Origin of the sequence: Caulobacter sp. SLTY, assembly GCF_009905535.1 — a bacterium.
Classification (GTDB): Bacteria; Pseudomonadota; Alphaproteobacteria; order Caulobacterales; family Caulobacteraceae; genus Caulobacter.
This window is the reverse complement of record NZ_JAAALA010000003.1, coordinates 55,711-110,367: the sequence shown is the minus strand read 5'-3', so window position 1 is coordinate 110,367 and position 54,657 is coordinate 55,711. Positions and strand designations below refer to the sequence as shown.

The window sequence follows — 54,657 nt, the reverse complement described above, 5'->3', positions numbered from 1 at the left end:
GGCTTCGGCGTTCCCCTGCTGTCCGGCGACCACGTCACCGACGACGCCGGCACGGGCTTCGTCCACACCGCGCCCGGCCACGGCGCGGACGACTACAATGTCTGGCTGGCGCACGGCCATCGCGACATACCCGAAACCGTCGATCCCGACGGCGCCTACTATCCCCACGTCCCCCTGTTCGCCGGCCTCAAGGTGCTGGAGACCGAGGGCAAGAAGGTGGGCAAGTTCGGGCCGGCCAACGGCGCGGTGATGGAAAAGCTGATCGAGGCCGGCACGCTGCTGGCCCGGGGGCGGCTGGAACACAGCTATCCCCACAGCTGGCGCTCCAAGGCGCCGGTGATCTTCCGCAACACCCCGCAGTGGTTTGTCCGCATGGACGGCGAAGGGCAGGGGCCGACGCTGCGTGAGAAGGCGCTGGCCGCCATCGACGCCACCTCCTTCTATCCGGAAGGCGGCCGCAACCGCATCCGCGGCATGGTCGAGACCCGGCCCGACTGGCTGATCAGCCGCCAGCGCGCCTGGGGCACGCCGCTGGCCATGTTCGTCGACAAGGAAACCGGCCAGCCTCTGGTCGATGCCTCCGTCAACCAGCGGATCACCGACCTGATCGCCGCCGAGGGCGCTGACGCCTGGTATCTGCGCCCCGCCTCGGACTTCCTGGGCGACCGCGACGCGGACCGCTACGAGAAGGTCGACGACATCCTCGACGTCTGGTTCGACAGCGGCTCGACCCACGCCTTCACCCTGGAGGGTCGCAACAACAGCCGCTGGCCCGCCGACCTCTATTCCGAAGGCTCCGACCAGCATCGCGGCTGGTTCCAGTCGTCCCTGCTGGAGGCTTGCGGCACCCGCGGCGTGGCCCCCTACAAGGCGGTGGTCACCCACGGCTTCACCCTGGATGAGCAGGGCAAGAAGATGTCGAAGTCGCTGGGCAACGTCATCCACCCGGCCGACATCATCAAGGAATCGGGCGCCGAAATCCTGCGCATGTGGGTGGCCCTGACCGACTACACGGACGACCAGCGGATCGGAAAGACCATCCTGGCCGGCGTCTCCGACGCCTATCGCAAGCTGCGCAACAGCCTGCGCTACATGCTGGGCGCCCTGGCCGACTTCACGCCCGGCGAGCGCGTTCCCCACGAGCAGCTGCCGTCGCTGGAACGCTACATCCTCCACCGCCTCTGGGCGCTGGACGGCCAGGTGCGCGAGGCCTACGGCGCCTATCAGTACGCGGACGTCCTGCGCCCGGTGCTGGAGTTCTGCCAGGGAGATCTCTCCAGCCTGTTTTTCGACATCCGCCGCGACAGCCTCTACTGCGACCGGCCGGGCAGCCTGAACCGCCGCGCCTATCGCACGGTGCTGGACGCGGTGTTCGAGCGCCTGACCGCCTGGCTCAATCCCATCGCCCCCTTCACCATGCACGAGGCCTGGGCCAGCCGCTTCCCGGACGACCGGCCCAACGCCTTCCGCGTGATCCCCGACACCCCGGCGGAATGGCGCAGCGACGCCGACGCCGAGCGCTGGGGCAGGATCGAACAGGTAACGGCCGCGGTCACCGCCGCCCTTGAGGTGGAGCGGCGTGAGAAGCGCATCGGCTCGGCCCTGGAGGCCGCCCCGGTTGTCGCGGTCGGCGATCCGGCCCTCCTGGCCGCCTTCGAGGGGCTCGACGCGGCGGAAATCTTCCGCACCAGCGCCGCGACCCTGAAGGCCGGCGGTGAAGGGGTTTCGGTCGATCCGGCCCTGGCCGAGGGCTGCAAATGCGCCCGCTGCTGGCGGATCCTCACCGAGGTGAAGCCGGCGACCCAGCTGTGCCTGCGCTGCGAAGACGCCGTCGCCGCCTGGGACAGCGCCGCTTCGGCCTGATAGGACTGGCGCAAAACCTGGAGACGCCCGCTTGAGCCTCGAGACGCCGGACGCCGACCTCGCGCCTGAAACCCCTGCGCCCGAAACCGCGCCGCCTCAGGCGGTCGCGACCAGCCAGGGTCCGACCGCCTATGCCCTGGCGCTGGCGGTCCTGCTGGCCGACCAGCTCAGCAAGATGTGGTTCCTGGCCAAGGGCTTCGCCGAGAGCCAGTCAGAGCATGTGTTCGGCCCCTTCTCCCTGACCATGGTCTGGAACCGGGGCGTCAGCTTCGGCCTGTTCCGAGGCGAGGCCGAGTGGGTGCGCTGGGTGCTGACCGCCTTTTCCTTCGTGGTGGCCATCGTCATTGCGGTCTGGGCGCGGAAGGTCCAACGGCCGCTGCTCGGCTGGTCCTTCGGGCTGATCATGGGCGGGGCGGTCGGCAATATGATCGACCGCATCCGCTTCGGCGCGGTGGCCGACTTCCTGGATTTCCAAGCCCTGATGTTTCCCTGGGTGTTCAATGTGGCCGACAGCGCCATCTCGGTCGGGGTGGTCCTGCTGCTGATCGACACCTGGAAATCCGACCGCGACGCCAAGGCCAAGGTCTGACCGGTTGGCGCCGCCCGCTGGATGGCGTATCTGATCCGTTCGTTTTCTGGCCGGGGGGCCAGCTGGAGCTGACTGTCGTATGAAGCTGAACCGCGCTCTCGTCGTTACCGCCCTGGTCGCCAGCGCCGGCATGGCCGGGTGCCAGTCGGCTTCCAAGGCCCTCGGCATCGCCAAGATCACCCCCGATGAGTTCAAGGTCGTGACCAAGGCTCCGCTGGTGGTGCCGCCGGACTACGCCCTGCGCCCGCCGGCCCCCGGCGAGCCCCGCCCGGCCGAGCTCGAGCCCGACTCCGCCTCCCGCGCCAGCGCCCAGGCCCGGGCCGCGGCCGCCGAGCGTTCGGACGGCGAAAAGGTGCTGGTCGCCAAGGCCGGCGCCAACAACGCCGATCCCCTGGTGCGCTACGTGGTCGACGACGAGTTCGGCGACGTGGCCCACAAGGAAAAGAGCTTCGCCGACACGGTGATGTTCTGGCGCAAGGACAAGCCTGCGCAGGTCGCCTCCGCCGACCCGGCCGCCGCCCCGCTGACCGACGCCGCCGCCGAGGAAGCCCGCATCAAGGCCCTGACCGGTGGCAAGGACGTGGTGATCAAGCGCGAGAAGTCCGGCTGGGTGAAACTGCCGGGGCTGTAGGGATCTGGGGACTGGTTCGCCGCAGGCGTACCTGTCCCCGATCAGCGCCGGCGGTCGATAGCAGGCGTGACCCAGACGCGGATTCGCTGTCGCCAACCGTCTGGACCTAGGCCGCGTCTTCGATCAGCGCCGATCGGGGACGGGAACGCCGCATCGGACGGTATTGCGCCATCGTTCGGCATTGTGCGCGGCGATCCAGTCCCCATGTGCGGAATCGGCTAAGGTCCCCCGTCCCATGCCCATACGCCGCCTCCCGCCCGAGACCGTCAACCGCATCGCCGCCGGCGAGGTGGTTGAGCGGCCGGCCAGCGCGGTCAAGGAACTGGTTGAGAACGCCCTCGACGCCGGCGCCCTCAAGATCGCGGTCGAGGCGGACGGTGGAGGGCTCAGCCGCATCCTGATCGCCGATGACGGGTCCGGCATGGGGCCGGACGACCTCTCCCTCGCCGTCGAGCGCCACGCCACCTCCAAGCTGGCCCCCCAGGCCGACGGCAGCTGGGACCTGCTCAACATCTCCACCATGGGCTTCCGGGGCGAGGCCCTGCCGTCCATCGGCTCGGTCGCCCGGCTGTCCATCGCCAGCCGGCCCAAGGGCGCCGCCGATGCCCACGCCATCCTGGTCGAGGGCGGCGCCACCGGTCAGCCCGGCCCCGCCGCCTTCCCCGGCCCGCACGGGGCGCGGGTCGAGGTCCGCGACCTGTTCTACGCCACCCCCGCCCGCCTGAAGTTCATGAAGTCCGAGCGGGCCGAGCAGATGGCCATCACCGAGGAGGTGAAGCGCCAGGCCATGGCGCATGAGGCCACCGGCTTCACCCTGGACCTCGACGGCCGCCGGGTCCTGCGCCTGCCCGCCGAGCCGCCCGGACCGGAAGGGCGCCTGAACCGCCTCGCCGCCGTGCTCGGCCGCGACTTCCAGGACAACGCCCTGGAGATCGATCAGGAACGAGAAGGTGTGCGGCTGTCGGGCTTCGCGGGCCTGCCGACCTACAACCGCGGCAACGCCGCCCACCAGTATCTGTTCGTCAATGGCCGGCCGGTGCGCGACCGGCTGTTGCAGGGGGCCCTGCGCGCCGCCTACGCCGACTACCTGGCCCGCGACCGCCACCCGGCCGCCGCCCTCTATCTCGAGCTCGACCCCACCCTGGTCGACGTCAACGTCCACCCCGCCAAGGCAGAGGTGCGCTTCCGCGACCCCGCCCTGGTGCGCGGCCTGATCATCGGCGCCCTGCGCCACGCCCTGGCCGGCGCCGGGCACCGGGCCAGCACCACGGTTGCCGGCGCGGCCCTGGCCGGCTTCCGGCCCGGTGGGGGAGGGGGTTATGGCGGCTATCGCCCGCCTCCGCCCGCCACGGGTTTCTCCGCCTGGCAGCAGGGCGGCTGGCAGCCGGCCCAGACCGGCAACCTGCCGGGCCTGAACGATGTCTCCGCCCGCGTCGAGCCCGGCGGCTTCGCCGAGGCCCTGGCCGGCTTCGACCCCGAAGTCCTTGAACGGACCCCACAGCCCGGCGTCCTCGACCCGGTCGACTTCCCCCTCGGCGCCGCCCGCGCCCAGGTGCACGAGACCTACATCGTCGCCCAGACCCGCGACGGCATGGTCATCGTCGACCAGCACGCCGCCCACGAGCGGCTGGTCTATGAGCGGATGAAGGCGGAGATGGCCGCCGGCGGCGTCGCCCGTCAGACCCTGCTGCTGCCCGAGGTCATCGACCTCGACCCGGCCGAGGCCGAACGGGTCTGCGCCCGCGCGGATGAACTGGCGGCCCTGGGCCTGGTCATCGAGCCCTTCGGTCCCGGCGCCGTTCTGGTCCGCGAGACCCCGGCCTTGTTGGGCGAAACCAACGCCGCCGGCCTGATCCGCGATATCGCCGACGACCTGGCCGAGAACGGGCAGGCCCTGGCGCTCAAGGAGCGGCTGGAGGAGGTCTGCTCGACCATGGCCTGCCACGGATCGGTTCGCGCCGGCCGCCGCCTGACCGGCGCCGAAATGAACGCCCTGCTCCGAGAAATGGAAGCCACGCCCCACAGCGGCCAGTGCAACCACGGCCGTCCGACCTATGTGGAGCTGCGGCTGGCCGACATCGAGCGATTGTTCGGGCGGCGCTGAGCGAAACTGCGCCGGAAGTTCGGCGTTCAAATCGCCATGGACATCCATCGCGGCCGCCTCATCGACCATATCCACCTGCGCACGAAGGACCTCGCGGCGACGCGCACCTTCTACGCCGCCCTGCTCGGCGCCCTGAACATCGAGGTGGTCGCCGATGACAGCCACCTGCAGGCCGACGAGCTGTGGATCGACGCCGCCGACGACAAGACCCCGGCCCCCACCCACGTCCACCTCGCCTTCCAGGCCGCCAGCCGCGAGGAGGTGGACCGCGTCTGGCAGATCGCCCTGGCCGCCGGCGGCAAGGACAACGGCGCCCCCGGGGAGCGCCCGTATCATCCCGGCTACTACGCCGGTTTCCTGTGGGACCCGGACGGCAACAACATCGAGGTCGTCTTCCACGGTCCGGCCGACCGCTCCGCCGAGTCCGTGGTTGTGACCTTCGCGCAACCCTCCGCGCCCTAGCGCCGCCGCCCTCTCGACGAACGGCGGTCGCCGCGTTACGCAGCCTTCGTCAACAGAGGTACGCCCTATGTCTCCCCTTGCCGTCGAGGCCTGGGTTTAAGACGGCCGGATAACCAAGCCGGTCGTCGCAGAGCCCGCTGAACCGCCCGTCCTGACCTCGTCAGGGCGCGGCTTGTCACGCCTCACGACATCGGACTTTCCTGTGAACATCTCCAAGACGCAGCAACGCACGCTGCACGCGCTCGCCCAGGGCGGACGCATCGACCTGGTGCGCGAAGACGACCGCATCGTCGGGGTCGAATGCTGGTCCCGCGAGGGCTGGCTGCTCGCCGATTGCACCCTCGGGGTCTTCAAGAGCCTGAAGAAGAAACGCCTGATCGCCAGCACCGGCGGCGGCCCCTACCGCATCACCCGCGAGGGCCTGGCCAACCTCCGCGCCCAGCTCAACAACCGGGTGACGGCGAAGGGGTGGTAGCTAAGCCAGCCGCAGGAAGTGGACGCGCGCCGCGCCATAGTCGCGCGCGTCCAGCACCTCATACCCCGCCGGCGCGAACCCCGCCTCGTCCGACCCTCGCTCGACCATCAGCACCGCCCCGTCGGCCAGCCAGCCATGGGATAGCAGCTCGGCGCAGGCCTTCTCCGCCAAGCCTTTATGATAGGGCGGGTCCATGACCACCAGGTCGAACGGCGCCCCGGCGCTGCCGGGCCGCGGCCCCAGGTCCGTGGCGTCCCGCCGGTGGATGCGCGTCGCCCCGAACAGGCCGAACGCCTCGATATTCTCCCGGATGGCCCCCCGCGCCGCATCATCCGTCTCGACGAACAGGCAAAAGGCCGCCCCCCGCGACAGGGCTTCCAGCCCCAAGGCCCCGCTGCCGGCGAACAGGTCCAGCACTCGCGCGCCCTCCAGGTCCGGCGCCCAGGCCGCATGCTCCAGGATGTTGAACACCGCCTGCCGCGCCCGATCGCCGGTCGGCCGGGTGCCCTGTCCGGGCGGAGTGACGATGGGGCGGCCACGGAACCGGCCGGAGACGATGCGCATGGGATGTCAACTGCCCGCAAACGCCGCCCTCAGCAACCGTCAGCCGTCCTCCCCCTCGCTCCACCGAAGTGGCGGGGCCTGCGCCTTGAGCGCCAGCAGGGCGTCGCGCAGCCCCTCCATGAACGGGGTCCGCCGGCCCTCCCAGTGGATCGCTTCGCCGACCAAAACAGCGCAGGTCATCGGCACCGGCACCACCTCGCCCTTGGGCAGAACGCGCCCCGCCCCCTGAATCCACACCGGGATCACCGGCGCCTGCGGAAAGGCCTCGGCAAGCCGCGCCACGCCGTTCTTCAGCTGGGCCATGCTGTCGTCGGCGTCCCCGCGCGTGCCTTCGGGAAAGACCACCACAATGGCCCCCTCGCTCAGCGCCTGCCGGGCCGGGGCCAGCACGTCTTCGCCGGTTCCGGCCCGCTTCCTGGCCACCGGGACGATGCCGATCAGGTTGCGCGACACCCAGCCGATCACCGGATCCTTCAGGAAATAGTCGCTGGCCGCCGCCGGCCGCACCAGATGCACCGCCCGCGCCTTGAAGATGGTCAGCAGCAACAGGGTATCGACATGGCTGTTGTGGTTGGCCGCCACGATGGCCGGCCCGGTCACCGGCAACCGCTCGCGCCCGGTCACATCGGCGCCGGTGAAGAACCGGGCCAGCGGCCGGGCCACCGCCACGATCAGCGCCAGGCGCAGCCAGCGGATCATCAGAACTTGTCCACGGCAAAAAACGCCAGCAGGTGGAAGTAGAGCGGCGCCGTGAAGGTCAAACTGTCGATCCGGTCCAGCAGGCCGCCATGGCCGGGGATCAGGCCACTGGTGTCCTTCACGCCGATATCCCGCTTGATGGCGCTCATCGTCACATCGCCGGCGAACCCGGCCAGCGGCAGGCTGATCGCCACCGCCGCCAGCCCCACGCCGGACAGCGGCGACAGCCAAGGCCCGATCACCCAGATCAGCGCCGCCGTGCTCACCCAGCCGCCGATGAACCCTTCCCAGGTCTTGTTCGGGCTGACGGTCGGCACGATCTTCCGCCGTCCCAGGGTCTTGCCCCAGACATACTGCGCCACGTCGTTGAACTCGGTGGCCACGAGCAGCAGCAGCACCAGCCCCGCCGCCCCGGCCGGCGCCTCGCTGTCCGGCACCCGCATCAGCATGGCCACGTAGCCGATGTTATAGACACAGGTCATCAGCCCCCAGTGGAACATCGCCACCCGGCTCAGATACCCCTTGGTCTGGCCCAAAGCCGCCATCAGGAACGGCGTCAGCAGGAAGGCGTAGACCGGCACGATGACCAGGAAGATGGGATACTCATCCATCCACACGCAGGCGTAGGAGATGGGGATCGCCCCATAGGCCGCCAGGATGATCAGCCGGTCCTCCCGCCGCGTCGGCGCGATCGACAGGAACTCCCGCAGGGCCACGAAGCTGATCAGGGCGAACAGCGCCGTGGTTGCCTGCCACCCGGCCAACAGCGCCGCGCTCAGCAGCACGATCATCACCCACCAGCTGGCGATCCGCGTGTGGAGCTCGCGATAGTCCTTGCCGGGTTGGGCCAGCGACAGCCCCCGCGCCACCACACCCGCCAGGGTCAGCAGCGCAATCACCCCTGCCAAGCCCCACAGCAGGACCGGCGGCTGGGCGGCGAAGAAATCGCGAACGGTGTCGAGGATCTGCAAGCGCCGCCTCCGGAGGGTGACACCTTGCCGGGTAGGGCGCTTGGGTCAAGCGGCGTCGGCGCGGCGCTCCAGTCCGAAGGTGGCCGCGAACATGATCAGCCCGACGGCGATCATCGCCCCCACCGCCCCCGCGGGCGACCAGGCCAGCACGGCGGCGAAGGCGGCCGGCCCGGCCACCTGCAGCAACCGGGCCGGGGTCTGCATCAAGGCGCTGCGCCGGGCATAGCCCTCCGGCCCGAACAGGCTGAGCGGCAACGTCCCGCTGGCCACGCTGAGCAGCCCGTTGCCCATCCCCTGGCCGAGCGAGAGCACCACCCCGCCGCGCGGCCCCAACGCCAGCAACAGTCCCGCCCCCGCCGGCTGCAACAGGGTCGCCAGCCGGGCGGTCAGCAGCGGCGAAAATCGCCGCAGCACCGTCATCTCCAGGAACCGCATCGCCACTCCGGCCGATCCGGCCAGCGCCGCCGTGGCCACCGCCGTCCCGCGCGGCAGGCCGAACGCTTCCAGCAATCTGGGCAGATGCGCCGCCATCGAAGTCGCCAGGCACCAGGTCCCGGCAAACAGAATGGCCAGCTGCACCATCCGCCGATCCCACCGCACCACAACCGGCGCCGGCGGGGCCGCGTGCGGCGCGAGAGGCAGGGGCCTGGGCGTCACCCGCGCCGCCAGCGGCAGACAGACCAGCAGGTGCATCCCCGCCCAGGCCAGGCAGGCCCCGCGCCAGCCCAGCACCCCCTCCATCGCCAGGGTGATCGGCCAGCCCAGCGCACCGCCCAGCCCGCCCAGCAAGGCCACCGCGCTAATCATCGGCCGCGCCCCCTCGCCATACTGGCCGACCAGGATCTTGTAGGCCGTGCTGTACAGGCCGATGGCCATGCCGACCCCCAGCAGCGCCATCCCCACAGTCAGTGTTACGACATCCCGGGCCGCCGCCAGCATCACCAGGCTGGCCGCGAACACCCCGCTGGAGACCAGCAGCACCACCCGCCCGCCGGTCTCGTCCAGCCACCGCCCGACCCACGGCCCGGCGACAGCGGAGATCAGGAAGGCCATCGACAGCAGACCGAACACTCGTCCGGACGAGACGCCCAGGTCCCGCGCGATCGGATCGCCCAACACCCCGAGCAGGTAGAAGCTGGACGCGAAGGCGACCATCTGGCCAAGACCGAGGACCAGGACGAGGGGGAGAGAACGGAGCGGCGGCATGGCGCTGGCTCATGCCGCGATTGCGCCCGGCCCGACATCGACTTATCGGTCGCCTCATGTGCGCAAAACTCACAGCCCCGCGCCGCGACCTTTCCCTCAACGCCCTCCGCGCCTTCGAGGCCATGGCCCGCACCCGCGGCGCCACCGCCGCCGCGGCCGAACTCGGCGTCACGCACGGCGCCGTCAGCAGGCAGGTCAAGGCGCTGGAACGCGCCCTCGGCGTTCCCTTGTTCACGGGTCCGAAACACCGCCTCGAACTCACCCCCGCCGGCGCCGACCTCCTGCGCCCCCTGACCCTGGCCTTCGACCAGATCGCCCACGCCGTGGCCGCCGCCCGCAGCCCCGCCGGCCCCCTGCGCCTGGCGGTCCACGCCAGCCTGTCGGTCAAATGGCTGATCCCCCGCCTGGCGCGACTGGCGCGGGCCGAGCCGGCCCTGACCGTCGAACTCACCGAACTGCCGCCCCGCGCCATGCGCCAGCGCCACGCCCACGCCGCCCTGCGCCTGCTCAGCCGCGAAGACCAGGCAGGCGTCCCCTGCCACCGCTTCATGGCCAACAGCATCGGCCCGGTGCTCAGCCCCGCCCTGCTCGCCGGGCATGGCGGCGATCCCCTCGCCGCCCCGCGCCTGGCCTCCGCCACCCATCCCCAGGGCTGGCGCGAGTGGGCGCAGGCCGCCGGCGCCGCCCTGCCGGACGCTCCGGTCCAGTCCTTCGCCCACCTGCATTTCGCCTTCGACGCCGCCGTCGCGGGCCTCGGCGCCATGGTCGCCCCCTGGCCTCTGGTCGCCGAAGACCTCGTGGCCGGCCGCCTCGTCGCCCCACTGGGCTTTACCCCCGCCGACAGCGATTTCGTCCTGATCCCCGCCCCTGGCGACGAAGCCCGCGCCCTCCGCCCGCTCCTCCGCTGGCTCCGGGCGGAGGCCGACGCCATGCCGGCCGCCCCGGGCTGCAACTCATCTGAACTGCAGCCACCCTGTTGAACGGATCTGTGAGATGCGATAGTGACCGCGCCCAGCCAATCCCGGCGTGTTCCTGAAACTGGAAAGGAGAACAGCATGCGAGCGACTTCAGCCCGTCAAGACACTCTCCTCCTAATCCAGACTCTTCAGGAACAGATTGCATGGGCAATTTGCTATCGGGCGACTTCACTCGCCTGACTTTTTCCGGCGAGGCGAAAGCGCCTTGCCATCTCATCACGCATCCGCTGTTCAGCGACCCGCCGGCCTCCGTTTCGCGGGAGGTCCGTCATGCGCGCTGACATGTTCAAGGTCGTCGTCGAGCGACCGCGCTGGGGCGCGGGACATGCTCAATCCCCCAAACTGAAAAGGACACCCGATCCGTTCATCAAACACATTGGTCTGAAACGTCACGCGCTGATCGCGGCCCCCTACTCCAAATCGCTCAACGAAAATCTCGCGCCGCTCGTGCGATTTCTGCGCAGCCGGCGAGGGCGGCCGTGGGACAGCGTGTTCAGCGAGATCTGCGCCACGCTCGACACTGGCAGCACCATCAAGATGCATGTGCGGTCGCATATCGAGGACTACGTCCTGACACGCATCTCCATCGGCCGGCGCGGCGAGTGGATGCACGAGGGCGAGGTGCTCGGGCGCGAGGGCCGTTGGTTCCGCCGACGGCTGTTCTTCGTCGATCCGCGGGATGGCGTCCTCAAGGACATCAACGGTCTTGCCCGATGCCTGCCCGCGGCCAACTTCGGTGGGAAAGGCGGTGAGCGGTGACCCTCTCTCCCAAGATCACCCTGATCGCGACGGACCCCTCCCGCCTCGACCCCGCCGCCGTCGACCAGCTGCGGGCTTCGACCCGATATGAGGGGATCGAGCGCGTCGTCGGCCTGCCCGACCTGCACGTCGGCGCCGGCATTGCGGTGGGCGCCGCCTTCTGGTCGCCAGACCGGATCTGGCCCCATCTCGTCGGCGGCGACATCGGTTGCGGCATCGGCCTGTGGGAGCTGGGCAGTCCGCTGCGCAAGTTCCGGTTGGGCTCCGTGGAGCGCAAGCTTCACGGCCTCGATGAGCCGTGGTCTGGCGACAGCCTGACCGCCGTGACCGACGCCGGCCTGCCGGCGAACCTGGCGGGTCCGGCGTTCGGCACGATCGGCGGCGGCAATCACTTCGTCGAGTTTCAGCGTATCGAGGAGGTCGTGGACCGCGACCGTTTCGAGGCCCTGAATCTGCAGGCGGATCGGGTGTGGATGATGGTCCACAGCGGCTCGCGCGGATTGGGCCAGGCCGTCCTGCAGGCGCACAAGACGGAGCCTGTGGGCGAGGGCATGCTCGCGGCCAGCCCGGCGGGACAGGCCTATCTGGCCGAGCATGACCAGGCCATGGCCTGGGCCGTGCTTAACCGGCGAATCATCGCGCACCGCTTCTGCGAAGCCATCGGCGCCGAGGGGCGGTGTGTGCTCGACGTCTGCCACAACTGCGTGACGCCCCACCTTGGCGGGTGGCTCCATCGGAAGGGCGCCGCCCCCGCCGATCGCGGGCTGGTCGCCATTCCGGGATCGCGGGGCGATTTCAGCTACCTGGTCGAACCCCTCGACGCCGGTGACGACCGGGCCCTCAGCTCGCTCGCCCACGGCGCCGGCCGCAGGTGGAGCCGCTCGGACGCCCATGCCAGGCTGTCGGCGCGTTTCCGCGTCGCCGACCTCCAGCGTACGGCGCTCGGCAGCCATGTCATCTGCGAGGACCGCCGGCTGATCTACGAGGAGGCGCCTCAGGCCTACAAGGACATCCAGCGGGTCGTGGCGGACCTCGAGGATGCCGGCCTCGTGCGCGTCATCGCGCGCCTGCGACCGCTGCTCAGCTACAAGACGAGGGCGGGGTCATGAGCGAAGTCATCCTGCACCTGACCTCAGGCCAGGGCCCCCAGGAATGTCGGTGGGTCGTCGCTCAGCTGGCGGCGGCCTACGCCCGCGAAGCCGAAGCCCATGGCGTCGTCTGCGAGGTCCTAGACGGCAGCGAGGACCTTCCCTCCTCGCTGCTGCTCCGTGTCGCCGGCGACCAGGCCCCGGCCTTCGTCGCCGGGCGGATCGGCACGGTTCTGTGGGTCGGCGACAGTCCATTCCGGCCAGTCCACAACCGCCGGAACTGGTTCGTCGGCGTCGCCCTCGCTCCGGAGCCGGACCTTGTTCCCGACCTGAAGCCCGAGGACATCGACTACCAGACCCTGCGGGCCAGCGGTCCGGGCGGTCAGCATGTCAACAAGACCGACAGCGCCGTCCGCGCCACCCACCGTCCCACCGGCCTGACCGCCACCGCCCAGGAACAGCGGTCACAGCACGCCAACCGCAAATTGGCGCGGCTGAAGCTGGCCATGATGATCGAGGACCGGCGGACCACGTCACGCGGAAAGGCCCGCCGATCGCAATGGAGCCTCAACCAGCAACTCGAACGCGGCAATCCGGTCAGGACCTACACGGGTGCCCGCTTTGCGCTGAAGTCCGGGGCCTGAACCTGATCGGGCGGAGCGAAGCCTCCCGTCCAGTCGGACCGGCCATGGTCCTTCGACCCCAATCGGCGGGATTTTCCGTTGGCCGGGAGCCGCACGTGATAAAAGGGGCCGCATCGTTGGGGCGACCGGGGAGGGGCCTGTGATCCAGCGCTTGATGCGCTCCAGCCTGGTCCACATGGCCTTCGGCTTCCTGGCCATGGGTGGCTGGGCGCTCTTCGCCAATCGCGCCCATGGCTGGGAACAGGCCTGGGCGCCGGCCCTGGCGCAGGGGACGGTCTCGGCCCTGCTGACGGGGGTGATCAAGCGGGCGCTGGAGGCGATGGATGGCCGTGTCCCCGGGCTCGGCGCCTTTGTCGTTCCGCCGCTGGTCACCGCGAGCGGGGTGCTGGCGACGCTTTTCACCGTCCACAGCCTGATCGGCACGCCGGAACTGGCGGCGACCATCGCCTTTCCGTGGAGCCTCTCGACCCTCTACGCCTTCATCTACAACGCCGCCCTCGTCCGCGCCCGCAGGAACGCCCCGTGACCGACACCGACAACCGCCGCCCGCTGAAGACCCGCTCCGCCGGCTGGGCGGGGCGTATGGCCGCCGCCCTCGGCCGGGCTCGGGTTCGCCCCAACCACATCTCCGCCCTCAGTGTCGCCTTCGCCGCGGTCGGCGCTTCGCTGTTCCTGATGGCCGGCCAGTCGGAGGGGGCGGGGCGGTCGGTCTGCTTCGTGCTGGCCGGGGTCTGTATCCAGCTTCGGCTGCTGTGCAACATGCTCGACGGCATGGTGGCGGTGGAGCACGGCCTGGGATCGCCCACCGGGCCGATCTGGAACGAGCTGCCCGACCGGATCGCCGACGCCCTGTTCCTGGCCGCCGCCGGCTACAGCGTCGCCCCGCTGCTGCCGGCCGGGGAGTGGCTGGGGTGGCTTGCCGTCGCCCTGGCCCTGCTGACCGCCTATGTGCGCGAGCTTGGCCGGGGGCTGGGCCAGCCGGCCGACTTCTCCGGCCCGATGGCCAAGCCGCACCGAATGTTCGTGCTCACCGTGGCCTGCCTGATCACCGCCCTCGAGCCGCTGTGGGGCGGCATCGGCCAGGTGATGCTGGTCGGCCTCGCGGTCATCGCCCTGGGCAGCCTGGTCACCGTCTGGCGCCGCACGGCCCGTCTCGGCCGGGCGTTGCGCGACCACCCGGACGCGCCTCAGCCCTGACGGGGTTTGGACCCCGGAGGACGGGGCCGACCGCTCTTGCCGACCGGGGCCTTGCCAGACTGGGCCGGGGCGCGCTTGGCGGGGCTCTGGACTGGCCGGCTGCTGGCCGCCTCGCCTGGCGCGGTGAACCAGTGGCCCTTGGCCTTGCCATCGCCCGGACGACCGGCCGGGGATTTGGCGACCGGTTTGCCGCCGGCCCTGGGCTTGCCGCCCTTGGCCTTGGGTCCGTCATCGAGACCGGCCAGCGCCTTACGCAGGGCCAGGGCCTTGGCGTCCTCGGCTGCCGCGGCGGCCTCGCGGTCCTTGAAATGCTGCGGCCGCAGGTCCTTGGGCGGCGGGCGTTCGGGCCGGACGGGCGCGGTCTTGCCGCCCTTCGACACCCGGTCGGCGTCGGTCTTGGGGGTGTTGGCGCGGAAGGGCTGGGGTTTGATCTCCCGCTTCCCGGGACCGAAGTCGGCGACGATCTTCGCCTTCGGCCGCTTGGGCATCACGTGGTTGACCGCCTTCTTCTTCGGCCTGGCCCAGCCGGCCTTGTAGACAGGCTTTTCGGGCTTGGGATCGCCCACCACCTTGGAAGTCGAGCCGACGTTGGGGTCGCGCCGCGACTGGGCCTGCGGCGGCGCCTTGTACTGCACCCCGGCGCCGGTGGGCAGGTTGGCCTCGTCGATATGCTCGGCCAGCAGTTCCCGGATCACCCGGGGGCCGACCTCCTCGACATATCCGGGCGCCAGGGTGCCCAGCGAGAACGGCCCATAGGCCAGGCGGATCAGCCGGTTGACCTGCAGTCCAAGGGCCTCCAGCACGCGGCGCACCTCGCGGTTCTTGCCTTCGGCCAGGGTGACGGTGATCCAGACGTTGCGGCCGTTGACCTTGTCCAGCTTGGCCTCGATGGCGCCGTAGCGGACGCCCTCGACGGTGATCCCGTCCTTCAGCCGGTCCAGCTTGGCCTGTGTCGTCTCGCCATAGGCCCGGGCCCGGTAGATCCGCTTCCAGCCTGTGGACGGCAGTTCCAGCGCCCGGGTCAGCCCGCCATCGTTGGTCAGCAGCAGCAGCCCCTCCGACGCCAGGTCGAGCCGCCCGACGGAGATCAGCCGGGGCAACCCCTCCGGCAGGGCGCTGAACACCGTCGGCCGGCCCTTGGGGTCGCTGTGGGTGGTCACCAGCCCGACCGGCTTGTGATAGCGGAACACCCGCGTCGCCTCGGCGCCGGCGATCACCTCGCCGTCGACCGTCAGGATGTCATTGGCCTCGACCTTGATCGCCGGGGTCGTCAGCACCAGGCCGTTGATCGCCACCCGGCCGGCCTCGATCAGCCGCTCGACCTCGCGCCGCGAGCCGACGCCGGCCCGGGCCAGCACCTTGGCCACCCGGTCATGACCCTCGCTTTCGACGCCGTCCGCGACCTTGTCGCGGGCGTCGTAAGGCATGGGCTCGTCTTCGTAGTCTTCCGCAGCCATGATCGCCGCTCCATAACAGGACTTGGGCCGTCTCCCGACGGTCGGACCGCCCTATAGCATGAACACCGCCAACACGCTGCCCACTGACGAAGACCTGATGCGGCTGGCTCTAGACCAGGCGCGCGCTGCCGCCGACGTTGGCGAAACCCCGGTCGGCGCGGTGATCATGGACCCCGCCACCGGCCATATCGTCAGCGTGGGGGCCAACCACCCGATCGGCGCCCACGACCCCACCGCCCATGCCGAGATCGCCGCCATCCGCAGCGCCGCGGCCAAGATCGGCAACTACCGGCTGACCGATCTGACCCTGGTGGTCACCCTCGAGCCCTGCGCCATGTGCGCCGGCGCCATCAGCCACGCCCGCATCGGCCGGGTGGTCTTCGGCGCCGAGGACCCCAAGGGCGGGGCGGTGGTCAGCGGTCCCCGCTTCTTCGAGGGGCCGACCTGCCACTGGCGGCCGGCGGTCACCGGCGGGGTGCTGGCGCAGGAGAGCGCTGACCTGCTGCGCGGCTTCTTCCGGGCGCGGCGGGCCAAATGATCCCGCGCTACCAGGAGTTCGCGCCCCGCGCGGATCTGGCCGCTCACGTCCGCTGCATGTGGCTGTTCGAGGGCGGCGAGGAGACCGAGGACCAGCGGATCGCCCCAGACGGCTGCGCCGAGCTGATCGTCCACTTCGGCCGGCCCTATCTGGAGCGCGCCCCAGACGGCTCGGCCATCCGCCAGACGCCGGTAGTGTTCGCCGGCCAGCTGACCCGGCCGCTGCATCTGCGGGCGGACGGGCCGGCCGGGGTCATCGGGGTGCGGTTCCATCCAGCCGGGAGCTATGGCTACCTGGGCCAGGCCGCCGACCGCTACACCGACCGCCGCACGCCGCTGGAGAGCGGCCTGGACCTCGCCGGTCTCGATGAGGCGGCTCGCCTCACCGCCGTCCAGGACCATGTCGCCGCCCGCCTCGCCGCCAACCCGGCCCCGCGCGACTCCGCCGTCGAGGCCGCCGTCGAACGGCTTCGGGCCGGACAGCCGGTGGAGGCCAGCCGCGACCTGCAACGCCGCTTCGCCCGCATCGTCGGCGTCCCGCCCAGGATGCTGGCTGCCATCCTGCGGTTCCGGAGCGTGTTCGACGCCCTCAACGAACCGGGGGTCACCAGCTGGACCGACGCCGCCCAGGCCGCCGGCTATTTCGACCATCCCCAGCTGGCCCGCGACTTCCGACGCTTCGTCGGCTGCACCCCGACCCAGTTTCTAAACCAACAGGCCGGACTGGCCTCCAGCCTCGCCCAGGTCTGAGCTGTCGCTTCGATACAAGCCGCCCGCCGATCGCCCGTGCTGTCCTGCCGCCAGCTCACGGAGAGACCCATGAAGACCCTGCTCGCCCTCGCCGCCACCCTGTCGCTGGCCGTTCCCGCCTTCGCCGCCGACAGCCTGGCGGATATCGCCTGGATTCAGGGCCAGTGGCGCGCGACCCAGGCCGACGGGGCCGTGGTCACCGAAACCTGGCTGCCGGCCGAGGGCGGGGTGATGCCGGGGATCAGCCGCACCGTCGAGGACGGCAAGGGCCGCGTCGAGTTCATGCGCATCGACGAGAAGGGCGGCCAGATCGCCTTCACCGCCATCGTCGGCCGCAATCCCCCGACCACCTTCGTCGCCAAGAGCCGCACCGCCGACGAGGTGGTGTTCGAAAACACCGCCCACGACTTCCCCCAACGGGTCATTTACCGCCGCTGCGGCGAGCAGCTGTGCGCCGCCATCGAGGGGATGATGAACGGCAAACTGGAACGGATGGAGTGGATCTACGAGCGGGTGCGCTAGACGAAGCTCTCGCGCAGCCGGAAGTCCAGCCGGTCGCGAACGCCGGGCCAGTCGAAGTCGCAGATCGACAGCACCACGGTGTGGCGCACATGGCCGGTCCAGGTGATCTTGTGGTTGCGCAGGGTGCCTTCCTTGGTGGCGCCCAGCTTCTGCACCGCCGCCTCGCTGCGGGAGTTGCGTTCGTCGATCATGAACTCGACCCGGATCGCCCCGGCGTCGAAGGCCTGGGCCAGCATCAGCCTCTTGCTCTCGGGGTTCACCGGCCCTGAACGCACGTCCGGATGCAGGAAGGTCGCGCCGATCTCGACGCCCTTGTGGAGGCGGCGGATGTTGAGGAACGAAGAGGTGCCGACCACCCGCTTGTCGCTCAGCCGCCGGATCGCATATCCGATCCGCTCGCCGCGCTCGGTCTCGCCCTTCAGCGCGCCCCACCAGTCCTCAAACCCTTCGCCACAGCCGTTGACCGACATGATCTCCCAGGCCTCGGGATCGCAGTCGACGGCGCCCTTCAGCTCCTCGCGATGCTCGGCGGTGATCGGTTCCAGCCGCACGTAGCGGCCCTTCAGCAGTTTGCCCTTGAGGTTCATGGGGCCATGGTGAGCGAGTCTGCTCCCGCCGCCAACCCGTCACCGATCCTTCGCTTGCCCTGCGCGTAACCCCGGTGCATGATGCGTTCAAACAACTGTTTGATCGTCGAGGCCGTCAGAGCGGCCGACAGGGAGAAACGCCAATGGCCGAAGTCCACACCAAGGCTCAGTCCTCGTTCAATCTGAACCCGCAGGACGAACTGAACGACCTGCGTATGTCGTCCAAGGCGCTGCCGCTGCTGGAGCACGTCAAGCGCTTCATCGCCGAGACGGTCAATCCGATGAGCGAGGAGTTCGAGCGCCTGGGCGAGGGCAAGACCGACATCTGGTCCTACGCCCCCGGTCAGCTGGAAGTGCTGGAAGCGGCCAAGGACAAGGCCAAGGCCGAGGGCCTGTGGAACTTCTTCCTGCCCAACGCCGAGACCGGTGAGGGCCTGTCCAACCTCGACTACGCCTATATCGCCGTCGAGCTGGGCAAGAACCGGATGGCGTCCGAGGTGATGAACTGCGCCGCCCCCGACACCGGCAACATGGAAGTTCTGGAGCGGGTCGGCACGCCGGAACAGAAGGAAAAGTGGCTGAAGCCGCTGCTGGAAGGCAAGATTCGCTCCGCCTTCGCCATGACCGAGCTGCATTCGGCCTCGTCCGACGCCAAGAACGTCAACACCACGGCCACCCTGGTCGGTGATGAGTATGTGATCAACGGCGAGAAGCACTACATCTCGGGCGCCGGCGACCCGCGCTGCAAGATCATGATCACCATGGTCCAGACCAGCCCGGACGGTCCGGCCAACCACCGCCAGTCGCAGATCCTGGTGCCGACCGACGCCCCCGGGGTGAAGATCGTCGGGGCTCAGCATGTGTTCGGCGATCCCGACGCGCCGCACGGCCACATGCACATCATCTTCGACAACGTCCGCGTCCCGGCCAGCAACATGCTGCTGGGCGAAGGCCGCGGCTTCGAAATCTCGCAGCTGCGCCTGGGCCCCGGCCGCATCCACCATTGCATGCGCGCCATCGGCTCGGCCGAGAAGGCCCTCGACTACCTGGTCACCCGCGGCCTGAAGCGTGAGGCGTTCGGCAAGCCCCTGGTGCAGCTGGGCGGCAACATCGAGATCATCTCCAAGGCCCGGATCGACATTGAGGCCATGCGCCTGATGGTGCTCAAGGCGGCCAAGGCGATGGACGTGCTCGGCAACCAGGAAGCCCGTATCTGGATTCATATGGTCAAGGCCATGGTGCCGGTCCGGGTCTGCGAAATCATCGATTCCGCGATCCAGATGCACGGCGCCCTGGGCGTCTCGCAGCATACCCCGCTGGCCCGGATGTACGCCCAGACCCGCACCCTGCGCATCGCCGACGGCCCGGATGAAGTCCACCACATGGTGGTCGGCCGCAACGAGCTGCGCCAGTACCGCGACATTCCGCACGACCCGTCGACGGCGGCCGTGTTCCGGCACTAGACCTGAATTTGCCAGGCCGATCGGCCGAACAATTGCGCGCCCCGAAGCCCAGCGCTTCGGGGCGCGATTTTGTCTGGGCCGCCCCCGGCTGTCATTTTCCGGTGACGGGGCTTCACCCCTGCGCTAAGCCGCAGAAGGGGTAATCAGCGTGTCAGGCGACAGCATTCAAACACCAACGTCTCTGTCGGCCGACGACCTGGCGATCCGCATTCGCGGGCTGGCGCACCGCTATCCGCGAGCCGACCGCGAGGCGCTGAGCGGGGTGGACCTGTCGATCCGGCGCGGGACCTGCTTTGGCCTGCTGGGTCCGAACGGGGCCGGCAAGAGCACACTTATCTCGCTGATGACCGGTGTGATGGACGTCCAGCGGGGCGAGATCGCCGTCGAGGGCCGGCCCGCCACCGACCGCCGCGCGCTGCGCCGGGCAGGGGCCCTGGCGCCGCAGGACTTCGCCTTCTATCCGGCCCTGACCGGGTCGGAGAACCTGCGCTTCTTCGCCGGGCTGCAGCGCATCCCCGCGGCCGAGATCGGAGGCCGGATCGCGATGACGGCGCGGGCCGTGCAGCTCGAGGACTGGCTCGACAAGCCGGCCGAGACCTACAGCGGCGGCCTCAAGCGCCGGCTGAACCTGGCCATCGCCCTGCTGGGCGAGCCGCGAATCCTCTATCTCGACGAGCCGACGGTCGGCATCGACGCCCGCTCGCGCCAGCTGATCCTGGAGGTCATCGCGGGGCTGAAGGCGCGGGGGACCACCATCGTCTACACTTCCCACTACATGGAGGAGGTCGAGCAGCTCTGTGACGATGTGGCGGTGATCGACCGGGGGCGGCTGGTGCTGACCGGTCGGGTCGAGGAGCTGCTCAGCGAAGCGGCCGCCCGGCGTCTGACGGTCACCCTGGCCGAGCCCGCTCCCAAGTCCGCCCGCAAGGCGCTGGCAGCGCTGGATGCCGAATGGGGCGGCGAGGATCGGGTGACACTGACCCTCGGCGGACCGGGTGAGCTGCCCGCGGCGCTCAGCAGCCTTCAGGCCGCGGGGCTGCAGGTGGCGCGCGCCGAGTATGGCGTCAGCCGGCTGGAGACCCTCTATCTGTCCCTGCTCAGCTCCGGGGAGGAAGAGGCGTGAGCCCGCTGCTCGCCTGCGTGATCAAGGAACTGCGGCTGCTGACCCGTGACCTCCACGGCCTGGCGATGATGTTCCTGCTGCCGCTGGCCTTCATCCTGATCATGTCGCTGGCCCTGCAGGACCTGTTCGCGGCGCGGGCGGGAAAGCTGGCCGACGTTCTGCTGATCGACCGCGACGCCACGCCGGCCTCCGCCGTGCTGCGGACCAATCTGGCGAAAAACGAGGCTTTTGGCATAAATGCGCCAAAAAGTCTTCCAGCCGCCGAGGCGGTGGCAGCCGACCTAAAGGCCGGCCGCCATGCCTTCGCGGTCGAGGTGGCCAAGGGCTACGGAGCCAGCCTGGAGGGGATGCCGGACCCCGACGCCAAACCGATGCTGAAGATCACCGTGGCGCCGGACGTCGACAGCCGCACCGAGAAACTGATGCTGGCCGCGCTCGGCGAGGCGACAGGGCTGCAGCGCACCGATCAGCTGATCCAGTTCCTGCCCGCCGAGGATCCGTTCGGCTATCCGCTCGACCGGCCCAAGGTTGAGCCCCCGAAGATCGACCTGGCCTATGCCTATCGCGCCGAGCCGGACGTGGCGCCCAGCGCCGTGCAGCAGAGCGTTCCGGCCTGGCTGGTGTTCGCCGTCTTCTTCGTGGCCATCCCCTTTTCCAACACCTTCATCCGCGAGCGGCAGCTGGGGGTGCACAGGCGCCTGAAGACCATCGACGTCGGGCCCTTGAACCAGTTCGCCGGCAAGCTGATCCCCTATTTCGCGGTCAACCAGCTGCAGGTCGCCGCCATGCTGGCGGCCGGGGTGTTCCTGGTGCCGCTGCTGGGCGGCCAGGCGTTGCAGATGAACGGCTCGCCCTTCGCCCTGGTGCTGCTGTCAGCGGCGCTCAGCCTCGCGGCCCTGGGGTTGGCGCTCCTGATCGCCGTGGTGGCCAAGACCACCGAACAGGCCACGCTGACGGCCGGGCTGACGGCTCTTCTTCTGGCGGCAATTGGCGGCATCATGGTGCCGAAATTCGTCATGCCGCAGGGGTTGCAGGCGGTGGCGGCCTTTTCCCCCATGGCCTGGGGGCTGGACGGCTTCCTCGACCTGTTGCTACGCGGGGGCGGAGTGGGAGAGATTGCCGATGAGTTGGCCAAGCTGGCCGGATTCGGGGCCGTCACCCTGGGCCTGGCCTGGCTGGTCCACCGTCATAGAGAGTAGGGGAAGACATGTCAGACCGCGCGCAGATGCTGGCCGACCTGAAGGCGATGATCGTGCGTGAGTGCGACAAGGATATGGATCCCAGCGAGATCGGGGACGACGACCGGTTGATCGGCGGCGACCTCGATCTAGATAGCCTCGACGCCTTGCAAATCAGCATGGCGGTGAAGGAGAACTTCGGGGTGCGTATCGAAGGTGGCCCGGACGCGCGGAAGGCGCTGGCTTCGGTCGCGTCGCTGGCCGATTTCATTGAGGCCGAGCGCAGCAAGGCGGCATGAGGCGGGCCTGGTTCCTCGGGGCCGGCCTGCACACCACCCTGGGCCGCGGTCTGCCCGCCAACCTGGCGGCGCTTCCGGCCGGACCCCCCGAGCCGGGGTTCACGGACGTCCCGCTCGGCGAGGGGGTGGAGCGAACCCCCACCATGCTGCTGGCGGACCTGCCGCTGGAAGACGTCGGGACCCGGCTGTGGCGGGCGCTGGAGCCGGTGGTCGAGGAGGCCATCGCCGCGTCCGGCCTGACGCCCGCCGAGTTGGAACGGGCGGCGCTGTTTCTCGGCTCCTCCAGCCTCGACGTCTCAGTCAGCGAGGCGGCCTATGCGCAGGACCTGCTCGTCGACCCCGACGCCAGGCCGCTGATGGCCAATGTCGCCATGGGCGGACTGGCCGACACCCTGCGCCGCCGGTTCGGCTTGCGGGGGCCGGACTTCACGGTCAACACCGCCTGCACCTCCAGCGCCAACGCCCTGATCTACGCCGATGCGATGATCGCCGAGGGGCTGATCGATCATGCTCTGATCGTCGGGCTGGAGATCTTCAACGTCATCACGGCGCTCGGCTTCCAGAGCCTAGCCCTGCTGGCCCCCAATGGCATGCGCCCATTCGATCCGGCGCGCGCCGGTCTGGTGCTGGGCGAGGCGGCGGCGGCCCTGGTCGTGGGCGCGGCGCCCGGCCCTTCGCGTTTCCGGCTGATCGGCGGCGCCAACCTCTGCGACACCCATGCCGTCTCGGCGGCCAACCCCGATGGCACCACGGTGGCCGCCGTCATGCGTCAGGCCCTCGCCGACGCCGGCCTGACGACCTCCGACATCCTGGCGGTCAAGGCGCACGGCACGGCCAGCCTGCTCAACGACGAGGCCGAGGCGGCCGGTATTCAGCAGGTGTTCGACGACATTCCCCCCTTGCTCGCCATGAAGCCGTTCATCGGCCACACCTTCGGCGCCTGCGGCCTGGCCGAACTGCTGCTGGTCTGCGCTGCCGCCGAGGCCGGCCGCCTGCCGCCGCATCCGGGGATCAGCGCCACACCGGGCGATCTGGGCCTGGCCTTGAACCAGACCTGGGCGCCGGTGGGCCGGGGCGCCTTCCTGCTCAACTACTTCGGCTTCGGCGGCAACAACACCAGCCTGGTGCTGGCCAATGACTGACGCCCGCATCGCAGGCCACGGTGGCTACCTCCAGGAAGAGTCGGGGGACCTGACCGACCTCAAGCCTGTGGTCAAGGAAGCGACGGGCCAGGCGGTCCGCCGGATCGGCCGGTTCATCTCCCTGGCCCTGATCGGAGCCGCCCGCTGCCTGGGCGGCCAGACCCCGCCGCCGGAGACGGCGGTCTATTTCACCACCGGCAGCGGCGACTTCGAGGTCACCGTCGAAGTGATCGAACACCTGTTCCGCGACGGCTTTCCGCCCAAGCCGCTCAGCTTCATCAACACGGTCAGCAACGCCGCCTGCTTCTATGTCGCCAAGCAGTTCGGTCTTTCCGGTCGCTCGAGCTGCCTGGGTTCCAAAGGCTTCGGCTTCGAGGCCGCGCTTCAGCTGGCCGTGCTCGACCTGAAGACCGGGGTTGTGAAATCCGCGCTGGTCGGTTCAGCTGATATCGTCATCCCGCCGCTGGACGCCCACCGCAAACGGCTGGGCCAGCCTCCCGGAGCCCCGATCGCCGAAGCGGCCCATTGGCTTTGGCTGACCGCCGATGGCGAGGGGCCCGCCGTTGAGGCCGCTCGCTTCTTCACGACCCGCGCCGACCTGCTCGCCTGGATCGCCGCCCAGGATTTCGATCCCGAAACCACCCTGCTGGCCGCCCCGGTCGACCTGGCTGAGACCAGCCTCACCCGCCGGTTCGACTACCTGATGGGCCAGCCCTACCACGACAGCGGTTCCGCCCGGGCCGCCGGCGCCTTCCTGGCCGAAGCCGCGCCCGGCGAGCGCCTGGTCCACATCGCCTCGGACGACGAGGGCCGCTACGCCGCCTTCACCGTGAGGGCCTGATGGCCAGGACCGATTTCAAGAGCATCGGCGACTACATCGCCGCCCAGCCGGCGGCCTCCCGCCCCATCCTTGAACAGGTCCGCGCCGCCATCCGCGCGGCCCTGCCTGAGGCGACAGAGGTCATCTCCTACCAGATCGCCGGCTACCGCACGGCCGCCGGCGTGGTCGCCTTCTTTGCCGGCTGGAAGACCCACTATAGCGTCTATCCGGTGACAGAGAGTGTGAGAGAGGCGTTCGGGGACGAACTGGCGGGCTACGAGTTCAGCAAGGGGACGCTGAAGTTTCCTTATGACGCGCCGGTTCCGGCCGATCTGATCGGCCGCCTGGCGCGCGCCATCGCTGACGCGGCGGTCGCCGCCAAGGCCGCCCGCAAGAAGCAGTAGAAAGCGTACCCATGACCCAGCTGACCCGCCGCGCCCTGTTCGCCGGCGCCCTCGCTACCCCTCTGATCGCCTCGGCTGGACTGGCGGCCCCGACCGCCGGCGGCCCGCTCCAGATCACGTCCGACCGTTCGACCAGCCGGTTCATCTGGGAGCCGGCCAAGCCGCGTGGCGTGGTGCTGCTGTCCACCGGGCACGGCTCCTGGCCGGAGCGGTACGATCCGATAGCCCAGGTCCTGATGGCGGCCGGGCTGGCGGTCATCGCGCCGCTGCACGTCGACTCCGTGCGTCATCCAGATCGCGAGAAATTCGATCCCCAAGCCGGCTTCATCGCCCGGTTGGCCGACATGAAGGCGGTTAGCGGCGAGGCGGCCCAGCGCTGGCCAGGCCAGCCGGTCGCCGCCGTCGGCCACAGCTTCGGGACCCTGATCGGGCTCTGCCTGGGCGGGGCGCTGGCCTACATGGCGCCGCTGCGCGATCCGTCAGTGCGGGCGGTGCTGGGCTGGTCCTCGCCTGGCAAGATCCCCGGGCTGATCGCCCCGCCGGCTTATGCCGGCCTGCAGGTCCCGGCCATGGTGATCACCGGCGACCAAGACGTGGTGCCCGGCTTCGTCACCGACTGGCGGGACCATCTGTTCCCGATCGAGAGTTCTCCGGCCGGCGGCAAGTACGCCGTCACCTTCGCCGGCGCCGCTCACGACCTGGTCGGTGGCCAGCCCAAGCCCGCCTACGACGCCGGCCTGCGCTATTCGGTGGCCTTCCTGGAGGCTCAGCTGTTCGGCAGCGCCGAGGCCAAGGCGATCATCGACACGGCGGCCGGTCCCGGCGAGACCTGGCTGCGGCGCTAAATCCCCTTCAGCCCCTGCCACATGGCCAGTTCCTTGTCGGCGATGCCGTTGAGGATGTTGTCCAGTTCCTTGACGTCCAGCGTCTGGCGCCCGCGCGCCATCTTGGTGGCGACCAGGGCGAACTTGCGCCAGCTGTCGCCCGCGTCGGTGAGGGCGGCCGAGGCCTGCAGCAGCCGGTCGTTGGACAGCTTCTTGCCGGCCTCCTGCAGGAAGCTGGCGTAGAGGAAGCGGAAGCCCGCGCCGCCGGTGCCGATCTCTTCCTGCATGCGCACGATGTGGCCGAGGTATTGCGGCAGGTAGGTATTGGCGTCCGGCCGGGCGGCGACCTTGCCGATGTTCTTTCCGAGGAACCGGATGCCCTTCACCCCGATGACCGGCAACGGGGCGCCGACCATGATCCGGCGGTTCATCCGCACCGCCTTGGGCACGGCCTTGGCGAAGTCGATCTCCTTGGGCGTGCCTTCGGGATAGTACATCATCCCCTTGGCGGCCATGGCCCCCTTGGCGAACCGCGCCTTACGCAAGGAGGCGGAGTCGCAACGCACCACGCCTTCGAAGATCGGGTCGCTGACCAGGTAGTCGTCCCCGTCCCGTCCGTAGACCACCAGATTGTGGGCGTTGAAGTGGAAGCGCATGTCCTCCGGCATGTAGGGCAGCCAGTAGATGCAGGTCTGCAGGCCGACGGCGTGGCCCTTTTCGAGCTGGGCGTCCAGCGCCGCCATGCCAGCGTCCGGGTCGGAGAAGGTCTGGCGCTTCCAGCTCATGCCCAGCTGCTTGGCCACCCCCTTGATGATGTGGCCGGGCGGCATGCGGTAGGCGATCAGCGGCATGCCGGCCATCTTGATGATCGGCATGTAGGCGAAGGTCAGCGCCGAGCTCAGGCCGAACGCCATCGGCTCGCTCAGGCCCAGGCCCCCGTCGCTGACCATGTTGGCCACCACGCCGCTTTCGCAGTGGGCGGACTGTCGGTGCGTGAACTCGGTCATTGGGCGTCCGGGGCGGCGGGCAGGCCGCGCAGCTGCGCGACCGTGATGTCCATCACCTCGGCGTAGCGGGCGAGGATGCGGTCGGGCAGGCGGGCGAAGATGGCCGGCTTGAAATGGCGCTTCACCCTCCAGGCCCAGAGGCCCGTGGTGGCGGTCAGGGTCGCCGGCTCCATCCGCCGGGCGTACATCCAGAAGACCAGCGGGCTCACCCGCCCGGCCTTGGCGTCGGCGAAAGCTTCGTCGCGCAGGCGGTTCAGCTCATCCACCGCCTGGACGGTGGCGAAGGTTTCCGGCTCCCAGCCGGCCGAGTTTACCCCGGTGTATTCCCCGGCCTCATCCACCGCATAGAGCAGCTTCTTGACCCCGCCGTAGGTGCGGGCGGTCTCCTGGGGAACCTCGTCCTTCTTCATGGAAGGCCTCTTATGCCACCGTCAGATGCATGAAGCCGCTCGAGAACCGGCCGCTCTCGGGGATCCAGCACAGCAGTCGCTGGCCGGGCGTCAGGTCGCCGCTCTGGGCCAGTTCGTCGATCATGATGTAGATCGAGGCCGCCCCGGTGTTGCCCCGGGTGGTCAGGTTGGTGAACCAACGGTCCTGCGGCACGTCGAACCCGGCGTTCAGCAGCCCGGCGTAGACCTTGTCGCGGAAGTACTCGCTCGAATAGTGCGGCAGGAAATAGTCGATGTCGTCGGGCCGCAGCTGGTACTTCTGCACGATGCCGGGCAGGGGCTTTTCCACCGTGTAGTGGATGACGTTTTCGTTCAGCAGCCGCACGTCCTGCTTGATCGAGAAGACGCTGTCGGTCTCCCGCTCCCGGGGGGTCATGGCGGTCCAGCCGGTGACGCTGCCGTCCTCGTTCTTGGAGGCGCCGGCGTACATGCAGGTCTCCATCTCCCCGGCGTAGGAGAAGGTCTCGATCCAGTCGATGCGCAGGTTGGTGGCGCCCTCGCGGGGCTTGTCCTGCAACAGGAAGGCGCCGGCCCCGTCGCTGAGCATCCAGCGCAGGAAGTCCTTCTCGAAGGCGATCTCCGGGCTCTTTTCCAGGGCCTCGACCTTGGCGTCGATCTCGGCGCTGAAGTTGGAAGCGCTCAGCACCGGTGAGGGGCAGTCCGACCCGGTGGCCACCGCCGTGCTGTGCAGGCCGCCGGCCACGGTCACATAGGCGTACTTCAGGGCGGTGACGCCCGAGAGACAGACCCCGCTGGTGGCCATCACCTCACAGGCCGGCAGGCCAAGTTCGCCCTGCACCATGGCCGCATGGTTGGGCATCACCTGGTCGGGGATGGAGGTGCCGCAGGCGAGCACGTCGATGGGCGGCAGGCCGATGGTCTGGTCCAGCTTCTTCACCGCCGCGGCGGTCAGCTGGGCATTGTTGTGCGTCGCCTTTCCGGTCGCCGGATCGATGGCGTAGTGGCGGCTCTTGATCCCGTTACTGCGCAGGATGGTGCGGCGGGCGCGGCTGGGCCGGTCTCCGGCTTGGCCCAGCACCGATTCCATCTCGTCGTTGAGCACGGGTTGGCCCGGCAGGAAGCTGGCGGTGCCGGTGATGTAAACGCTACGAACAGTCATTCTGCGGCTCCCAGCAGGGCGCGGCCTTCGCCCGAGGGCTCGGCGTAATAGGCGCGCTGACGGGCGATACGCTCCCGCGCCAGGGGTTTGATCAGGCTCTTGATGACCGCCAGCAGCGGCACCACGGTGCAGATCAGGGTGAACAGGAAGGCGACGTAGATCACCAGCACCGCGCCGCGCAACGGATTGCCCGGCTTGCCGCAGGCGCGCAGAAGCCGGCCCCAGATCAGGAAGCTCTTGCGGGCCACCTTCTCCGAACTCATCAGGCCCTCGAAGATGGAGACGGCGCCCAGGCCGCTCAGCATGGGCGAGGTATCGCCCCGCTCGCGGGTCGGCAGTTTGGCCGCAATGGCCTCGCCGAACCGGCGGCAGCCGGCGATATCTTCAGCGCTGACCCCGGCCTCCGGCACCACGCCGCCCAGGAAAGGACCCTTGTGGCCGGTCAGCATCCAGGCCGGGGTGGAGATGAAGGTGAAGGCGCTGTGGGCGCTGTCGGTCAGCACCACGTTGTCGATCAGATGGGCGCCCAGGGCCGACAACTGATCCTTCATCCGCTCCTGAGCCGACAACCACATGTTGCGGCAGCCGATCACGGTGATCACCGGCTTGCCGGCCAGCAGGGTCTTGGCCTCCGTGCTCTGCAGGAAGGCGGTGATCGGCTTGGACGGCGACAGGAACCACACCGAATAGCCCAGGATCACCAGGTCGAAATCGGTGTCGGCCGGCATTGCAATCGGCTTGATCGGGTCTACGTCCTCATAGACCGTCTCAGGGAAGGTGTTGAAAAAGAAACCGGCCGGCCAGGGGAAGGGATAGGGGGTCGCTGGCTCGATCGGCAGCCAGGTCACCTCGATGTCCGGGCTTGCCTCAAGCGGGGCCACGGTCGAGCGCAGGATGTCGCTCAACTGGCCGGTCTGTGAATAGTGAACGACGAGCACACGCTTCATCGCCGTGACATTCCCCCTCAACGCACTGCTTCATCCCATAGGCGAAGTGGACGGCGTCTGGCAACGAAACGCCAAGCGAATTTCGGCGGTTAGCGGACGGTTTCGGCAGGGCGCGGCGCGGACGCCTCACAGATGCTCACCGTAAACGCTACGATTGAAGGGCGAGGTTCAGCCGGCCTTCAATCAGGGGCTCGCCCGCGACCTGGGCCTTGACCGTGATGCTGTCGGCCTTGGCCTCGCCGAACACCACATCGACCGATTCGCCGGGCAGCAGCTGGCGCAGGAACTTCATCCGCCGCACGCCGACGCAGGTGCGATCCGGGTGAGCCTCGCCCAAGGACCGGATCAAATGGTCGATGACTACCACCCCCGGCACGACGGGGTGTCCGGGGAAGTGGCCGGGCAGGGCCGGGTGGTCGGGCTTGATCGTGAAGGTGGAAGTCATCAGCATCCGCGCGGAATCAGTCTCCCTTCTTTGCCTGTGAATCCGCAGATGTCGAACCTCCCGCCGATGGACAAGGCCGCGATCGCCGGGGAAATCCCCCACGCCGGGGCGATGATCCTGCTGGACTCCGTGATCGGCGGTGACCGCGCCTGGATCGCCTGTCGGGCGGTCAATCATCGCGATCCGGTCAATCCCCTGCGGCGGGACGGCATCCTGCCGGCCAGCGCGGCGGCCGAATACGCCGCACAGGCGGTCGCCCTGCATGCCAAGCTGACCGGCATCGAGCGCGAGCCCCGGCGCGGCTTTCTGGCGGTGATCAACAATCTGACCTGGACCCGCGATCGGCTGGATCTGGTGGAGGGCGAGCTTGAGGTCCGGGCCGAACAGCTGGCCGCCACCGGGGCGGCGCTGCAGTACGCCATCACCGTGACCGGCGACGGTCAGGTGCTGGTCATGGGCGAGCTGATGGTCGCGTTGGAACGCGCCTGAACCCTACTTCTTCTGGATCACGTCCCGCTTCATCGGGGCCAGCTTGGCCAGGAAGCGGTTCTGCATGGCGAAGGGCACCCCCTCCTTGTCCATGGCGATCTGCAGCAGCTCGACCAGCCGGCCCATGTCCGCCGCCTTGACCCCCATGTCCTTGTGCGAGGCGTTCATGTCGCGGCCGGTGTAGGCGCAGCCGCCGCCCAGCACGTAGCAGAAGTGTTCGGTCAGGGTCCGCTCGACCCGCGCCCGCTCGAACGGCTTGAAGATCGGCCCGATCCGCGCGTCCGCATAAGCCAGGTCCAGGGTCGTGGCGACGATCCGCGCCACCCCTTCACGGCCATTGAAGGCCGCGAACACCTTGGGATCGGTGATCGGACCTGTCCCGGCGTTGGCGTCGGAGACGGTGTAGGGATCGACCGTCTCTTCCCCCGGCATGGCCCAAGGCTGCGGTCCGGTAGTTTCCTGGGCGACCGCCGCGTTGGCGATCAGCATCAGGGCGGCGGCGAATGGAACGGCGCGTCTCATCGGGTCAGAATCCGGCCTGGAGGGAGATGTAGAAACCGCGCTGATCCTTGAAGGTGGCGATATCGCCAAGGTCCACATAGGCGGCGGTGACGGAGAGGTGCTTGTTGAAGGCGTAGGCCACGAAGATGTCGGCCCAGTCGTCCTCGCCGGCGAAGCCCAGGTTCTCCGGCTTGGTGCGGTACTCGGCCCCGAAGGCCAGGCGCTTGGTCGCCAGCCAGGCGACCGAGCCCTCGAACTGAGGCGTGTAGCCGTCCTCGTTCGGTCCGCCGAAGCCCAGCAGTCCGGTCTGGTTGGCACGGGTCATCCGCACCGTGCCGTTGACCACCAGGCTGCGGTCCAGCAGCACCTTGGTGGCGGCCACATAGTAGTCGACGCCGCTGTCGTCCTTGCCGCCGATCGCCGCGACGATCGCGCCCTGGTCGTTGGTCTTGTACTGGGCGCCGATGGCAATCTGCGGCAGCCAGCGGTCCTGGTCATAGACCGCGTCCCCGACGATCACGACCTTCACCCCGACCACGTCCTGGGTGAAGGTGAACCCCTTGCCGAGGCCGAGCTTGGCGCCGGTCGCCCCGGTGTCGAACTCCTGCCGCGCCAGGGAGATCTCGACCCGGTCGAACAGCCCCACCGCCACCCCGGCGGTGCGGAATTCGAAATCGGGCAGGCTGACATAGGTGGCGTGGACGTTGGCCCCGATGCCGTCCTCGGTCGCATAGCCGGTGGTCGTCGCCCAGGTCGCCAGGCCGCCGCCTCCGGCGCCCTCGATGGTGCTGACCCCGCCGGTGAGCAGCAGCTTGCCGCCGGTGTCGAAATCCTGCGCCAAGGCCGGGCCGGCCAGCAGGCCAAGCGACACTGCCAGCGCCGCGGCCAGGACCTTTTTCGTAAAGGTATTCATCAAGCCCAGTCCTGCATTCGCCCCGCTGCTTCCAGCGACGGTTTGCGGAGGGATTGCTTAACGCGAGGTTTGCCGTCCTAAGACTGCGCAAGATGAGCTAAAACACTATAGGTTGAAAGCTGTCATTTCAATCGGTCCAGATTTACTGAACTTTCACGCCGCCGTGCGCAGAAGAGCATTATGCGGCGCCTATACCTGATCCTTCTGCTTGCCCTCGCTCCCGCCCAAGCGTGGGCGGGTGATCTGGTGATGATCGTTCGCGACACGGCCGGAAAGCCGCTGCCCAACGCCGTGGTCACCGTCCACCCGGCTGGCGGCGTCCCAAAGGGACCGATCCGGTTTGCTTGGCCGCTCACTGTCGCCCAGCAGAACGTCCAGTTCGATCCGTTCGTCCTGGTTGCGCCGGTCGGAGCGGCGGTCTCCTTCCCCAACCGCGACAAGGTCCAGCACCACGTCTACTCCTTCTCGGCGGGCAACAAGTTCGAGCTGAAGCTGTTCGGCAAGGACGAGACCCGCAGCGTCACCTTCAAGGCGGTCGGGGTCGCCGCCATCGGCTGCAACATACACGACCAGATGGTCGGCTTCGTGAAGGTGGTCGACACCCCCTTCGCCGTGAAGACCGGCGCCGACGGGACCGCCACCCTCCGCGGCATTCCGGCCGGGACAGCCACCGTCCGGGTCTGGCATCCCTATCTGCGCGCGCCGAAGAACGAACTGACCCGTACCGCCGCCGTGCCGGCTTCGGGTCCGGTGCGCGACGCCGTCAGCGTGGAGATCCGCGCGCCCGCCGGACATCGGCACTGATGCGGTCCTTCACCAGCCTCCGCGGGCGGCTCACCGTCCTCTATGCCGGGCTGTTCGGCGCGGCCCTGCTGTTCACCGCCATCGCGGTCTTCTTTTCGGTCGGCGGCGAGGCTCGGCGCCAGGTGCAGAGCGAGCTGACGGCCGGCGGGGCGGTATTCGATCGGCTGTGGAGCCTCAAGGCCGACCAGCTGGCCGAAGGCGCCCGGGTGCTGTCCCGCGACTTCGGCTTCCGCGAGGCCCTGGCCTCGGGTGACGCCCCGACGGTGGAATCGGCCCTCGACAACCTGCGCGGCCGGTTGGCCCTCGACCGGGCCTTCATCGTCGGCGCCGACGGGAGCATCACCGGGGCGGCTGACGTCGACCCGGCCGCGGTGGAAAAGCTCTGGTACGCACTGGACGGCGGCGCCACGTCCGGCGTCCTGCGGCTCAACGACAGCGCCTACCAGGCGGTGGCCGAACCGATCATGGCCCCCCAGCTGATCGGCTGGGTGGTCTTCGCCGAACGGCTGACCGAGGCCGAGATGGCTTCGCTTGAATCCCTGGCCTCCATCCCCCTGACCGCCACCGTGATGACCCAGGCCCAGGGCCAGCCTTGGCGGTCCACGGACGCCGGCGCGGTGGACCCCGATCTGGCCCAGCTCATCGACGCCGCCCGCACTGACAGCAAGCCGCTCGCGCTCGACACCGCCCAGGGCGAGTCCTTGACCCTGGCCAAGCCACTGGCGGCCATGGGCGAGGGCGACCGCGCGGTGCTGGTGCTGCGCTATCCACTCAAGCTGGCCATGGCGCCCTACCGCGCCCTGATGCTGACCTTGGCCTTGGTCGGGCTGGCCGGCCTCGGCGTCCTGGTGTTCGGCAGCTGGTTGCTGGCCCGCTCCATCACCCGCCCGGTCGCGGCCCTTGACGAGGCCGCCCGCCGCCTGCGTGACGGCGAGGACGCCCAGGTCTCGGTCGCCACCCGTGACGAGATCGGCCGCCTGGCCGAAAGCTTCAACGCCATGGCTTCGGGCATCCGCGAGCGGGAGGGCCGGATCACCGCCATGGCGCTGACGGACCAGGAGACCGGGCTGCCCAACCGCCGCGCCCTGGAGGCGGCCTTGGCGCAGGCTGATCCCGCCGGCCTCTACGTTGCCGCCATCGGGGTCGATCGCTTCCTGCAGCTGCGCGCCGCGCTAGGCTACCGCCTGGCTGGTGAGGTGCTGCGCCAGCTGGCCCTGCGCGCCAACGCCCTGAGCCCCGACGCCGTCTGCGCCCGGGTCTCCAGCGAGCGGCTGACCCTGATGCTGCGCGCGCGCACGCTTGAGGCGGCCCTGGTCGATCTCGCCGAGCTGGTGGCCGCCTTGAGTCAGCCCGTGCGGATCGACGACCAGACTATCGACGTCGGCTTGAGCGCGGGTCTGGCGGCGGTCCTCGACGACCATCCGGTCCCCGCGGTTGAGCGGGCCGGCATCGGCCTCGACCAGGCCAGGGCCGCCCGCCGTCCGGTCGCCGCCTTTGACGCCGCCGCCTATGGCGACCCGGCGTCCAAGCTTTCCCTGATGAGCGAGATGCTGCGGGGGCTGGAGAACGGCGAGCTGGCCATGGTCTACCAGCCCAAGCACGACACCCGCGCCGGCGCCGTTACCGGGGCTGAGGCCCTGGTCCGCTGGAGCCATCCGGTGCGCGGCTTCATCTCGCCGGACCTGTTCGTCGGCCTGGCCGAGGAAACCGGCCACATCCGCGCCCTGACCCGCTGGACCCTGGAACAGGCCCTGCGCGACCAGGCCGCCCTGCGCCTCGCCGGTCACGACCTGACCGTTTCGGTCAACCTGTCGGGCCGCATGCTGGGCGAGCCGGACTTCGCCGCCGAAGCCATCGGCATGATCGCCGCCGCCGACGGACGTATCTGCCTGGAGATTACGGAGACGGCCGTGATCGACCATCCGGAAACGGCCCACGACATCATCGACCGGTTCCGCGCCGCCGGCATCGCCATCTCGATCGACGACTATGGCTCGGGCCTGTCGTCACTGGCCTATCTCAAGCAGATCCGGGCGGACGAGCTGAAGATCGACAAGGAATTCATCCTCACCCTCGACCGCAGCGCGCGCGACGCCCTGCTCGTCAAGTCGACCGTGGATCTGGCCCACAGCCTGGGCCTGAAGATCGTCGCCGAGGGGGTCGAGACGGCTGAGAGCCTTGCCATCCTGACCGGCATGGGCTGCGACCTGGCCCAGGGCTACTTCATCGCTCGGCCCATGCCCCTGACCGGGATCGTCGATTTCCTTGACCAGGCCAGGCTGGTGGAGGCTCCGAAGTCGCCCGCGGCGAAGCGGGCCTGAATTCTCACTTCCCCTCCCTCACCGTCACCCTGCTAAACCATCTCAAACGACAGGGGACGCGCCATGCACTTCGACCTCGACGAAGACCACCGGATGCTCAAGGACCTGGTCCGCCGGTTCGTCGACGACCATCTGAACCCGCTCGAGGCCGGGGTGCTGGAACGCGAGGCGGCCGGCGGCGCCGCGGCCCTGACCGCGGAGGAGACCCTCAAAGTCGACGCGGTCTCCAAGGAGATGGGCCTCTGGGGCCTGGACGCGCCGGAGGATGTCGGCGGCGCCGACCTGCCGCATGTGGCCATGGTGGCGGTCAACGAGGAGCTGGGTCGCAGCATCACCAACTACACCCTGCCGCCCGACAGCCCGAACCTGCGCATGATGATGGCCACGGTGAACGAGCAGCAGCGCGCCGCCTATCTGGCGCCCTATGTCGCCGGCGAGACCGTCTCGGCCATCGGCATTTCCGAACCCGGCGCCGGGGCCGATCCCTCCGGCATGCTGACCTCGGCCGTGCGGGACGGCGAGGACTGGGTGCTGAACGGCCGCAAGATCTGGATCAGCAAGGCCGACTACGCCGACTTCACCATCGTCATGGCGGTGACCGACAAGGAAAAGGGCGGCCGGGGCGGGATGAGCGCCTTCCTGGTCGACCAGGACAGCCCCGGCTTCAACGTGCTGCGCAAGATCCCCATGCTCGGCGGCCAGGCGACCTTCGAGATCGCCTTGGACGACGTCCGCGTGCCCGGCTGGAAGCTGCTGGGCGCCGAGGGCCAAGGCTTCGCCCCCATGCAGGTGCGGCTGGGCACCCGCCGCTGCGAAATGGCCGCCTGGTCGATCGGCATGGCCCAGCGGGCCCTGGAGATGCTGATCGAGTACGCGCCCCAGCGGAACACCTTTGGCGTCCCGCTGTCGGAGCGCCAGACCATCCAGAACTGGGTCGCCGACGCCCATACCCGCATCCACGCCGCCCGGCTGATGACCTACGACTGCGCCTGGAAGATGGACCAGGGCCGCGACGTGCGCACCGAGATCTCGATGATCAAGGCCTACGCCACCGAGATGGGCTGGGAGGTGGTCGACCGGGTGATGCAGGCCTTCGGCGCCATGGGTATGACCCGCGAGCTGCCGCTGCACATGATGGCGTCGAAGATCCGCACCATGCGTATCTATGATGGCCCGACGGAGATCCATAACTGGGTGGTGGCCCGCAACCTCCTGGGTTCGCGGCGGTAGGGGGTAACCTCAAATCGCGCAGTGGTGCATTGACGCAGCCTGTCGCCCTTTAAAATTCAAGTAGCCAACTCGCGCATAGGGCAGGGACAACGCGCGGCGGTCATCTGTATCGCCGCTTCCTGTTCAGCGGCCCGGGGGCTAAACGACCGTGCGATTTCTCGATAACTGGAAAATTTCCTCCAAGATACTCTTGGCGATCGTTGCCCTGTCCGGCGCCTTCGCGGTCAGCGCGGGATTCAGCGTTCTTCAGATGCAGCGGATCGACTCCGAGTATGCCCGACTCACCGAAAAGGAAGATCCGGCCTCGGTTGAACTCGCCAGGGCCAACCGACGAGTCACCCAGATCGCCTACGCCGCCTACATGACCATGGCCTATGATGGGGCTTCGAGCGAAGCACAGGCCGCGAAAGCCAACTTCGAAGACTCGGTCGTGAAATTGAACGCCAACCTGGACAAGGCGGCCGCCCTGGTCCCCGAAGAGGCCGGTGCGATCCAAGCCTTCCGCGACCGGGCGAAGACGGTCGTCGAAGAAGCCGGCAAGGCGATCGAAGCTGGCCTGGCCAATGACAACGAAGCCGCCCGGGCTCTTCTCCAACCGCTCGACAAGGACATCCTGCGGCTGACCGAGGACATGCGCGCCTACAATGAAAGGCACAGCCAGGAAACGGCGGCTACCCTGAAGGTCCTCAGCGCTGAGGCTGACCGCGCCATCATGTTGAATGTGCTGTTGGCCCTGATGGGTATCGGCGCCGGCGTCGGCCTCGCACTCTATGTATCGCGTTCCAAGATCGCCCGGCCGCTCAACGGCCTGGCCGGGGCCATGGCCGGGCTGGCCAAGGGCGATCTCGCCGTCGCCGTTCAGGGCCAGGATCGCCGCGACGAGATCGGCGGAATGGCCCAGGCGGTTCAGGTGTTCAAGGACAACGCCCTTCGCGCCCGCCAGCTGGAGGCGGAGGCCGAGCGCTCGCGCGCCGAGGCCGAAGCCCAGCGCGCCGCCGCCGACGCCGAGCGTCGCCGCAACGAGGCCGAGCAGGCCATGGTCGTCGAGGCTCTGGCCGCCAGCCTCGGCCGGCTGGCCGGCGGCGACCTGACCGTCCGCATCGACGCCGCCTTCGAGGGCCAGTACGCCCAGATTCGCAGCGACTTCAACGCCGCCGTCGACAGCCTCAACAAGGCGATCACCACCATCAACGCCTCGGCCGGCGGCATCCGCGGGGGCTCGGACGAGATCGCCAGCGCCTCCGACGACCTGTCGCGCCGCACCGAGCAGCAGGCCGCCAGCCTGGAAGAGACCGCCGCCGCCCTCGATGAGCTGACCGCCACCGTCCGCCGCAGCGCCGACGGCGCCAAGCAGGCCGCCGAGGCCGCCGCCGCCGCCAAGGTCGCCGCCTCTCAGTCCGGCGCGGTCATGCAGGAGGCCGTCGGCGCCATGGCCGAGATCGAACAGTCCTCCGGCCAGGTGTCGCAGATCATCGGGGTGATCGACGAGATCGCCTTCCAGACCAACCTTCTGGCCCTCAACGCGGGGGTCGAGGCCGCCCGCGCCGGTGACGCCGGCCGTGGCTTCGCCGTGGTCGCTCAGGAGGTCCGAGCCCTGGCACAGCGCTCGGCCGAGGCCGCCAAGGAGATCAAGGGGCTGATCTCCAGCTCCGCCTCCCAGGTCGATCGCGGGGTCAAGCTGGTCGGCCAGACCGGCCAGGCGCTCGGCGAGATCGTCGAGTCGGTGACCCGCATCGACCGGCTGCTGACCGAGATCGCCGAGTCGGCGCAGGAGCAGGCGACGGGCCTCTCCCAGGTCAACACGGCCGTCAACCAGATGGATCAGGCCACCCAGCAGAACGCCGCCATGGTCGAGGAATCCACGGCCGCCTCCGCCAGCCTGCGCGGCGAGGCCACCGACCTGGCCGCGCTGGTGTCCAAGTTCCGCACGGCCGCGCCGGGAGGTCCGCAACTGGCCGATCCGGCCCGCCACGCGCCCGCCCGCAATCCGGTCGGCCAGGCCCGCCAGCGGCTGGCCGCCCACATCGGCGGCGGTCGCGCCGCCGCCGCCAAAGACTGGGAAGAATTCTGATGGCCGCCGCAGGGAGCCCGCCGATGACCGCCACCACCCCCTCCAAGGTCGAACTGATCTCCTTCGAGATCGGCGGCCAGGAATTCTGCATCGACATCATCTCGGTGCGTGAGATCCGGGGCTGGACCCCGGCCTCGCCCATGCCCCAGACACCGCCGTACATGCTGGGGGTGATCAACCTCCGGGGGGCGGTGATGCCGGTTATGGACGTCCGCCAGCGCCTGGGTCTTGGGGTCACCGAACCCTCCACCCGCCACGTCATCGTGGTGGTGCATGAGGGCGACCAGCTGGCCGGCCTGCTGGTCGATGCGGTTCAGGAGACCTTCCTGGTCGACGCCGCCCAGTTCCAGGCCCCGCCTGAGCTGTCCGCCAGCGACGAGGCGGCCTTTGTGGACGCCATCCTGCCGCTGGAAGGCCGCATGCTCAGCCGGCTGGTAGTCTCCTCCCTGCTCCCGACGCCTGCGGCGAAGGCCGCCTGACCGGGCCATGACGGGGAGGGCGATCCCTCCCGTCTGCACCGAATCTGCACAGGGCCGCGCGGCTCCTGCACCCGGCTCGGCGGCGTTCCTCCATGCCTGCGCCCGCAGTCTCCTCCCATCAGAGGAGCCCGCCCATGACCCCGCACGTTGACCTGCGCCCCGGCATCGGAAAGATGCCCGCCATGTCCCGCTCCATCCTGATCGCCGATGACGACCCCCATATCCGCGAGCTGCTCGACTTCGCCCTGACCAAGGCCGGCTACACGGTCACCCAGGCCGAGGACGGGATGGCGGCGCTGGAGGCGGCCCAGGCCAGGGCGCCGGACCTGGTGGTGCTGGACATCAACATGCCCCGCCTAGACGGGCTGGAGGTCTGCCGGCGTCTGCGGGCCATGGGCGACACCCCGATCCTGTTCCTGTCCAGCCGTGACGACGAGATCGACCGGGTGCTGGGCATCGAGCTGGGCGCGGACGACTATGTGGTCAAGCCGTTCAGCCCCCGCGAGGTTACCGCCCGGATCAGCGCTATCCTGCGCCGCTCAGGGGGCCAGGCGGCCGCCGCCCCGGCCCCTGCCAGCCTGATCACCCACGGCAAGCTGACCCTCGACACCGACGGCTGGACCGCCCGTTGGGCCGGGCAGGAGGCGGCGCTGACCGTCACCGAGTTCGGCATCCTCAAGGCCCTGGCCGCCGCGCCCAGCCGGGTCTTCACCCGCGACGCCATCATCGACCGGCTGCATGGGCCGGGCTTCGCCATCACCGACCGCACCATCGACAGCCATGTGCGCAACGTGCGCGGCAAGTTCGCGGCCCTGGGCGGCCACGACGTCATCGAGACCAAGGCCGGGGTCGGCTACCGGCTCGGACCCTGCCAGGGGGCGGTCCTGTCATGATGTCCCGCGGTTGATCGGCCGGCTGAAAGAGCTCGTGAAGCGCCACTGGCCGGCCCTGCGGCTGCGCACCATCCTGCTCGGCGTGCTGCTGACCGTGGCCGCCCTGCCGGTGATGAGCGCCATCCTGCTGCGGGTCTATGAAAACACCCTGGTCCGCCAGACCGAGGCCGAGCTGGTCGCCCAGGGCGCGGCGCTCGTGGCCGCGGCCCAGGCCCATTGGCCCGGCGCCCGCCCGCCGCCGCCGGCCAACACCCGCGCGCCCGACTACTACCGGCCCGAGCGGACCAGCATCGATCTTTCCAGCGGCAAGATCCTGCCCGAACGCCCCCTTGCTCCCCGGGCCCGTTGGACGCCGGACGCGGCAGCGGAAACGGCGGCCCTTGAGCTGGCCCCCGTCATCGACGGTACGGTGAAGACCACCCTGGCCTCTGTGCTGCTGCTCGACAGCCGGGGCCAGGTGGTGCGCGGATACGGCCGGGGCGGGGACCACTCCGCCCTGCCTGAGGTCCGCGCCGCGCTGAACGGCGAGCCCGCCACAGTGATGCGCGAGAACGGCGACTATTACACCAAGAGCCGATACGAATGGCTCAGCCGCGCCTCCACCCTGCGTATCCACCACGCCCGGCCCATCGTGGTCGAGGACCGGGTGGTCGGCGTCTTCCTGCTCTCCCGCTCGCCCCGCGCCCTGTTCCGGGGGGTGTATGAGGACCGGGGCAAGATCCTGCTTGGCCTGGCAGTCATCCTTGGGCTGCTGGTGATCATGTCAGGGCTCGTCTCGCGCGGCATCACCCGGCCGATCGTGGCGCTCAGCCGCTCCGCCCGCGAGGTCACCGCCGGCCGGGGCAAGGCGCCCCAGACGCCGTCCACCGCGGCGATCGAGATCCGCGACCTCTACGAGGACTTCCGCGAGATGGCCCAGGCCATCGATACCCGCAGCCGCTATCTGCGGGACTTCGCCGCCGCGGTGAGCCATGAGTTCAAGACTCCTCTGGCCGGCATCGGCGGGGCGGTGGAGCTGTTGCAGGACCACTATGAAACGATGAGCGCGGAGGAACGCCGCCGCTTCCTCGACAACATTGCCGCCGACAATGCCCGCCTGGCCCAGCTGGTCACCCGCCTGCTCGACATGGCCCGCGCCGACATGGCACGGCCCGAGGCCGGAGTGGCGGTCGCCATCCTGCCCATCGCCCACCGCATCGCCGACAGCCACGCCGCCCTGGCCGTGACCGTCGACCTGACCGACGATCTGCCCCCCGTCGCCGTTCCGGCCGCGACGCTGGAAGCGGTGTTGACCACCCTGCTGGAAAACAGCCGCCAGGCTGGCGCCAGGCGCGTGGTTCTGTCCGCGGCCGTGCTTGACGACCAGCTCTGTCTCGCTGTCCAGGACGATGGCCCCGGCATCGCCGAGGCCGACCGCGAGCGCCTGTTCGAACCCTTCTTCACCAGCCACCGGGCCGACGGCGGCACGGGCCTGGGCCTCTCCATAGCCCGCTCCCTGCTGGCCGCCAGCCACGCGACCATCGCCGCGGTGGCGTCCCCGAAGGGGGCGCGGTTCGAGGTGCGGCTGCCGCTGGCCTGAGAGCCGTCCTGCACTGAATCGGCGCCGCGTCCGCCGCCCGCTCTGGAAATCGCGCGCGCATCCTCCCGGCTCAAACCGGGAGGAATTGTTCAGTGACCCACACCCCTGACGGCTACGCCATGTTCGTGCGCCCAGAGAACCAGCGCTGGACCTGGACCCTGATGAACCTCGACGCCAAGGTCGCCGCCAGCGGCCAGGCCGAGAACCGCGAGACCGCCTGGCGCACCGCCGAGTTTGCCGCCGCCGCCGTGGGCGCGCTGGGCCGAGTGGCCAAGCGCAACTTCTAGCTCAGCAGAACGCCACCCCGCCATCGACGGTGAGTGTCGCCCCGACCACATAGTCCCCGGCCCGCGAGGCCAGGTAGATGGCCGCCCCGGCCATGTCCTCGTCGGTCCCGATCCGCTTGGCCGGCACGCGGGAGGCCACCGCCTCGGCCTGGTCGCGGGCGGCGATGTTCATGTCGCTGGCGAAGGCGCCGGGGGCGATGGCGCTGCAGACGATGTTGTCGGCGATCAGGGTCTTGGCCATCCGCCGGGTCAGGTGGATCAGCCCGGCCTTGCTGGCGGCGTAGGGGTAGGTTTCCTGGGGGTTCACCGCGATGCCGTCGATGCTGGCGATGTTGATCACCTTGGCCGGCCGCTCCGCGGTCGCGGCGGCGCGAAGTTCGGGGGCCAGCTCCCGGGTCAGGTAGAAGGGCGTCTTGACATTGAGGTCCATGACCTTGTCCCAGCCCTTCTCCGGGAACTCGTCGAACGGGGCCAGCCAGGCGGCGCCGGCGTTGTTGACCAGGATGTCGAGCGTCTTCTCATGTTCGCGATAGGCCCCGGCCAGGGCCGCCATCCCCTCCATCGTCGACACATCCGCCGGCAGGGCGACACAGCCCAGTTCCTCCGCCGTGGCGCGGCAGGCGACCTCCTTGCGGGCGCTGATGTAGACCTTCGCTCCGGCGGCGATGTAGCCGGCGGCGATCATCTTGCCGATGCCGCGCGAGCCGCCGGTGATCAGGGCCGTGCGGCCGGCGAGGGAGAAGAGGTCGGACATAGTGTCGCTCCTGGAACGTCGTTTAGGCAATTCTAAGGGGGGCTTTGGCATTTGGCGACCAACCACCAACGACGCCCGCCGGGCTGGAGCCTTATTGTTGTCCCACCGCCTTCCTCTCGTCCTGCTGGCCTCGGCCGCCGTCCTCGCCGCCTCGCCGGCCCTGGCCCAGAGCAAGCCTTCGCCCTGGTCCGTGGGCAAGGCCGTCGACGCGCCGGACAACCTGACCCTGAGCGGGTCGATGCGCATCCGCTACGAGGCCATCGACGGCCAGGCCCGCCCGGGTTTCAATGAGCACGACGACCTGATCAGCCTGCGCACAATCCTCGGCGCCGAGTACCGCGCCGGCCCGGTCCGCCTGGTCGGTGAGCTGCATGACAGCCGTGTGTGGGAAGATGACGCCGGATCGCCGGTCACCACCAGCGAGGTCAACACCTTCGAACTGGTCCAGGCCTATATCGCCGCCGACTTCGACTCCCCGTTCGCCAAGGGCAAGGCCAGCGTCCAGGCCGGCCGCTTCACCCTCAACCTCGGCTCCCGCCGGCTGGTCGCCGCCGACGATTATCGCAACACCACCAACGGCTACACCGGGGTCCGCTTCGACGCCGCCCTGCCGGCCGGGATGAAGGGGTCGGCCGTCTGGGTCATGCCCCATGTGCGTCTGCCCGACGACCGCGCCTCGGTGCGCGACAGCCAGACCGAGTGGGACCAGGAGAACGACGACCTGGTCATCTGGGGCGGCGTCCTCAGCCGGCCGGACACCTTCGGCAAGGCCATGCTGGAGGGCAGCTACTTCCACTTCGAGGAAAAGGACGCCCCCGGCCGCCCGACCCGCGACCGCTCGCTCGACAGCGTCAGCCTGCGGGTGGTCCGCGACCCGGCGGCCGGCAAGCTCGACTACGAGGTCGAAGTCATCGCCCAGACCGGCGAGATCAGCGCGGGCCTCGGCCCCGCCGCCGCCACCCTGGACGTCGAGGCCGGCTTCGCCCATGCCGAAGTCGGCTACAGCTTTTCGACGGCCTGGAAGCCCCGGCTGTCGGCGGAGGTAGACTACGCCAGCGGGGATGACAGCGACGCCTCCTACGGCCGGTTCGACACCCTGTTCGGCATGCGCCGGGCCGACTTCGCCCCGTCCGGCATCTACAACGCCGTTGGCCGGTCGAACATCGTCTCGCCCGGGGTTCGCCTGGAGATGACCCAGAGCCCGCGCCTCGACAGCTTCCTGGCCGTCCGCGCCCTGTGGCTGGCCTCGGCGACTGACAGCTTCTCGACCACCGGCGTGCGCGATGCGGCAGGCGATTCGGGCCGCTTCGCCGGCTATCAGCTGGATGGCCGGGTGCGCTACTGGCTGGTCCCAGACGCCCTGCGGCTCGAGGTCAACGGGGTGTGGCTGGCCAAAGGCCGCTTCCTGGAAACGGCCCCCAATGCGCCGGACAGCCGCGACACGCTCTACATGTCGCTGAACCTGTCGGCGTTCTTCTAGAAAGGGACAGGGTGGGCGCTTAGTGCGCCCGCCGCAGTTCCTTCTTCAGCCGCGCTTCTTCCTTGGCGGCGGCCTTGCGTTCCTTGCGCTCGCGGCGCTTGGCTTCCAGCTCGGTCTCGGCGACGGCGGCGCGGGCCTCGAGTTCAGCCTGGCGCTTGGCTTCCTGCTCCGCCTTGGCGGCTTCCTTCTCGGCGGCGCGCTGGGCGCGGATCGCTTCGAGTTCCAGGGCCTTGCGGGTGGCGCGGTCGACGAAGTTGGGGTCGGTGACGGTGGGCTTAGGCTTCATCCGCGCCAGCATGGCCTTCTTGGCTTCGGCGGCGGCGGCGATACGGTCGTTGAAACCTGTCTTCAGCGGGTCTTTCATTCAGTCCTTCGGGATAGATCGTTTCGAAATTTTGCCGCCCGCTCAAACCGCAAAATCCCCAAAAAGGCAAGGGTTGTGGGCGGACGGTGATGTCCGAAAACCGCGAGACGGCGGCCTTGGTTCCCCTCATATAAGGAGCATGGAACTGGATCACGAGGCCTGCTATCGCGCCATCCTGTCTCGGGATCCCCGTTTTGACGGGCGAATCTTCGGCGGGGTGAAGACGACCGGCATCTACTGCCGCCCCATCTGTCCAGCCCGAACCCCAAAGCCCCAGAATATCACCTTCTACCCCAGCGCCGCCGCGGCCGAGGCCGCGGGCTTCCGCGCCTGCCTGCGCTGCCGGCCGGAGACCTCGCCGGACCTGGGGGCCTGGAAGGGCTCGTCCAGCACGGTGTCGCGGGCGCTCAGCCTGATCGAGGCCGGGGCGTTGGATGGCGGGGATGTGGAGGCGCTGGCCGCGCGCCTGGGCCTCGGCGACCGCCAGCTTCGACGGCTGTTCCAGGAGCACCTCGGCGCCACCCCGGTCGGCGTTGCCCAGACCCGGCGGGTGCTGCTGGCCAAGCAGTTGATCCACGACACCGACCTGCCGATGGCTCAGGTGGCCCTGGCCGCCGGCTTCGGCAGCGTGCGCCGCTTCAACGAGACCTTCCAGGCCCTTTACCGCCGCCCGCCGGCGTCGCTGCGCCGCCGGTCGGCCGGTGTTGAACCGGCGGACGGGGTGACGCTCAAGCTCAGATACAAGCCGCCCTACGACTGGGACGGCCTGATCGCCTTCCTCCAGCTTCGCGCCATCCCCGGCGTCGAGCGGGTCGAGGCCGATCACTACGCTCGGACCATCGAACTGGACGGGGAGATGGGAACGCTCGCCGTCAGCCCCGCCGGCAAGGACCAGCTGTCGGTCCAGGTGCGTTTCCCCCGGCCCAGCGCCCTGCCGGCCATCCTGGCGCGGGTTCGGCGGGTCTTCGACCTGGCCGCCGACCCGGTAGCCATCGCCGACCATCTGTCCCGCGATCCTGATCTGGCCTCTCGCATCGCCCGCCGGCCGGGTCTGCGGGTGCCGGGCGCCTGGGACGGGTTCGAACTGGCCATTCGCGCCATCCTCGGCCAGCAGATCACCGTCCACGCCGCCGTTCTGCTGGCGGGGCGCCTGGCCGCCGACTATGGCGAGCCTCTGCCGCCCGCCTGGGCGCGGGAGGGTCTGACCCTGGCCTTCCCCAAACCAGCGCGTCTGGCCGCCGCCGATCTCTCCCGCCTGCCCATGCCCGGCGCCCGCTCGCGGGCCTTGGGCGCCATGGCCGCCGCCGCCGTGGCCGACCCCACCCTGTTCGGCCCGCGCCAGGACCTCGACACCGCCATCAAGGCGCTCAAGGCCCTGCCCGGCATCGGCGAATGGACGGCCCAGTACATCGCCATGCGCCAGCTGCGCGAGCCGGACGCCTTCCCCGCCGCCGACATCGGCCTGATGCGGGCGCTGGAAACGCCCGCCGGCCGCCCGACCCCGGCCGAGCTGCTGGCGCGCGCCGAGGCTTGGCGGCCCTGGCGCGCCTACGCCGCCCTGCACCTGTGGGCCGGCGACGCCCAAGCGATCAAGGAGAAGGCCGATGCCCGCAAAGCCGCCTGAAATCCTGACCATCGAGCGCTATCCCTCGCCCATCGACGGCCTGTGGCTGGCTGTCGACGAGGCCGGGGTGCTGCGGATGCTGCACTTCGACCGGGCCGAGGAGGACTTCCTCCACAGCGTCCGCCGCAGCTATCCCAAGGCCCAGGTGGTAAAGGACAGGGCCGCGCCCCAAGTCCGCGACAACCTGGACGCCTATTTCGCCGGCGACCTGGCCGCCCTGGCCCGCATCCCGACCAGCGCCGTCGGCAGCGACTTCCAGCATTCGGTCTGGGCCGAGCTCAAGGCCATCCCCCACGGCGAGACCCGCAGCTACGGCGCCCTGGCCCGCAAGCTCGGCAAGCCGGACGCCAGCCGCGCGGTCGGCCTGGCCAACGGCTCCAACCCCATCGCCGTAGTGGTGCCCTGCCACCGAGTAATCGGCGCCGACGGCTCGCTCACCGGCTTCGGCGGCGGCCTGCCGCGCAAGACATGGCTGCTGGAGCACGAGGGGGCCCACTTCGTGCCCCCCACGGCCCGCCTGCTTTAACCCAGCCGGGTCTTGCCGTTCTTGACCACGGTCACCCCGCGCTCCTTCACCCGCGCCTCGAAGCTGACCACGTCGCCGTCCTTCCACAGGTCGACCACGATGGTTTCGCCCGGGAACACCGGGGAGGAGAACCGCACCTGGTGGCTCTTGATCTTGGCCGGATCAAAGTCGGCGTATTCCTGCAGCACCGCGCGGCAGGTGACGCCATAGGTGCACAGCCCATGCAGGATCGGGCGTGGGAAGCCCGCCATCTTGGCGATCTTGGGGTCGCTGTGCAGCGGGTTGCGGTCCCCCGAGAGCCGGTAGATCAGCGCCTGGTCGGGCCGGGTGGAGAACTCCACGGTCTTGTCCGGCGCGCGCGTGGGAACCTCATGCGGCTCGGGCGCGCCTTCCGACGGCCCGCCGAAGCCGCCATCTCCCCGCGCAAACGTCGAGCCGGTCAGGGTGGCGATCTTCTCGCCGGACCTGGCGTCCTTCAGCACGGTCTCGGTATAGATCACCGCCCCCTTTTCGCCCTTGTCATAGGCGCCCAGGATGCGGCCCTCGGCGGTGATCTCGGCCTCTGTCGGGAAGGTCTTGTGGAACTCCACCTTCTGTTCGCCGTGGACCACCATCAAGTAGTTGATCCCCATGCCGGCGGCGGGCGGCCCCGCGCCCCAGGCCACCACCGTGGCCATGGTCGGCACCGCCTTCAGCCCGCTCTCGTAGACGAATGGCAGCTCCGTCTCGTTCATCGGGTCGGCGCCCAGGCCGATGCCCAGCGCATAGAGCATGGTCTCCCGGTCGCCCCACTTATAGGGCTGGGGGTCGCTCTTCAGCGACAGGATTTCCGGATACTGGATCGGCATGGCGTCTTCTCCCGTTTGGGCCGATCAAAGCGCCTTGACCCAGGGGCGGGCAAGAGGCCGCGGCCATGATCTCGCCTTGCAAGAGCGGTTGCATTGCCGGGTTCCGCTGGATCGGATAGAAGCGCCGCTCCACCTTTCCCGGCCTTAGCCGCCGCCTAATCAGAGCCATAAATGGAAACGTCCACCGTAACCTCCGTCAGCCCGGTCGCCGGCAACGTCCTGTTCTACAACAGCCCCGAGCCGCTGAGCCGCGAGATGCACGGCAAGCTCGGCGTCAAGCAGCTGGAAGGCCCGTTCGCTTTCGCCTCGGCCGGTCATGTCGTGCCGCTGACCGTGGCCGAGTTCCAGTTTGCCGCCCTCTGCTTCCCGATCATCTTCGCGGGCGACCAGCGCCAGCCGCTGGCCGTGCTGGGCATCAACCCGGGCGAAAACCTGTTCGTCGACGCCAAGGGCGTGTTCGCCAACGGCGCCTACGTCCCGGCCTACATCCGCCGCTACCCCTTCGTTCTGGCCCAGGATGAAGCGCAACAGCGGATGATCGTCTGCATCGAGCGCGGCGCCCAGCTGTTCGACGAGAACGGCGGCCAGGTGCCCCTGTTCGACGAAAAGGGTGAGCCCTCCGACTACACCCAGAACGCCATCAAGTTCTGCGAGGACTTCGAGGGCGAGCGCCGCCGCACCGAGAACTTCGTCAACCTGATCAAGGAGCTGGACCTGCTGGAAACCAAGCAGGCCACCTTCACCCCGACCAACCCGGACGGCACCCAGGGCCAGGCCGTGGTGATCGCCGAGTACTTCGCCGTCTCGGAAGAAAAGCTGCGCGCCCTGTCGGCCGAGAAGCTGGTCGAGATCCGCGACAACGGCGCCCTGGAGCGCATCTACAACCACATGACCTCGCTCGCCGGCTGGGACCGCCTGGTCGCCATCGCCAGCGAACGCGCCCAGAAGCAAGCGGCCGGTAACGCCTAGGCCTTCAAGGCTTTGAGTACGGAAGGGGCCGGTCGCGAGACCGGCCCTTTTTCGTTGGCGGACCCCCTCGGTTTGCCTCGCTTGCAGCGCTCGCCAAATCCACTCCCCCATTTCATGGGGGAGAGCGAAGCGACACCGTTTCGCTCTCCGCCCGCTTGTGGGCGGAGGACGGTTCGGAGCGTGAGCGACCGACCAGGAGGCGGGCCCACCGTCGCTGGAAGGTTTTCCGAAAGCGCCGCGCTACTTCAGGCCATCCTGCGCCAGGGTGTAGGCGACCACCGCATTGGCATGCCCATGCCCCATGCCGTGCTGATCCTTGAGCACGGCGACCAGCTCCATATGCTTGGCCGGATAGCCGCCCCTGACGATCTGCTGCCAGTGCGCGATCGGCTGGCCGTACTTCTTCTCGATCGACGGAAAGTAGGACGCCGGCCCCTTCACCGCTTCGGTCATCGCGCGAACACAGCCCTCGTCAAACAGCTGAACACCAGCCGGCCGGCCTCATCCAACAGGTCGTGCTGGGCGATGATGATCCCCTTGCCCTCGCCCACCGCGTCCTTGCCCACCACCGTCATCCGGCCGCGCAGCAGCTCGCCGGGCGGCGGGTTGCGGGTCCAGCGCATGGCGTCGACGCCCAGCCGCTTGGTCTGGGCCCAGCGGTCGCCGGCCTCCAGCTCCAGGCGTGACCAGATGGCGTAGACCATGGCGTCCGGCGCCCCGCGCGCGGGGTCCCAGCCCGGCGCAAAGCCGGCGATGAAGGCGTCGAGCGCCTTGGCGTCCACGGCGGTCACGCCCAGCGAATGGACCTGGCCGATCTCGAAATCGTCAAACGAAGCCGGCATTGATCCTCAGGGTTCAGGGGCGATTCGCACCAGCAGCTTGCCATCATGGTCGCCCGTGAACAGCCGGTTCACCGCTTCCACCGCGTTCTCCAGCCCATCGACCACATGCGCCTTCCATTTGAGCTGGCCGCTGGCCACCCAGGGCGCAAGTTCGGCGAAGGCTTCGCCGGCCCGGGGCAGGTAGTCGATAATGATGAAACCCTTGATCAGGATCCGCTTCATCAGCACCCGGCCGAAATCGGCCGGACCGGCCGCCACATCGGCGTTGTAGGTGCTGATCAGGCCGCAGAGCGACATGCGGCTAAAGGTGTTCATCCGGGCGATCACCGCGTTCATGATGTCGCCCCCGACGTTCTCGAAATTGACGTCGATGCCGTTCGGGCACAATCGGTCCAGCGCCGCCCCGACGTCCTCGTTCTTGTAGTCGATGGCCCCGTCGAAGCCGATCTCGCGCAGCCAGGCGCATTTCTCCGGCCCGCCGGCGATACCGATGACCCGCGCCCCCTTCAGCTTGGCGATCTGGCCGGCGATGGAGCCGACCGCCCCAGCAGCGGCAGAGACCACCACCGTCTCGCCGGGCTGCGGCCGGCCGATGTCCATCATCCCGAACCAGGCGGTCAGGCCGGTGGCGCCCAGCACGCTCATGAAGGCGGTCAGCGGCACGCCGGGGATCTGCGGCACGGGGTTGATCATCGCCTCATGGCCGATGGAATAGTCCTGCCAGCCAGACAGGCCGGCGTTGACGATGTCGCCCGGCTTGAAGCGGTCGGAGCGGCTCTCCTCGATCACCCCGATGGTCCCGCCGCGCATCACCTCGCCGATGCCGACAGGGGGCAGATAGCCGTCCTGGTCGCTCATCCAGATTCGGTTGGTCGGGTCCAGGCTGAGGTAGAGGTTGCGGATCAGGACCTCGCCCGGTTCCAGCGCCCGGGTCGGCGCCTCGCGCAGCTCCAGGTCACCGGCGGCGATCTCGCCTTCCGGCCTGCGTGTCAGAATCCACTGGCGGTTCAATGGCATGGCGCTCTCCCTTTTCGGCCAGCATGGAGGCTTGCCATCGGGGAAGTCGAGTCCCGTTCGCCGGGGGGGGGGGGGACCACCATTATTCGGCGACCGTTCGCCGCACCGCGCGCTAAGGTCTTCGTAACTACGTGAGCGCACCTCTAGGCCCAGATTTGTAGCGTTCCCAACAACCCTCTTCGCCACCGAACACGGGAGGCTACCCATGGCGCAGCAAGACAAAGCGCTCGATGAAAGACTCAATTTCCTGGGCCTGGACAACGCGGCCCGGGGCCGCCTGAGAGGCCTTCAACCGGTCATCCGGCGGGAGATCGGACCGGCGCTCGAAATCTTCTATCGCGAGGTCCGCGCCCACCCGCACACCCGCAGTTTCTTCAAGGACGAGCGCCACATCGAGTCGGCCGCCGGTCGCCAGAGCCATCACTGGGAGATCATCGCCTCGGGCGACTACGGCCAAGCCTATGTCGACGGGGTCGAGGCCATCGGCCAGGCCCATGCCCGGCTGGGCTTGGAGCCGCGCTGGTATATCGGCGGTTACGCCCTGGTCGGCGAGCATCTGATGAAGTCTGTGATCAAGGAGGCCTGGCCAAAGTCGATGCTTGGCAAGTCCGGGTCGGCGGAGGCCGCGGGCGAACAGATCGGCGCCCTGCTCAAGGCCATTCTGCTGGATATGGACTTCGCCATCAGCATCTACCTCTCGGCCCTGCAGACCGAACGCGACGAGGCCGAGCGGGTGCGTCAGGCGGCGGAACAGCGGCAGACCGACATGCTGGCCGTGCTGGACGCGGCGCTGGAGCGGCTGGCCCGAGGCGATCTGGCGGCCCGCCTCGATGGCGAGCAGGCCCCGGAATTCCGCACCCTTCAGCAGAACTTCAACGCCGCCCTGGCCGCGTTGGAAGACGCCATGCAGGCGGTCGGGTCGTCGACCGGCGCGATCAACGCCGGCGCCGACAACATCGCCTCGGCCGCCGACGACATGGCCCGTCGCACCGAGCAGCAGGCGGCCAGCCTGGAGGAAACCGCCGCTGCCCTTGACGAGCTGACCGTGGCGGTGCGCAAGTCCGCCGACGGCGCGACCCAGGCCGCTGGCCTGGTGACCGGCGCGCGGCAGGAGGCCGAACAGTCGGGCCAGGTCATGGGCGAGGCGGTCACCGCCATGAACCAGATCGCCGACTCCAGCGGCCAGATCAGCCAGATCATCGGGGTGATCGACGAGATCGCCTTCCAGACCAACCTGCTGGCTCTAAACGCCGGCGTGGAAGCGGCCCGGGCCGGCGAGGCCGGCAAGGGCTTTGCGGTCGTCGCCTCGGAAGTGCGGGGCCTTGCCCAGCGCTCGGCCGAGGCGGCCAAGGAGATCAAGGCCCTGATCACCGCCTCCAGCCGGCAGGTGGGAGAGGGGGTCCGACTGGTCGGCGAGACAGGCGATGCCTTGCGGCGTATCATCTCGCGGGTCGAGGAAGTCGACAGCCTGGTGTCCGAAATCGCCGCCTCGTCCCGCGAACAGTCGACCGGGCTGAACGAGGTCAACACCGCCGTCAACCAGATGGACCAGGTGACCCAGCAGAACGCCGCCATGGTCGAGGAGACCAGCGCCGCCAGCCAGTCGCTGAAGTCCGAGATGGACGTCCTGCTGCGTCTGGTCTCGGCCTTCAACGGGGGTCAGGCTCACGGCGCCCCGGCGCGGTCGAGGCCCGAGTTGGCGGACCCGCAGCGCCACGTCGCCACGCGGCCGGCGGTTCTGCAGGCCCGCGAGCGGCTAGCGAGCTTTAAGGGCGGCGGACTGGCCGGTGGAAACGCCGCCCCGGCCTTGGCGGCCCGGTCGGACGACTGGGAAGAGTTCTAGCGCCGCATCTACCCTGGACGGGTCGCGGCGCCGAGGATGGCGCGCGCTCGACTCGCTTAGGGGGAGGTTCCGTTCCATATAGCCCGCATGCGCGCCCTCCTCGCGGCCCTTGCCGGCCTGTTCCTGATCGTTGCTCCAGCCCGGGCCGCTCCTGTCGATACAGGGCATCTTGAGGCTGAACTGGTCGCCCGTGACGCCACGGTCGCGCCTGGATCCACCGCCTACGTCGCCTTGGTCCAGAAGATCGACAAGGGCTGGCACACCTACTGGCGCAATCCGGGCGACAGCGGCGAGCCGACCAAGATCGAATGGACCCTGCCGGCCGGCTGGAAAGCCGGCGACATCGTCTGGGCCAAGCCGCACAAGCTGCCGTTCGGGCCGCTGACCAACTATGGCTACTCTGACGAGGTGATCCTGCCGGTGAGGATCGAGGTCCCGGCCGGCCAGGCGGCGGGGCCGGTAACCCTGAAGGCCAAGGCCAGCTTCCTGGTCTGCGAGCAGATCTGCATTCCTGAGGACGCCGATCTCTCCATCACCCTGGTGGTGGCCGAGGGCGCGCCCAAGGCCGACGCCCGCTGGGGCGCCAAGGTGGCCGGCGCGCTCGAGGCCGCGCCCAAGGAGGTCGGGCTGACCGCCGCCTACCAATGGACGGGCGGCAAGCTGACCCTGGCCGTGGCCGGCGCCCCGCTGAAGGGCGCGGACATGGCCGGCGCCTGGTTCTATCCCCACACCCCGGCGATGATCGACCACGCCAAGGATCAGACCATCGAGCGGGGTCCGGATGGCCTGACACTCACCCTTCCGCCCGGCTACGCCTTCGAGGCGGGTCAGCCGCCGGCAACGTTCGACGGGGTGCTGACGGTCGGCGACAAGGCCTATGTGGTGACCTCGGCGCAAGGGCCGCCGCCGGCCGGGACCTCGGGTCTCGGGCCGCCGCCAGCGAAGGCCGCCGAGGGCGGGGCCGCCGGTGGGGGCAGCTTGGGCCTGGCCATCCTCGCCGCCTTCCTGGGCGGGCTGATCCTTAACCTGATGCCCTGTGTCTTCCCGGTGCTGTCGATGAAGGCCGCCGCGCTCGCGGGTCATGCCCACGACCGAGGCGCGACCCGCGCCCAGGGCCTGGCTTACGGCGCCGGCGTGGTGGCCACCTTCCTGGCTCTCGCCGGGGTGCTGATCGCCTTGCAGGCCGCCGGACAGGCGGTGGGCTGGGGCTTCCAGCTGCAATCGCCTCCCGTGGTTGCGGCGCTCAGCCTGCTGATGCTGGCGGTGGCGCTCAATATGTCCGGGGTGTTCGAACTGGGCGCCAGCCTGCAGGGGGCCGGACAGGGCCTGGCCGGGCGCAGCGGCGCGGTCGGGGCCTTCTTCACCGGCGCGCTGGCCGTGGTGGTCGCCAGCCCCTGTACGGCGCCGTTCATGGGCTCGGCGCTGGGCTTCACCCTGGGCCAGCCGCCGTTGATCACCCTGGCGGTGTTTCTCGGCCTGGCGCTCGGTTTCGCGGCCCCCTTCGTGGCCCTGGCCTTCGCGCCGCCGCTGTTGCGGATGCTGCCCAAGCCCGGCCGGTGGATGGACGTCCTGCGCAAGGCGCTGGCCTTCCCGATGTATGGCGCGGTGGCCTGGCTGGTCTGGGTGCTCAGCCAGCAGACCGACGCGGCGGGCATGGCCGCGGTCCTCGCCGCCCTGGTGCTGGGCGCCTTCGCCCTCTGGCTCTGGGGGCTCAGCCAGACCGCCGAGCGCGGGCTGGTCAGCAAGATCGTCGCGGTCATTCTGCTCATCGGCGCGGTCGCCCTTTCCGTTCTCGGACCAAAGGCCGCCGCCCCGGCCAACTCGCCCCAGGCCAGCAGCGCCGATCTGCCCTATGAGGCCTGGTCGCCGGAACGCCTCGCCGCCGTCCGCGCCGAGGGTCGGCCGGTGCTGGTCAACTTCACCGCCGCCTGGTGCGTCAGCTGCCAGGTGAATGAGAAGGTGGCCCTCTCCACCAGTGAGGTGGCCACCGCGCTGAAGGCGACGAACGCCGTCTACCTGAAGGGTGACTGGACCCGGCGGGATGCGGTAATCGCCGCCGAGCTCGCTAGGCATGGACGGGCGGGGGTTCCGCTTTATCTTGTCTATGCCCCCGGAGCCGACCAGCCCCGGGTTCTCCCCCAGCTGCTGACACCCGGCTTGGTCGCCCAGGCCCTGGAGACCGCCGCAAAGTAAGGAGCTTTCCCCATGACCCTCACCCGCCGCACAGCCCTCGCCGGCGCCCTGGCTGTTCCCGCTGCCCTGTCGCTGCCGGGCCTGGCCCTGGCCAAGCCGGCCCCCGGCTTTTCCGTCAAGGACGTCGACGGCAAGGTCCGCACGCTGGATGAGTTCAAGGGCAGGGTCGTGGTCCTCGAATGGATCAACGAGGGCTGCCCCTATGTGAAGAAGCACTACAGCGGCAACATGCAGGGGCTGCAGGTCTCCGCCGTCCGGGACGGCGCGGTCTGGCTCAGCGTCTGCTCCTCGGCCGTGGGCCAGCAGGGCCACTGGAAGACCGGCGCCGACGCAAAGGCCTGGATGGCCGCCAACAACTGGGCCGGCACCGCCATGCTGATCGATCCCGACGGCAAGGTCGGCAAGGCCTACGGCGCCAAGACCACCCCCCACATGTACGTCATCGATAAGACCGGAACCCTGGTCTACCAGGGCGGCATCGACGATGTGCCGACCAACAAGGTCGAGGACATCAAGCGGGCCAAGAACCTGGTCGCGGCCGCCTTGGCCGACGTCAACGCCGGCCGCCCGGTGAAGGTGGCCTTCAGCCAGCCCTACGGCTGCGCGGTGAAGTACGCCTGATGAAACGAGCTGGTCCTTCTTTCCCTTCTCCCTAAGGGAGAAGGAACCATCCCCGCCGCGAAGCGGTGGGAGGAAGAGGGTTTAGGGACGGTGGACGTCCTGCAACCAGCGTAAACCCTCACCCTCCCACGCCCTGCGGGCGCGGGCCCCTCCCTCTCCCTCGCGGGAGAGGGGCCAGGAGAGGCCGAACGGTCGGGCATTGGCCCGAAAGAGAAAACTACACCGGCGGAGCGGGCGGCGCGGTGATGACCTCGACGTTGTCGCGCAGCAGGTAGCCCAGATCGGTCAGGGCGGCGTCGCGGGCGGCGGCGTCCTTGGCGGTCTCGACGGCCTTCAGTTTCAGCGGCAAGTCTTCGCTGATCCCGCGCAGGATGCATTTGAGGTCGCCGTCCGTGCCGCGTTCCTTGAGGACCACGTGGGCCTTCATGTCGAGCGCCGCCAGCTCGGCCACGTCGGCCTTGAAGCGGGCCAGGGCGGCGGCGTCGATGGGCTTGCCCTTCCAGGACTGCACCCGGCCGTTCAGTTCGCCCGCCCGGCCGATGATGTCGGCGAACAGGGGCTCGGTCACCAGGGGCGAGGCGGGAGCCTGGACCGCGGCGGCCGGGGCGGGCGTGGCGGCCTCGGCCCCGAAGCTGGCCAGCCAGATCATCGAGGCGGCGGTGATGGCTTCACAGGACATGGCGGTCCTCCTGGTGGAACGATAGGA

At 69.3% G+C, this 54,657-nt stretch carries 59 protein-coding genes (1 of these 59 only partly in view); 39 read left to right on the top strand and 20 right to left on the bottom strand.

Features of this window, described 5'->3' with window-relative positions; genetic code table 11:
• From ileS to GVN21_RS02655, 6 genes are all read left to right on the top strand, one after another.
• On the top strand, positions 1-1,863 hold the 3' portion of the coding sequence (ileS, locus tag GVN21_RS02680; RefSeq protein ID WP_166573155.1) for an isoleucine--tRNA ligase. It extends 1,002 nt beyond the left edge of the window; 1,863 of the gene's 2,865 nt are visible here — the last part of the coding sequence; the start codon falls outside the window, past its left edge; its stop codon occupies positions 1,861-1,863.
• Positions 1,864-1,894: 31 nt separating this feature from the next.
• Entirely contained in the window at positions 1,895-2,452 is a 558-nt protein-coding gene (gene lspA / locus GVN21_RS02675) for a signal peptidase II (RefSeq protein ID WP_166573154.1), read from the top strand.
• A gap of 79 nt (positions 2,453-2,531) precedes the next feature.
• Positions 2,532-3,083, top strand: coding sequence for a DUF3035 domain-containing protein (locus GVN21_RS02670; protein ID WP_166573153.1), 552 nt, complete (start codon positions 2,532-2,534; stop codon positions 3,081-3,083).
• Positions 3,084-3,318: 235 nt separating this feature from the next.
• Complete coding sequence (gene mutL / locus GVN21_RS02665) at positions 3,319-5,187, top strand: DNA mismatch repair endonuclease MutL (RefSeq protein WP_166573152.1); 1,869 nt, start codon at positions 3,319-3,321, stop codon at positions 5,185-5,187.
• A 36-nt stretch (positions 5,188-5,223) separates the two neighbouring features.
• Positions 5,224-5,649 (top strand): VOC family protein, encoded by a 426-nt coding sequence (locus GVN21_RS02660; protein ID WP_166573151.1) that lies wholly within the window; start codon positions 5,224-5,226, stop codon positions 5,647-5,649.
• Positions 5,650-5,851: 202 nt separating this feature from the next.
• The gene (locus tag GVN21_RS02655) at positions 5,852-6,124 is read left to right on the top strand and encodes a YjhX family toxin (protein ID WP_166573150.1); all 273 of its coding nucleotides are present in this window, start codon (positions 5,852-5,854) and stop codon (positions 6,122-6,124) included.
• Here GVN21_RS02655 and rsmD read toward each other — a convergent pair whose 3' ends face one another.
• The 4 genes from rsmD to GVN21_RS02635 are packed head-to-tail and all read right to left on the bottom strand — an operon-like array spanning position 6,125 to position 9,564.
• Entirely contained in the window at positions 6,125-6,688 is a 564-nt protein-coding gene (rsmD, locus tag GVN21_RS02650) for a 16S rRNA (guanine(966)-N(2))-methyltransferase RsmD (protein ID WP_166573149.1), read from the bottom strand.
• Between the two features lie 39 nt (positions 6,689-6,727).
• Complete coding sequence (locus GVN21_RS02645; protein WP_166573148.1) at positions 6,728-7,387, bottom strand: lysophospholipid acyltransferase family protein; 660 nt, start codon at positions 7,385-7,387, stop codon at positions 6,728-6,730.
• Positions 7,387-8,358: a phosphatidate cytidylyltransferase gene (locus tag GVN21_RS02640; RefSeq protein WP_205689887.1), complete on the bottom strand. Its 972-nt coding sequence runs from the start codon at positions 8,356-8,358 to the stop codon at positions 7,387-7,389. The genes GVN21_RS02645 and GVN21_RS02640 overlap by 1 nt, the downstream gene beginning before the upstream one ends.
• Positions 8,359-8,403: 45 nt before the next feature.
• Positions 8,404-9,564, bottom strand: coding sequence for an MFS transporter (locus GVN21_RS02635; protein WP_166573147.1), 1,161 nt, complete (start codon positions 9,562-9,564; stop codon positions 8,404-8,406).
• 56 nt (positions 9,565-9,620) lie between these two features.
• Here GVN21_RS02635 and GVN21_RS02630 point away from each other — a divergent pair, with 56 nt between their 5' ends.
• From GVN21_RS02630 to GVN21_RS02605, 6 genes are all read left to right on the top strand, one after another.
• Entirely contained in the window at positions 9,621-10,544 is a 924-nt protein-coding gene (locus tag GVN21_RS02630) for a LysR family transcriptional regulator (RefSeq protein ID WP_166573146.1), read from the top strand.
• 267 nt (positions 10,545-10,811) lie between these two features.
• A complete protein-coding gene (locus GVN21_RS02625; protein ID WP_166573145.1) occupies positions 10,812-11,300 on the top strand; it encodes a hypothetical protein in 489 nt (162 codons plus the stop codon).
• Positions 11,297-12,409, top strand: a complete 1,113-nt coding sequence (locus GVN21_RS02620; RefSeq protein WP_166573144.1) for an RNA ligase RtcB family protein — start codon at positions 11,297-11,299, stop codon at positions 12,407-12,409. The genes GVN21_RS02625 and GVN21_RS02620 overlap by 4 nt, the downstream gene beginning before the upstream one ends.
• Positions 12,406-13,032, top strand: a complete 627-nt coding sequence (gene prfH, locus GVN21_RS02615) for a peptide chain release factor H (protein ID WP_166573143.1) — start codon at positions 12,406-12,408, stop codon at positions 13,030-13,032. Before GVN21_RS02620 ends, prfH begins: the two co-directional genes overlap by 4 nt.
• Before the next feature lie 139 nt (positions 13,033-13,171).
• Entirely contained in the window at positions 13,172-13,558 is a 387-nt protein-coding gene (locus GVN21_RS02610) for a hypothetical protein (protein ID WP_166573142.1), read from the top strand.
• A complete protein-coding gene (locus tag GVN21_RS02605) occupies positions 13,555-14,229 on the top strand; it encodes a CDP-alcohol phosphatidyltransferase family protein (protein WP_166573141.1) in 675 nt (224 codons plus the stop codon). Before GVN21_RS02610 ends, GVN21_RS02605 begins: the two co-directional genes overlap by 4 nt.
• Here the strand turns inward: GVN21_RS02605 and GVN21_RS02600 are convergent.
• A complete protein-coding gene (locus GVN21_RS02600) occupies positions 14,220-15,686 on the bottom strand; it encodes a pseudouridine synthase (RefSeq protein ID WP_166573140.1) in 1,467 nt (488 codons plus the stop codon). The genes GVN21_RS02605 and GVN21_RS02600 overlap by 10 nt on opposite strands.
• Positions 15,687-15,744: 58 nt before the next feature.
• Here GVN21_RS02600 and tadA point away from each other — a divergent pair, with 58 nt between their 5' ends.
• From tadA to GVN21_RS02585, 3 genes are all read left to right on the top strand, one after another.
• Positions 15,745-16,224: a tRNA adenosine(34) deaminase TadA gene (tadA, locus tag GVN21_RS02595; RefSeq protein ID WP_166573139.1), complete on the top strand. Its 480-nt coding sequence runs from the start codon at positions 15,745-15,747 to the stop codon at positions 16,222-16,224.
• Positions 16,221-16,973 carry a helix-turn-helix domain-containing protein gene (locus tag GVN21_RS02590; protein ID WP_166573138.1) on the top strand — a complete coding sequence of 251 codons (753 nt, stop codon included), beginning with the start codon at positions 16,221-16,223 and terminating at the stop codon, positions 16,971-16,973. Before tadA ends, GVN21_RS02590 begins: the two co-directional genes overlap by 4 nt.
• 69 nt (positions 16,974-17,042) lie before the next feature.
• On the top strand, positions 17,043-17,495 hold the full coding sequence (locus GVN21_RS02585; RefSeq protein ID WP_166573137.1) for a DUF6265 family protein: 453 nt from the start codon (positions 17,043-17,045) through the stop codon (positions 17,493-17,495).
• On the opposite strand, the gene GVN21_RS02580 is transcribed toward GVN21_RS02585, so the two are convergent.
• A complete protein-coding gene (locus tag GVN21_RS02580) occupies positions 17,492-18,082 on the bottom strand; it encodes a GNAT family protein (protein WP_166573136.1) in 591 nt (196 codons plus the stop codon). The genes GVN21_RS02585 and GVN21_RS02580 overlap by 4 nt on opposite strands.
• A gap of 143 nt (positions 18,083-18,225) precedes the next feature.
• Between GVN21_RS02580 and GVN21_RS02575 the strand changes: the two genes are divergently transcribed.
• The 8 genes from GVN21_RS02575 (at position 18,226) to GVN21_RS02540 (ending at position 25,356) form a co-directional block, all read left to right on the top strand.
• On the top strand, positions 18,226-19,545 hold the full coding sequence (locus GVN21_RS02575) for an acyl-CoA dehydrogenase family protein (RefSeq protein WP_166573135.1): 1,320 nt from the start codon (positions 18,226-18,228) through the stop codon (positions 19,543-19,545).
• Between the two features lie 148 nt (positions 19,546-19,693).
• Positions 19,694-20,668 (top strand): ABC transporter ATP-binding protein, encoded by a 975-nt coding sequence (locus GVN21_RS02570; RefSeq protein WP_166573134.1) that lies wholly within the window; start codon positions 19,694-19,696, stop codon positions 20,666-20,668.
• Positions 20,665-21,867, top strand: a complete 1,203-nt coding sequence (locus tag GVN21_RS02565; protein ID WP_166573133.1) for an ABC transporter permease — start codon at positions 20,665-20,667, stop codon at positions 21,865-21,867. The genes GVN21_RS02570 and GVN21_RS02565 overlap by 4 nt, the downstream gene beginning before the upstream one ends.
• Positions 21,868-21,875: 8 nt before the next feature.
• Positions 21,876-22,145, top strand: a complete 270-nt coding sequence (locus GVN21_RS02560; RefSeq protein ID WP_166573132.1) for a phosphopantetheine-binding protein — start codon at positions 21,876-21,878, stop codon at positions 22,143-22,145.
• Positions 22,142-23,287, top strand: a complete 1,146-nt coding sequence (locus GVN21_RS02555; RefSeq protein ID WP_166573131.1) for a beta-ketoacyl synthase N-terminal-like domain-containing protein — start codon at positions 22,142-22,144, stop codon at positions 23,285-23,287. Before GVN21_RS02560 ends, GVN21_RS02555 begins: the two co-directional genes overlap by 4 nt.
• On the top strand, positions 23,280-24,128 hold the full coding sequence (locus GVN21_RS02550; RefSeq protein ID WP_166573130.1) for a hypothetical protein: 849 nt from the start codon (positions 23,280-23,282) through the stop codon (positions 24,126-24,128). Before GVN21_RS02555 ends, GVN21_RS02550 begins: the two co-directional genes overlap by 8 nt.
• Positions 24,128-24,511, top strand: coding sequence for a DUF1801 domain-containing protein (locus GVN21_RS02545; RefSeq protein WP_166573129.1), 384 nt, complete (start codon positions 24,128-24,130; stop codon positions 24,509-24,511). Before GVN21_RS02550 ends, GVN21_RS02545 begins: the two co-directional genes overlap by 1 nt.
• A gap of 11 nt (positions 24,512-24,522) precedes the next feature.
• Positions 24,523-25,356, top strand: a complete 834-nt coding sequence (locus GVN21_RS02540) for an alpha/beta hydrolase (RefSeq protein ID WP_166573128.1) — start codon at positions 24,523-24,525, stop codon at positions 25,354-25,356.
• Here the strand turns inward: GVN21_RS02540 and GVN21_RS02535 are convergent.
• The 5 genes from GVN21_RS02535 to GVN21_RS02515 form a co-directional block, all read right to left on the bottom strand.
• Positions 25,353-26,342 (bottom strand): BtrH N-terminal domain-containing protein, encoded by a 990-nt coding sequence (locus GVN21_RS02535; RefSeq protein ID WP_166573127.1) that lies wholly within the window; start codon positions 26,340-26,342, stop codon positions 25,353-25,355. The two genes, GVN21_RS02540 and GVN21_RS02535, sit on opposite strands and share 4 nt — an antisense overlap.
• On the bottom strand, positions 26,339-26,752 hold the full coding sequence (locus GVN21_RS02530) for a hypothetical protein (RefSeq protein ID WP_166573126.1): 414 nt from the start codon (positions 26,750-26,752) through the stop codon (positions 26,339-26,341). Before GVN21_RS02530 ends, GVN21_RS02535 begins: the two co-directional genes overlap by 4 nt.
• A 10-nt stretch (positions 26,753-26,762) precedes the next feature.
• A complete protein-coding gene (locus GVN21_RS02525; RefSeq protein ID WP_166573125.1) occupies positions 26,763-27,911 on the bottom strand; it encodes a beta-ketoacyl-ACP synthase III in 1,149 nt (382 codons plus the stop codon).
• Positions 27,908-28,858 carry a dialkylrecorsinol condensing enzyme gene (locus GVN21_RS02520; RefSeq protein ID WP_166573124.1) on the bottom strand — a complete coding sequence of 317 codons (951 nt, stop codon included), beginning with the start codon at positions 28,856-28,858 and terminating at the stop codon, positions 27,908-27,910. Before GVN21_RS02520 ends, GVN21_RS02525 begins: the two co-directional genes overlap by 4 nt.
• Before the next feature lie 148 nt (positions 28,859-29,006).
• On the bottom strand, positions 29,007-29,309 hold the full coding sequence (locus tag GVN21_RS02515; RefSeq protein WP_205689886.1) for a hypothetical protein: 303 nt from the start codon (positions 29,307-29,309) through the stop codon (positions 29,007-29,009).
• Positions 29,310-29,351: 42 nt separating this feature from the next.
• On the opposite strand from GVN21_RS02515, the gene GVN21_RS02510 reads away from it, so the two are divergent.
• A complete protein-coding gene (locus GVN21_RS02510; RefSeq protein WP_166573123.1) occupies positions 29,352-29,792 on the top strand; it encodes a hydroxymyristoyl-ACP dehydratase in 441 nt (146 codons plus the stop codon).
• 3 nt (positions 29,793-29,795) lie between these two features.
• Here the strand turns inward: GVN21_RS02510 and GVN21_RS02505 are convergent, their stop codons facing one another.
• Positions 29,796-30,314, bottom strand: coding sequence for a group 1 truncated hemoglobin (locus tag GVN21_RS02505; RefSeq protein ID WP_205689885.1), 519 nt, complete (start codon positions 30,312-30,314; stop codon positions 29,796-29,798).
• A gap of 4 nt (positions 30,315-30,318) precedes the next feature.
• Positions 30,319-31,206 carry a DUF3034 family protein gene (locus GVN21_RS02500; protein WP_166573122.1) on the bottom strand — a complete coding sequence of 296 codons (888 nt, stop codon included), beginning with the start codon at positions 31,204-31,206 and terminating at the stop codon, positions 30,319-30,321.
• Positions 31,207-31,386: 180 nt separating this feature from the next.
• Between GVN21_RS02500 and GVN21_RS02495 the strand changes: the two genes are divergently transcribed.
• From GVN21_RS02495 to GVN21_RS02460, 8 genes are all read left to right on the top strand, one after another.
• The gene (locus tag GVN21_RS02495; RefSeq protein WP_166573121.1) at positions 31,387-32,010 is read left to right on the top strand and encodes a methylamine utilization protein; all 624 of its coding nucleotides are present in this window, start codon (positions 31,387-31,389) and stop codon (positions 32,008-32,010) included.
• The gene (locus GVN21_RS02490) at positions 32,010-34,331 is read left to right on the top strand and encodes an EAL domain-containing protein (RefSeq protein WP_166573120.1); all 2,322 of its coding nucleotides are present in this window, start codon (positions 32,010-32,012) and stop codon (positions 34,329-34,331) included. Before GVN21_RS02495 ends, GVN21_RS02490 begins: the two co-directional genes overlap by 1 nt.
• A 63-nt stretch (positions 34,332-34,394) precedes the next feature.
• Positions 34,395-35,561, top strand: coding sequence for an acyl-CoA dehydrogenase family protein (locus GVN21_RS02485; RefSeq protein ID WP_166573119.1), 1,167 nt, complete (start codon positions 34,395-34,397; stop codon positions 35,559-35,561).
• A gap of 148 nt (positions 35,562-35,709) precedes the next feature.
• Complete coding sequence (locus tag GVN21_RS02480) at positions 35,710-37,632, top strand: methyl-accepting chemotaxis protein (protein WP_346764210.1); 1,923 nt, start codon at positions 35,710-35,712, stop codon at positions 37,630-37,632.
• Positions 37,633-37,655: 23 nt separating this feature from the next.
• A complete protein-coding gene (locus tag GVN21_RS02475) occupies positions 37,656-38,111 on the top strand; it encodes a chemotaxis protein CheW (protein WP_166573117.1) in 456 nt (151 codons plus the stop codon).
• Between the two features lie 134 nt (positions 38,112-38,245).
• On the top strand, positions 38,246-39,004 hold the full coding sequence (locus tag GVN21_RS02470) for a response regulator transcription factor (protein ID WP_240902718.1): 759 nt from the start codon (positions 38,246-38,248) through the stop codon (positions 39,002-39,004).
• Between the two features lie 34 nt (positions 39,005-39,038).
• Positions 39,039-40,583, top strand: a complete 1,545-nt coding sequence (locus tag GVN21_RS02465; RefSeq protein WP_346764209.1) for a HAMP domain-containing sensor histidine kinase — start codon at positions 39,039-39,041, stop codon at positions 40,581-40,583.
• A gap of 92 nt (positions 40,584-40,675) precedes the next feature.
• Positions 40,676-40,870 (top strand): hypothetical protein, encoded by a 195-nt coding sequence (locus GVN21_RS02460; RefSeq protein ID WP_166573115.1) that lies wholly within the window; start codon positions 40,676-40,678, stop codon positions 40,868-40,870.
• Between the two features lies 1 nt (position 40,871).
• Here the strand turns inward: GVN21_RS02460 and GVN21_RS02455 are convergent, their stop codons facing one another.
• Positions 40,872-41,624 (bottom strand): SDR family oxidoreductase, encoded by a 753-nt coding sequence (locus tag GVN21_RS02455; RefSeq protein ID WP_166573114.1) that lies wholly within the window; start codon positions 41,622-41,624, stop codon positions 40,872-40,874.
• Positions 41,625-41,721: 97 nt separating this feature from the next.
• Here GVN21_RS02455 and GVN21_RS02450 point away from each other — a divergent pair, with 97 nt between their 5' ends.
• Positions 41,722-43,104 carry an alginate export family protein gene (locus GVN21_RS02450; RefSeq protein ID WP_205689884.1) on the top strand — a complete coding sequence of 461 codons (1,383 nt, stop codon included), beginning with the start codon at positions 41,722-41,724 and terminating at the stop codon, positions 43,102-43,104.
• Positions 43,105-43,123: 19 nt separating this feature from the next.
• Here GVN21_RS02450 and GVN21_RS02445 read toward each other — a convergent pair whose 3' ends face one another.
• A complete protein-coding gene (locus tag GVN21_RS02445; RefSeq protein WP_166573113.1) occupies positions 43,124-43,468 on the bottom strand; it encodes a DUF6481 family protein in 345 nt (114 codons plus the stop codon).
• Between the two features lie 139 nt (positions 43,469-43,607).
• On the opposite strand from GVN21_RS02445, the gene GVN21_RS02440 reads away from it, so the two are divergent.
• Together GVN21_RS02440 and GVN21_RS21105 are read left to right on the top strand one after the other, a co-directional pair.
• Complete coding sequence (locus GVN21_RS02440; RefSeq protein ID WP_166573112.1) at positions 43,608-45,092, top strand: AlkA N-terminal domain-containing protein; 1,485 nt, start codon at positions 43,608-43,610, stop codon at positions 45,090-45,092.
• A complete protein-coding gene (locus GVN21_RS21105) occupies positions 45,073-45,618 on the top strand; it encodes a methylated-DNA--[protein]-cysteine S-methyltransferase (protein WP_166573111.1) in 546 nt (181 codons plus the stop codon). The genes GVN21_RS02440 and GVN21_RS21105 overlap by 20 nt, the downstream gene beginning before the upstream one ends.
• Here the strand turns inward: GVN21_RS21105 and GVN21_RS02430 are convergent.
• Positions 45,615-46,466, bottom strand: a complete 852-nt coding sequence (locus tag GVN21_RS02430) for a MaoC/PaaZ C-terminal domain-containing protein (RefSeq protein WP_166573110.1) — start codon at positions 46,464-46,466, stop codon at positions 45,615-45,617. The genes GVN21_RS21105 and GVN21_RS02430 overlap by 4 nt on opposite strands.
• 171 nt (positions 46,467-46,637) lie before the next feature.
• Between GVN21_RS02430 and GVN21_RS02425 the strand changes: the two genes are divergently transcribed.
• Positions 46,638-47,435, top strand: a complete 798-nt coding sequence (locus tag GVN21_RS02425) for a SapC family protein (protein WP_166573109.1) — start codon at positions 46,638-46,640, stop codon at positions 47,433-47,435.
• A gap of 240 nt (positions 47,436-47,675) precedes the next feature.
• Here GVN21_RS02425 and GVN21_RS02420 read toward each other — a convergent pair whose 3' ends face one another.
• From GVN21_RS02420 to GVN21_RS02410, 3 genes are read right to left on the bottom strand one after another with little or no spacing between them, the layout of a single operon-like run.
• The gene (locus GVN21_RS02420) at positions 47,676-47,888 is read right to left on the bottom strand and encodes a DUF4287 domain-containing protein (RefSeq protein ID WP_166573108.1); all 213 of its coding nucleotides are present in this window, start codon (positions 47,886-47,888) and stop codon (positions 47,676-47,678) included.
• Positions 47,885-48,277 (bottom strand): acyl dehydratase, encoded by a 393-nt coding sequence (locus tag GVN21_RS02415; RefSeq protein WP_166573107.1) that lies wholly within the window; start codon positions 48,275-48,277, stop codon positions 47,885-47,887. The genes GVN21_RS02420 and GVN21_RS02415 overlap by 4 nt, the downstream gene beginning before the upstream one ends.
• Before the next feature lie 6 nt (positions 48,278-48,283).
• Positions 48,284-49,294 (bottom strand): NADP-dependent oxidoreductase, encoded by a 1,011-nt coding sequence (locus GVN21_RS02410; protein WP_166573106.1) that lies wholly within the window; start codon positions 49,292-49,294, stop codon positions 48,284-48,286.
• 205 nt (positions 49,295-49,499) lie between these two features.
• On the opposite strand from GVN21_RS02410, the gene GVN21_RS02405 reads away from it, so the two are divergent.
• The 3 genes from GVN21_RS02405 (at position 49,500) to GVN21_RS02395 (ending at position 53,951) form a co-directional block, all read left to right on the top strand.
• The gene (locus GVN21_RS02405; RefSeq protein WP_166573105.1) at positions 49,500-51,137 is read left to right on the top strand and encodes a methyl-accepting chemotaxis protein; all 1,638 of its coding nucleotides are present in this window, start codon (positions 49,500-49,502) and stop codon (positions 51,135-51,137) included.
• An 87-nt stretch (positions 51,138-51,224) separates the two neighbouring features.
• The gene (locus GVN21_RS02400) at positions 51,225-53,330 is read left to right on the top strand and encodes a thioredoxin family protein (RefSeq protein ID WP_166573104.1); all 2,106 of its coding nucleotides are present in this window, start codon (positions 51,225-51,227) and stop codon (positions 53,328-53,330) included.
• A gap of 12 nt (positions 53,331-53,342) precedes the next feature.
• A complete protein-coding gene (locus GVN21_RS02395; protein WP_166573103.1) occupies positions 53,343-53,951 on the top strand; it encodes a redoxin domain-containing protein in 609 nt (202 codons plus the stop codon).
• A 217-nt stretch (positions 53,952-54,168) separates the two neighbouring features.
• Here the strand turns inward: GVN21_RS02395 and GVN21_RS02390 are convergent, their stop codons facing one another.
• Entirely contained in the window at positions 54,169-54,630 is a 462-nt protein-coding gene (locus GVN21_RS02390; RefSeq protein WP_166573102.1) for a hypothetical protein, read from the bottom strand.
• Positions 54,631-54,657 lie beyond the last annotated feature (27 nt).

Bases quoted from the DNA above. Each gene is read 5' to 3' on its own strand.
- GVN21_RS02670 (WP_166573153.1), top strand. From the start codon at position 2,532: ATGAAGCTGAACCGCGCTCTCGTCGTTACCGCCCTGGTCGCCAGCGCC.
- mutL (WP_166573152.1), top strand. From the start codon at position 3,319: ATGCCCATACGCCGCCTCCCGCCCGAGACCGTCAACCGCATCGCCGCC.
- GVN21_RS02660 (WP_166573151.1), top strand. From the start codon at position 5,224: ATGGACATCCATCGCGGCCGCCTCATCGACCATATCCACCTGCGCACG.
- rsmD (WP_166573149.1), bottom strand. From the start codon at position 6,688: ATGCGCATCGTCTCCGGCCGGTTCCGTGGCCGCCCCATCGTCACTCCG.
- GVN21_RS02645 (WP_166573148.1), bottom strand. From the start codon at position 7,387: ATGATCCGCTGGCTGCGCCTGGCGCTGATCGTGGCGGTGGCCCGGCCG.
- GVN21_RS02635 (WP_166573147.1), bottom strand. From the start codon at position 9,564: ATGCCGCCGCTCCGTTCTCTCCCCCTCGTCCTGGTCCTCGGTCTTGGC.
- GVN21_RS02630 (WP_166573146.1), top strand. From the start codon at position 9,621: ATGTGCGCAAAACTCACAGCCCCGCGCCGCGACCTTTCCCTCAACGCC.
- GVN21_RS02625 (WP_166573145.1), top strand. From the start codon at position 10,812: ATGCGCGCTGACATGTTCAAGGTCGTCGTCGAGCGACCGCGCTGGGGC.
- prfH (WP_166573143.1), top strand. From the start codon at position 12,406: ATGAGCGAAGTCATCCTGCACCTGACCTCAGGCCAGGGCCCCCAGGAA.
- GVN21_RS02600 (WP_166573140.1), bottom strand. From the start codon at position 15,686: ATGGCTGCGGAAGACTACGAAGACGAGCCCATGCCTTACGACGCCCGC.
- tadA (WP_166573139.1), top strand. From the start codon at position 15,745: ATGAACACCGCCAACACGCTGCCCACTGACGAAGACCTGATGCGGCTG.
- GVN21_RS02590 (WP_166573138.1), top strand. From the start codon at position 16,221: ATGATCCCGCGCTACCAGGAGTTCGCGCCCCGCGCGGATCTGGCCGCT.
- GVN21_RS02585 (WP_166573137.1), top strand. From the start codon at position 17,043: ATGAAGACCCTGCTCGCCCTCGCCGCCACCCTGTCGCTGGCCGTTCCC.
- GVN21_RS02580 (WP_166573136.1), bottom strand. From the start codon at position 18,082: ATGAACCTCAAGGGCAAACTGCTGAAGGGCCGCTACGTGCGGCTGGAA.
- GVN21_RS02575 (WP_166573135.1), top strand. From the start codon at position 18,226: ATGGCCGAAGTCCACACCAAGGCTCAGTCCTCGTTCAATCTGAACCCG.
- GVN21_RS02560 (WP_166573132.1), top strand. From the start codon at position 21,876: ATGTCAGACCGCGCGCAGATGCTGGCCGACCTGAAGGCGATGATCGTG.
- GVN21_RS02555 (WP_166573131.1), top strand. From the start codon at position 22,142: ATGAGGCGGGCCTGGTTCCTCGGGGCCGGCCTGCACACCACCCTGGGC.
- GVN21_RS02550 (WP_166573130.1), top strand. From the start codon at position 23,280: ATGACTGACGCCCGCATCGCAGGCCACGGTGGCTACCTCCAGGAAGAG.
- GVN21_RS02545 (WP_166573129.1), top strand. From the start codon at position 24,128: ATGGCCAGGACCGATTTCAAGAGCATCGGCGACTACATCGCCGCCCAG.
- GVN21_RS02540 (WP_166573128.1), top strand. From the start codon at position 24,523: ATGACCCAGCTGACCCGCCGCGCCCTGTTCGCCGGCGCCCTCGCTACC.
- GVN21_RS02535 (WP_166573127.1), bottom strand. From the start codon at position 26,342: ATGACCGAGTTCACGCACCGACAGTCCGCCCACTGCGAAAGCGGCGTG.
- GVN21_RS02530 (WP_166573126.1), bottom strand. From the start codon at position 26,752: ATGAAGAAGGACGAGGTTCCCCAGGAGACCGCCCGCACCTACGGCGGG.
- GVN21_RS02525 (WP_166573125.1), bottom strand. From the start codon at position 27,911: ATGACTGTTCGTAGCGTTTACATCACCGGCACCGCCAGCTTCCTGCCG.
- GVN21_RS02520 (WP_166573124.1), bottom strand. From the start codon at position 28,858: ATGAAGCGTGTGCTCGTCGTTCACTATTCACAGACCGGCCAGTTGAGC.
- GVN21_RS02515 (WP_205689886.1), bottom strand. From the start codon at position 29,309: ATGCTGATGACTTCCACCTTCACGATCAAGCCCGACCACCCGGCCCTG.
- GVN21_RS02510 (WP_166573123.1), top strand. From the start codon at position 29,352: ATGTCGAACCTCCCGCCGATGGACAAGGCCGCGATCGCCGGGGAAATC.
- GVN21_RS02505 (WP_205689885.1), bottom strand. From the start codon at position 30,314: ATGAGACGCGCCGTTCCATTCGCCGCCGCCCTGATGCTGATCGCCAAC.
- GVN21_RS02500 (WP_166573122.1), bottom strand. From the start codon at position 31,206: ATGAATACCTTTACGAAAAAGGTCCTGGCCGCGGCGCTGGCAGTGTCG.
- GVN21_RS02495 (WP_166573121.1), top strand. From the start codon at position 31,387: ATGCGGCGCCTATACCTGATCCTTCTGCTTGCCCTCGCTCCCGCCCAA.
- GVN21_RS02490 (WP_166573120.1), top strand. From the start codon at position 32,010: ATGCGGTCCTTCACCAGCCTCCGCGGGCGGCTCACCGTCCTCTATGCC.
- GVN21_RS02485 (WP_166573119.1), top strand. From the start codon at position 34,395: ATGCACTTCGACCTCGACGAAGACCACCGGATGCTCAAGGACCTGGTC.
- GVN21_RS02475 (WP_166573117.1), top strand. From the start codon at position 37,656: ATGACCGCCACCACCCCCTCCAAGGTCGAACTGATCTCCTTCGAGATC.
- GVN21_RS02470 (WP_240902718.1), top strand. From the start codon at position 38,246: ATGACCCCGCACGTTGACCTGCGCCCCGGCATCGGAAAGATGCCCGCC.
- GVN21_RS02455 (WP_166573114.1), bottom strand. From the start codon at position 41,624: ATGTCCGACCTCTTCTCCCTCGCCGGCCGCACGGCCCTGATCACCGGC.
- GVN21_RS02445 (WP_166573113.1), bottom strand. From the start codon at position 43,468: ATGAAAGACCCGCTGAAGACAGGTTTCAACGACCGTATCGCCGCCGCC.
- GVN21_RS02440 (WP_166573112.1), top strand. From the start codon at position 43,608: ATGGAACTGGATCACGAGGCCTGCTATCGCGCCATCCTGTCTCGGGAT.
- GVN21_RS21105 (WP_166573111.1), top strand. From the start codon at position 45,073: ATGCCCGCAAAGCCGCCTGAAATCCTGACCATCGAGCGCTATCCCTCG.
- GVN21_RS02430 (WP_166573110.1), bottom strand. From the start codon at position 46,466: ATGCCGATCCAGTATCCGGAAATCCTGTCGCTGAAGAGCGACCCCCAG.
- GVN21_RS02425 (WP_166573109.1), top strand. From the start codon at position 46,638: ATGGAAACGTCCACCGTAACCTCCGTCAGCCCGGTCGCCGGCAACGTC.
- GVN21_RS02420 (WP_166573108.1), bottom strand. From the start codon at position 47,888: ATGACCGAAGCGGTGAAGGGGCCGGCGTCCTACTTTCCGTCGATCGAG.
- GVN21_RS02415 (WP_166573107.1), bottom strand. From the start codon at position 48,277: ATGCCGGCTTCGTTTGACGATTTCGAGATCGGCCAGGTCCATTCGCTG.
- GVN21_RS02410 (WP_166573106.1), bottom strand. From the start codon at position 49,294: ATGCCATTGAACCGCCAGTGGATTCTGACACGCAGGCCGGAAGGCGAG.
- GVN21_RS02405 (WP_166573105.1), top strand. From the start codon at position 49,500: ATGGCGCAGCAAGACAAAGCGCTCGATGAAAGACTCAATTTCCTGGGC.
- GVN21_RS02400 (WP_166573104.1), top strand. From the start codon at position 51,225: ATGCGCGCCCTCCTCGCGGCCCTTGCCGGCCTGTTCCTGATCGTTGCT.
- GVN21_RS02395 (WP_166573103.1), top strand. From the start codon at position 53,343: ATGACCCTCACCCGCCGCACAGCCCTCGCCGGCGCCCTGGCTGTTCCC.
- GVN21_RS02390 (WP_166573102.1), bottom strand. From the start codon at position 54,630: ATGTCCTGTGAAGCCATCACCGCCGCCTCGATGATCTGGCTGGCCAGC.